56 protein-coding genes and 1 pseudogene (2 of these 57 only partly in view) are annotated in these 55,880 nt (G+C 72.3%); 23 read left to right on the forward strand and 34 right to left on the reverse strand.

The annotated features are described in order from the left end of the window. From HOO61_RS22940 to HOO61_RS22985, 10 genes are all read left to right on the forward strand, one after another. Positions 1-361, forward strand: the final stretch of a protein-coding gene (locus HOO61_RS22940) for an ABC transporter ATP-binding protein (RefSeq protein WP_172262191.1). It extends 746 nt beyond the left edge of the window; 361 of the gene's 1,107 nt are visible here — the last part of the coding sequence; its start codon lies off the left edge, out of view; the stop codon is at positions 359-361. 67 nt (positions 362-428) lie between these two features. After that, positions 429-1,340: an ABC transporter permease gene (locus HOO61_RS22945; protein WP_172262193.1), complete on the forward strand. Its 912-nt coding sequence runs from the start codon at positions 429-431 to the stop codon at positions 1,338-1,340. A 10-nt stretch (positions 1,341-1,350) separates the two neighbouring features. Then, entirely contained in the window at positions 1,351-2,232 is an 882-nt protein-coding gene (locus HOO61_RS22950; protein ID WP_172262430.1) for an ABC transporter permease, read from the forward strand. Between the two features lie 35 nt (positions 2,233-2,267). Beyond that, complete coding sequence (locus HOO61_RS22955) at positions 2,268-3,647, forward strand: saccharopine dehydrogenase family protein (RefSeq protein ID WP_367650287.1); 1,380 nt, start codon at positions 2,268-2,270, stop codon at positions 3,645-3,647. Then, on the forward strand, positions 3,644-5,005 hold the full coding sequence (gene gabT, locus HOO61_RS22960; protein WP_172262195.1) for a 4-aminobutyrate--2-oxoglutarate transaminase: 1,362 nt from the start codon (positions 3,644-3,646) through the stop codon (positions 5,003-5,005). Before HOO61_RS22955 ends, gabT begins: the two co-directional genes overlap by 4 nt. After that, positions 5,005-6,459, forward strand: a complete 1,455-nt coding sequence (locus tag HOO61_RS22965; RefSeq protein ID WP_172262197.1) for an NAD-dependent succinate-semialdehyde dehydrogenase — start codon at positions 5,005-5,007, stop codon at positions 6,457-6,459. The genes gabT and HOO61_RS22965 overlap by 1 nt, the downstream gene beginning before the upstream one ends. Positions 6,460-6,469: 10 nt before the next feature. Continuing rightward, on the forward strand, positions 6,470-7,831 hold the full coding sequence (locus tag HOO61_RS22970) for a transaminase (protein ID WP_172262199.1): 1,362 nt from the start codon (positions 6,470-6,472) through the stop codon (positions 7,829-7,831). Next, positions 7,828-8,304 (forward strand): helix-turn-helix domain-containing protein, encoded by a 477-nt coding sequence (locus tag HOO61_RS22975; RefSeq protein WP_172262201.1) that lies wholly within the window; start codon positions 7,828-7,830, stop codon positions 8,302-8,304. The genes HOO61_RS22970 and HOO61_RS22975 overlap by 4 nt, the downstream gene beginning before the upstream one ends. Positions 8,305-8,313: 9 nt before the next feature. Then, positions 8,314-8,757 carry a VOC family protein gene (locus tag HOO61_RS22980; RefSeq protein WP_172262203.1) on the forward strand — a complete coding sequence of 148 codons (444 nt, stop codon included), beginning with the start codon at positions 8,314-8,316 and terminating at the stop codon, positions 8,755-8,757. A 32-nt stretch (positions 8,758-8,789) separates the two neighbouring features. Continuing rightward, entirely contained in the window at positions 8,790-9,215 is a 426-nt protein-coding gene (locus HOO61_RS22985; RefSeq protein ID WP_172262205.1) for a hypothetical protein, read from the forward strand. Positions 9,216-9,238: 23 nt separating this feature from the next. Here HOO61_RS22985 and HOO61_RS22990 read toward each other — a convergent pair whose 3' ends face one another. The 8 genes and pseudogenes from HOO61_RS22990 to HOO61_RS23025 form a co-directional block, all read right to left on the reverse strand. After that, positions 9,239-9,829: a mismatch-specific DNA-glycosylase gene (locus HOO61_RS22990; protein ID WP_172262206.1), complete on the reverse strand. Its 591-nt coding sequence runs from the start codon at positions 9,827-9,829 to the stop codon at positions 9,239-9,241. Positions 9,830-9,935: 106 nt separating this feature from the next. Beyond that, complete coding sequence (tuf, locus tag HOO61_RS22995) at positions 9,936-11,129, reverse strand: elongation factor Tu (protein ID WP_172262207.1); 1,194 nt, start codon at positions 11,127-11,129, stop codon at positions 9,936-9,938. An 89-nt stretch (positions 11,130-11,218) separates the two neighbouring features. Beyond that, positions 11,219-13,336, reverse strand: a complete 2,118-nt coding sequence (fusA, locus tag HOO61_RS23000) for an elongation factor G (protein WP_172262208.1) — start codon at positions 13,334-13,336, stop codon at positions 11,219-11,221. A gap of 89 nt (positions 13,337-13,425) precedes the next feature. Further along, a complete protein-coding gene (gene rpsG / locus HOO61_RS23005; RefSeq protein WP_135838828.1) occupies positions 13,426-13,896 on the reverse strand; it encodes a 30S ribosomal protein S7 in 471 nt (156 codons plus the stop codon). Then, positions 13,896-14,267 carry a 30S ribosomal protein S12 gene (gene rpsL / locus HOO61_RS23010; protein WP_056906817.1) on the reverse strand — a complete coding sequence of 124 codons (372 nt, stop codon included), beginning with the start codon at positions 14,265-14,267 and terminating at the stop codon, positions 13,896-13,898. Before rpsL ends, rpsG begins: the two co-directional genes overlap by 1 nt. 198 nt (positions 14,268-14,465) lie before the next feature. Beyond that, a pseudogene (locus tag HOO61_RS23015) lies at positions 14,466-15,722 on the reverse strand (MFS transporter); the annotation flags it as partial. A 56-nt stretch (positions 15,723-15,778) separates the two neighbouring features. Then, positions 15,779-16,222 (reverse strand): MarR family winged helix-turn-helix transcriptional regulator, encoded by a 444-nt coding sequence (locus HOO61_RS23020; protein WP_253942733.1) that lies wholly within the window; start codon positions 16,220-16,222, stop codon positions 15,779-15,781. A 199-nt stretch (positions 16,223-16,421) separates the two neighbouring features. Beyond that, a complete protein-coding gene (locus HOO61_RS23025) occupies positions 16,422-17,909 on the reverse strand; it encodes an NCS2 family permease (protein ID WP_172262210.1) in 1,488 nt (495 codons plus the stop codon). Between the two features lie 69 nt (positions 17,910-17,978). On the opposite strand from HOO61_RS23025, the gene HOO61_RS23030 reads away from it, so the two are divergent. Continuing rightward, on the forward strand, positions 17,979-18,266 hold the full coding sequence (locus HOO61_RS23030; protein WP_367650288.1) for a DUF2530 domain-containing protein: 288 nt from the start codon (positions 17,979-17,981) through the stop codon (positions 18,264-18,266). Next, entirely contained in the window at positions 18,263-18,862 is a 600-nt protein-coding gene (locus HOO61_RS23035) for a class I SAM-dependent methyltransferase (RefSeq protein ID WP_172262211.1), read from the forward strand. Before HOO61_RS23030 ends, HOO61_RS23035 begins: the two co-directional genes overlap by 4 nt. Here the strand turns inward: HOO61_RS23035 and HOO61_RS23040 are convergent. Next, entirely contained in the window at positions 18,859-19,650 is a 792-nt protein-coding gene (locus HOO61_RS23040; protein WP_172262436.1) for a DUF3027 domain-containing protein, read from the reverse strand. The genes HOO61_RS23035 and HOO61_RS23040 overlap by 4 nt on opposite strands. Positions 19,651-19,762: 112 nt before the next feature. Here HOO61_RS23040 and HOO61_RS23045 point away from each other — a divergent pair, with 112 nt between their 5' ends. Next, a complete protein-coding gene (locus tag HOO61_RS23045; RefSeq protein WP_172262212.1) occupies positions 19,763-21,199 on the forward strand; it encodes an MFS transporter in 1,437 nt (478 codons plus the stop codon). 19 nt (positions 21,200-21,218) lie between these two features. Here HOO61_RS23045 and HOO61_RS24380 read toward each other — a convergent pair whose 3' ends face one another. Then, the gene (locus HOO61_RS24380) at positions 21,219-21,614 is read right to left on the reverse strand and encodes a cold-shock protein (protein ID WP_172262213.1); all 396 of its coding nucleotides are present in this window, start codon (positions 21,612-21,614) and stop codon (positions 21,219-21,221) included. Between the two features lie 199 nt (positions 21,615-21,813). On the opposite strand from HOO61_RS24380, the gene HOO61_RS23055 reads away from it, so the two are divergent. Next, positions 21,814-23,934, forward strand: coding sequence for a S8 family serine peptidase (locus HOO61_RS23055; protein WP_172262215.1), 2,121 nt, complete (start codon positions 21,814-21,816; stop codon positions 23,932-23,934). Positions 23,935-23,990: 56 nt separating this feature from the next. Here HOO61_RS23055 and HOO61_RS23060 read toward each other — a convergent pair whose 3' ends face one another. The 7 genes from HOO61_RS23060 to HOO61_RS23090 all read right to left on the reverse strand — a co-directional run bounded on the left by HOO61_RS23060 (position 23,991) and on the right by HOO61_RS23090 (position 31,270). After that, positions 23,991-25,361, reverse strand: coding sequence for an MFS transporter (locus tag HOO61_RS23060; RefSeq protein WP_172262217.1), 1,371 nt, complete (start codon positions 25,359-25,361; stop codon positions 23,991-23,993). A 47-nt stretch (positions 25,362-25,408) separates the two neighbouring features. After that, positions 25,409-26,179 carry a 3-hydroxybutyrate dehydrogenase gene (locus tag HOO61_RS23065; RefSeq protein WP_172262219.1) on the reverse strand — a complete coding sequence of 257 codons (771 nt, stop codon included), beginning with the start codon at positions 26,177-26,179 and terminating at the stop codon, positions 25,409-25,411. Positions 26,180-26,277: 98 nt separating this feature from the next. Further along, positions 26,278-27,057, reverse strand: coding sequence for a helix-turn-helix domain-containing protein (locus HOO61_RS23070; RefSeq protein ID WP_172262221.1), 780 nt, complete (start codon positions 27,055-27,057; stop codon positions 26,278-26,280). Next, on the reverse strand, positions 26,943-28,133 hold the full coding sequence (locus tag HOO61_RS23075; RefSeq protein WP_172262223.1) for a GAF domain-containing protein: 1,191 nt from the start codon (positions 28,131-28,133) through the stop codon (positions 26,943-26,945). Before HOO61_RS23075 ends, HOO61_RS23070 begins: the two co-directional genes overlap by 115 nt. A 35-nt stretch (positions 28,134-28,168) precedes the next feature. Beyond that, a complete protein-coding gene (locus tag HOO61_RS23080; RefSeq protein WP_172262225.1) occupies positions 28,169-29,341 on the reverse strand; it encodes an RDD family protein in 1,173 nt (390 codons plus the stop codon). A gap of 22 nt (positions 29,342-29,363) precedes the next feature. Continuing rightward, the gene (locus tag HOO61_RS23085) at positions 29,364-30,458 is read right to left on the reverse strand and encodes an FHA domain-containing protein (protein ID WP_172262227.1); all 1,095 of its coding nucleotides are present in this window, start codon (positions 30,456-30,458) and stop codon (positions 29,364-29,366) included. Beyond that, positions 30,455-31,270, reverse strand: a complete 816-nt coding sequence (locus HOO61_RS23090; protein ID WP_172262229.1) for a PP2C family serine/threonine-protein phosphatase — start codon at positions 31,268-31,270, stop codon at positions 30,455-30,457. Before HOO61_RS23090 ends, HOO61_RS23085 begins: the two co-directional genes overlap by 4 nt. 68 nt (positions 31,271-31,338) lie before the next feature. Between HOO61_RS23090 and HOO61_RS23095 the strand changes: the two genes are divergently transcribed. Beyond that, entirely contained in the window at positions 31,339-33,609 is a 2,271-nt protein-coding gene (locus HOO61_RS23095) for a helicase C-terminal domain-containing protein (RefSeq protein ID WP_172262231.1), read from the forward strand. A 33-nt stretch (positions 33,610-33,642) separates the two neighbouring features. Beyond that, a complete protein-coding gene (locus HOO61_RS23100; protein WP_172262233.1) occupies positions 33,643-34,170 on the forward strand; it encodes a CGNR zinc finger domain-containing protein in 528 nt (175 codons plus the stop codon). A 10-nt stretch (positions 34,171-34,180) separates the two neighbouring features. On the opposite strand, the gene HOO61_RS23105 is transcribed toward HOO61_RS23100, so the two are convergent. Further along, positions 34,181-34,885 (reverse strand): hypothetical protein, encoded by a 705-nt coding sequence (locus HOO61_RS23105; protein ID WP_172262235.1) that lies wholly within the window; start codon positions 34,883-34,885, stop codon positions 34,181-34,183. Between the two features lie 67 nt (positions 34,886-34,952). On the opposite strand from HOO61_RS23105, the gene HOO61_RS23110 reads away from it, so the two are divergent. After that, positions 34,953-36,602, forward strand: a complete 1,650-nt coding sequence (locus HOO61_RS23110; protein ID WP_172262237.1) for a DNA repair helicase XPB — start codon at positions 34,953-34,955, stop codon at positions 36,600-36,602. Between the two features lie 9 nt (positions 36,603-36,611). Here the strand turns inward: HOO61_RS23110 and HOO61_RS23115 are convergent, their stop codons facing one another. Next, positions 36,612-37,046, reverse strand: a complete 435-nt coding sequence (locus HOO61_RS23115) for a hypothetical protein (RefSeq protein WP_172262239.1) — start codon at positions 37,044-37,046, stop codon at positions 36,612-36,614. A gap of 119 nt (positions 37,047-37,165) precedes the next feature. Between HOO61_RS23115 and HOO61_RS23120 the strand changes: the two genes are divergently transcribed. Together HOO61_RS23120 and HOO61_RS23125 are read left to right on the forward strand one after the other, a co-directional pair. Next, a complete protein-coding gene (locus tag HOO61_RS23120) occupies positions 37,166-38,032 on the forward strand; it encodes an oxygenase MpaB family protein (RefSeq protein ID WP_367650289.1) in 867 nt (288 codons plus the stop codon). Continuing rightward, positions 38,029-38,613, forward strand: a complete 585-nt coding sequence (locus HOO61_RS23125) for a hypothetical protein (RefSeq protein ID WP_172262243.1) — start codon at positions 38,029-38,031, stop codon at positions 38,611-38,613. Before HOO61_RS23120 ends, HOO61_RS23125 begins: the two co-directional genes overlap by 4 nt. Positions 38,614-38,619: 6 nt before the next feature. Here HOO61_RS23125 and HOO61_RS23130 read toward each other — a convergent pair whose 3' ends face one another. Continuing rightward, the gene (locus HOO61_RS23130) at positions 38,620-39,342 is read right to left on the reverse strand and encodes a GntR family transcriptional regulator (RefSeq protein WP_172262245.1); all 723 of its coding nucleotides are present in this window, start codon (positions 39,340-39,342) and stop codon (positions 38,620-38,622) included. A gap of 120 nt (positions 39,343-39,462) precedes the next feature. Between HOO61_RS23130 and HOO61_RS23135 the strand changes: the two genes are divergently transcribed. Then, positions 39,463-40,074 carry an alpha-ketoglutarate-dependent dioxygenase AlkB gene (locus HOO61_RS23135; protein ID WP_367650290.1) on the forward strand — a complete coding sequence of 204 codons (612 nt, stop codon included), beginning with the start codon at positions 39,463-39,465 and terminating at the stop codon, positions 40,072-40,074. A 6-nt stretch (positions 40,075-40,080) separates the two neighbouring features. Here HOO61_RS23135 and HOO61_RS23140 read toward each other — a convergent pair whose 3' ends face one another. The 6 genes from HOO61_RS23140 to HOO61_RS23165 all read right to left on the reverse strand — a co-directional run bounded on the left by HOO61_RS23140 (position 40,081) and on the right by HOO61_RS23165 (position 46,918). After that, the gene (locus HOO61_RS23140; RefSeq protein WP_172262249.1) at positions 40,081-40,797 is read right to left on the reverse strand and encodes an SRPBCC family protein; all 717 of its coding nucleotides are present in this window, start codon (positions 40,795-40,797) and stop codon (positions 40,081-40,083) included. Positions 40,798-40,799: 2 nt separating this feature from the next. Then, entirely contained in the window at positions 40,800-41,645 is an 846-nt protein-coding gene (locus HOO61_RS23145) for a xanthine dehydrogenase family protein subunit M (RefSeq protein ID WP_172262251.1), read from the reverse strand. After that, positions 41,642-44,116 carry a xanthine dehydrogenase family protein molybdopterin-binding subunit gene (locus HOO61_RS23150; RefSeq protein ID WP_172262253.1) on the reverse strand — a complete coding sequence of 825 codons (2,475 nt, stop codon included), beginning with the start codon at positions 44,114-44,116 and terminating at the stop codon, positions 41,642-41,644. Before HOO61_RS23150 ends, HOO61_RS23145 begins: the two co-directional genes overlap by 4 nt. Continuing rightward, positions 44,113-44,595, reverse strand: a complete 483-nt coding sequence (locus HOO61_RS23155; protein ID WP_172262255.1) for a (2Fe-2S)-binding protein — start codon at positions 44,593-44,595, stop codon at positions 44,113-44,115. The genes HOO61_RS23150 and HOO61_RS23155 overlap by 4 nt, the downstream gene beginning before the upstream one ends. Positions 44,596-44,675: 80 nt before the next feature. Continuing rightward, positions 44,676-45,893, reverse strand: coding sequence for a transcriptional regulator (locus HOO61_RS23160; protein WP_172262257.1), 1,218 nt, complete (start codon positions 45,891-45,893; stop codon positions 44,676-44,678). A gap of 122 nt (positions 45,894-46,015) precedes the next feature. Continuing rightward, positions 46,016-46,918: a hypothetical protein gene (locus HOO61_RS23165; protein ID WP_172262259.1), complete on the reverse strand. Its 903-nt coding sequence runs from the start codon at positions 46,916-46,918 to the stop codon at positions 46,016-46,018. 221 nt (positions 46,919-47,139) lie between these two features. Here HOO61_RS23165 and HOO61_RS23170 point away from each other — a divergent pair, with 221 nt between their 5' ends. Then, positions 47,140-48,576: an HNH endonuclease signature motif containing protein gene (locus HOO61_RS23170; protein WP_172262261.1), complete on the forward strand. Its 1,437-nt coding sequence runs from the start codon at positions 47,140-47,142 to the stop codon at positions 48,574-48,576. 127 nt (positions 48,577-48,703) lie between these two features. Here the strand turns inward: HOO61_RS23170 and HOO61_RS23175 are convergent, their stop codons facing one another. From HOO61_RS23175 to HOO61_RS23195, 5 genes are read right to left on the reverse strand one after another with little or no spacing between them, the layout of a single operon-like run. Beyond that, a complete protein-coding gene (locus HOO61_RS23175) occupies positions 48,704-49,243 on the reverse strand; it encodes an ATP-binding protein (RefSeq protein ID WP_172262263.1) in 540 nt (179 codons plus the stop codon). 7 nt (positions 49,244-49,250) lie between these two features. After that, complete coding sequence (locus HOO61_RS23180; protein ID WP_172262265.1) at positions 49,251-50,384, reverse strand: XdhC family protein; 1,134 nt, start codon at positions 50,382-50,384, stop codon at positions 49,251-49,253. Then, the gene (locus HOO61_RS23185) at positions 50,377-51,504 is read right to left on the reverse strand and encodes a VWA domain-containing protein (protein WP_172262267.1); all 1,128 of its coding nucleotides are present in this window, start codon (positions 51,502-51,504) and stop codon (positions 50,377-50,379) included. Before HOO61_RS23185 ends, HOO61_RS23180 begins: the two co-directional genes overlap by 8 nt. Next, the gene (locus HOO61_RS23190; RefSeq protein ID WP_172262438.1) at positions 51,501-52,367 is read right to left on the reverse strand and encodes a MoxR family ATPase; all 867 of its coding nucleotides are present in this window, start codon (positions 52,365-52,367) and stop codon (positions 51,501-51,503) included. Before HOO61_RS23190 ends, HOO61_RS23185 begins: the two co-directional genes overlap by 4 nt. Positions 52,368-52,419: 52 nt before the next feature. Then, the gene (locus HOO61_RS23195) at positions 52,420-52,965 is read right to left on the reverse strand and encodes an NTP transferase domain-containing protein (protein WP_367650292.1); all 546 of its coding nucleotides are present in this window, start codon (positions 52,963-52,965) and stop codon (positions 52,420-52,422) included. A gap of 158 nt (positions 52,966-53,123) precedes the next feature. Between HOO61_RS23195 and HOO61_RS23200 the strand changes: the two genes are divergently transcribed. Continuing rightward, positions 53,124-53,873 (forward strand): thioredoxin domain-containing protein, encoded by a 750-nt coding sequence (locus tag HOO61_RS23200; protein ID WP_172262271.1) that lies wholly within the window; start codon positions 53,124-53,126, stop codon positions 53,871-53,873. Next, positions 53,870-54,454 carry a vitamin K epoxide reductase family protein gene (locus HOO61_RS23205; RefSeq protein ID WP_172262273.1) on the forward strand — a complete coding sequence of 195 codons (585 nt, stop codon included), beginning with the start codon at positions 53,870-53,872 and terminating at the stop codon, positions 54,452-54,454. The genes HOO61_RS23200 and HOO61_RS23205 overlap by 4 nt, the downstream gene beginning before the upstream one ends. Before the next feature lie 25 nt (positions 54,455-54,479). Here the strand turns inward: HOO61_RS23205 and HOO61_RS23210 are convergent, their stop codons facing one another. The 3 genes in view from HOO61_RS23210 to narJ are tightly spaced (at most 28 nt apart) and all read right to left on the reverse strand, a layout consistent with a single transcriptional unit that may run on beyond the window. Next, entirely contained in the window at positions 54,480-54,824 is a 345-nt protein-coding gene (locus tag HOO61_RS23210) for a cupin domain-containing protein (RefSeq protein WP_172262275.1), read from the reverse strand. A gap of 28 nt (positions 54,825-54,852) precedes the next feature. Further along, positions 54,853-55,581, reverse strand: a complete 729-nt coding sequence (gene narI, locus HOO61_RS23215) for a respiratory nitrate reductase subunit gamma (RefSeq protein WP_172262277.1) — start codon at positions 55,579-55,581, stop codon at positions 54,853-54,855. Beyond that, positions 55,578-55,880, reverse strand: partial view of a nitrate reductase molybdenum cofactor assembly chaperone gene (gene narJ, locus HOO61_RS23220; RefSeq protein WP_172262279.1) — the end only. Its footprint extends 411 nt past the window's final position; 303 of the gene's 714 nt are visible here — the last part of the coding sequence; the start codon falls outside the window, past its right edge; the stop codon is at positions 55,578-55,580. Before narJ ends, narI begins: the two co-directional genes overlap by 4 nt.

The raw sequence follows: 55,880 nt of genomic DNA on the forward strand, positions 1-55,880 counted from the left end.
CGAGGGCCGCGACGGCAACCACCTCGTGGCCGACGTCCTCGGCACCAAGGTGAAGGTCCTCGAGGGACGCTCGCAGGTGCACGACGGCGAGATGCTGTTCGGCGTACGCCCTGAGAAGGTGACGGTCTCGCGCAAGCAGCCCGAAGGCGTCGGCAACGACGTCAAGGGTGTCGTGCGCGACGTGTCGTTCCTGGGGGTGGCGACCAGCTACCTCGTCGACATGCCCAGCGGCACCACGTGGAGCTGCTACGAGCAGAACCTCGACGTCGAGCCGCTCGACCTTCGCCCGGGCGACGAGGTCTGGCTGACCTGGAACCCCGGCCACGCGTTCGGGGTCCCGGTGGAGGAGGCCACCGCATGAACACCCCACGACGTTCCCCGACTCCCCCGCTGCGCTCCGCCGCCGGACAACGCCGCGGGGGCCCCGCATGAGCGCCCTGGCCCACGTGGCCGGCGACCCGGCGGTGACGCCGGCTCCCCCGGCGCCCGAGACGAAGAAGCGCAGCTGGACGGCGTACCTCCTGCTGTTGCCGGGCGTGCTGTGGCTCGGCGTCTTCTTCCTGCTCCCCCTGGTGCAGCTGGCCTCGGTGAGCCTGCAGAGCCGCTACCCCGGCTTCCCGGGCTACTACTACCGCGACCTCAACTTCGAGAACTACGTCAGCGCGCTGACCGACTACGCGCCGCACTTCGCGCGGTCCTTCCTCTACGCCGGGCTGGCGACGTTCTTCGCCTTCGTCGTGTCCTACCCCCTGGCCTACGCGATGGCGTTCAAGGCCGGGCGCTGGCGCAACCTGATGCTGATCTGCGTCATCGCGCCGTTCTTCACCTCCTTCATCCTGCGCACGTTCGCCTGGTCGCAGATCCTCGCCGACGAGGCGTGGGTGGTCGGCACCCTGGAGTTCCTCAACCTCCTGCCGGGCGGCAGCATCATCAACACCCCGGTGGCCGTGGTCGCGGGCCTCACCTACAACTTCCTGCCCTTCATGGTGTTGCCGATCTACGCCTCGCTCGAGCGGGCCGACCCGCGGGTGATCGAGGCGGGAGGCGACCTGTACGCCAACGGGTTCACCACCTTCCGCACCGTCACGCTGCCGATGTCGATGCCCGGCGTGCTGGCCGGCACGCTGCTGACCTTCATCCCGGCGGCCGGCGACTTCGTCAACATGGAGCTGCTCGGCCCCCAGCGCGGGAAGATGGTCGGCAACGTCATCAACGACCAGTTCCTCGCCGTTCCCGGCGGCTACCCGGTCGCGGCAGCGCTGTCGTTCACCCTGATGGCCGCCATCTTGGTGATGGTCTTCCTCTACGTACGCCGGTTCGGCACCGAGGAGCTGGTGTGACGTGGCCACGATGACCCCGCCGACGACGACGCCGTCCCCGACGACCGAGCACTCGCCCGCCTACCGCCCCTCGACCGCCAAGCGGGCGCAGCTGTGGCTCGCCAACCACTTCGCGATCCTCTCGGCCGTCCTGGTGCTCCTCTACCTCTTCCTGCCCGTCGCCTACACCTTCGCCTTCTCCTTCAACGACCATGGCAAGACCAACATCGTGTGGCAGGGCTTCACCTGGGAGCACTGGCAGGACCCCTGCGGCGTGCCCGGCGTCTGCGAGTCGCTGGTGACCTCGCTGCAGGTCGGCGTGATCTCCACGATCGTGGCCACGGTGCTCGGCACGCTCATGGCGCTGGCCATGGTCCGCTACCGCTTTCGCGGCAAGGCCGCGAGCAACCTGCTGATCTTCGTGCCGATGGCCACCCCCGAGATCGTCATGGGCGCGGCACTGCTGACGATCTTCGTGCAGGGCTTCGCGAACATCGGCATCAACCTCGGCTTCACGACGATCGTCTTCTCCCACATCATGTTCTGCCTGAGCTTCGTGGTGGTGACCGTCAGGGCCCGCATCCAGTCCCTCGACCCGCGGATCGAGGAGGCGGCGCAGGACCTCTACGCCAGCCCGATGCAGACCTTCTGGAAGGTCACCTTCCCGCTGATCCTGCCCGGCATCGCGGGTGCCGCGATGCTCGCGTTCTCGCTGTCCTTCGACGACTTCATCATCACCAACTTCGTCTCCGGCAACGAGGCGACGTTCCCCAAGTTCGTCTACGTCGCCTCCCGGCGCGGCATCCCGGCCGAGGCCAACGTCATCGGCTTCTCGATGTTCGTGATCGCCGTGCTGCTCGTCGTGGGCGCCCAGGTCGTGAGCTCGCTGCGTGCCTCGACGCCCAAGAAGTGACCCGACCCCACCCTGCAACCGAGGAGAGACGACGAGTGCCTGAGCCGATGCGCGTGCTGATGGTCGGAGCCGGCGGGGTCGGTGACGCCGCCGCCCGGATCGCGGTGGAGCGCGACTTCTTCGAGGCCTGGGTGGTCGCCGACTACGACCTCGAGCGGGCCGAGCGGACCGTCGCCGCGGCGCGCGGACGCCGAGACAGTCAGGGATCGTCGGGCGAGGAACGCTTCACCGCCGCGCAGGTCGACGCCTCCGACGCCCAGGCGGTGACCGCGCTCGCCCGGGAGGTGCGCGCCACCCACGTCTTCAACGCCGTCGACCCGCGCTTCGTGATGCCGATCTTCACCGGCGCGCTGGCGGCCGACGCCGACTACCTCGACATGGCCATGAGCCTGTCGGTGCGCCACCCGGACGCCCCCTACGAGAAGGTCGGGGTCAAGCTCGGGGACGAGCAGTTCGCGCGGGCCCCGGAGTGGGAGGCGGCCGGACGCCTCGCGCTGCTCGGCATCGGTGTCGAGCCGGGGCTGTCCGACGTGTTCGCACGCTATGCCGCCGACGAGCTCTTCGACCACATCGACGAGCTCGGCACTCGCGACGGCGCCAACCTGGTCATCCGCGACGACGACGGCAACGAGGTCTTCGCGCCGGGGTTCTCGATGTGGACGATCATCGAGGAGTGCCTCAACCCGCCCGTCGTGTGGGAGCGGGAGAGAAGCGGCGGCGACCTGGAGTCCGGGTTCTTCACGCTGCCGCCCTTCTCCGAGCCGGAGGTCTTCGACTTCCCCGACGGGATCGGACCGGTCGAGTGCGTCCACGTCGAGCACGAGGAGGTGCTCCTGATGCCGCGCTGGGTCGACGCCGACCGGGTCACCTTCAAGTACGGCCTGGGCGAGGAGATGATCGGCATCCTCCGCACCCTCCACACGCTCGGCCTCGACTCCACCGAGCCCGTGTCGGTCAAGGGGGTGCAGGTCTCGCCCCGTGACGTGGTGGCCGCCTGCCTGCCGGACCCCGCAACCATCGGGCCACGCATGGAGGGCAAGACCTGCGCCGGTCTCTTCGTCACCGGCACCGGCAAGGACGGTGCGCCGCGGTCGACGTACCTCTACCACGTCGTCGACAACGCCGACTCGATGCGCGACTACGGCGCCCAGTGCGTGGTCTGGCAGACCGCGATCAACCCCGTGGTCGCGCTGGAGCTGCTGGCCGACGGCACCTGGTCGGGCACCGGCGTGCTCGGCCCGGAGGCACTGCCGCCGAAGCCGTTCCTCGACCTGCTCGCCGCACCGAAGCCCGAGGGGTACGGATCCCCGTGGGGCCTCGAAGACCGGACCAAGGACCGAACACCCCACGACGTTCTTCTCCCCCGCTCCGCTCCTCCGAACAACGCCGCGGGGACCCCGAAAGGACTGACATGACACTCTCCCAGGAACGCATCCTGGCCACCGAGATCCCGGGGCCGAGGTCCCGGGCCCTCCAGGCCCGCAAGGTCGCGGCCGTCTCGGCCGGCGTCGGCACGACGCTGCCGGTGTACGTCGAGCAGGCCGGCGGCGGCATCCTCCGCGACGTCGACGGCAACCAGCTCATCGACTTCGGCTCGGGCATCGCCGTCACGACGGTCGGCAACGCCGCACCGCGAGTGGTCGAGGCGGTCCAGCGCCAGGTCGCCGACTTCACCCACACCTGCTTCATGGTCACGCCCTACGAGGAGTACGTCGCGGTCTGCGAGAAGCTCGCGGAGCTCACCCCGGGCAAGGACGAGAAGCGCTCCGCGCTCTTCAACTCCGGCGCCGAGGCCGTCGAGAACGCGGTGAAGGTCGCCCGCCACCACACCGGACGCGACGCGATCGTGGTGTTCGACCACGCCTACCACGGTCGCACCAACCTGACGATGGCGCTGACCGCGAAGAACATGCCCTACAAGCACCGCTTCGGGCCGTTCGCCGGCGAGGTCTACCGCGCCCCGATGGCCTACCCCTTCCGCTGGCCCGGGGGTCCGGAGAAGTGCGCCGAGGAGGCGTTCGACGCCTTCGTCGCCACCGTGCACACCCAGGTGGGCGAGGACAACTGCGCGGCCGTGCTCATCGAGCCGATCCAGGGCGAGGGCGGCTTCATCGTCCCGCCGCCCGGCTGGCTGCCGCGGGTCGCCGAGTGGTGCCGCGAGCAGGGCATCCTGCTCATCGCCGACGAGATCCAGACCGGCTTCGCCCGGACCGGCGACTGGTTCGCGTGCGACCACGAGGGCGTCGTGCCCGACCTGGTCACCACCGCCAAGGGCATGGCCGGCGGCCTGCCGCTCGCAGCCGTGACGGGACGTGCCGAGGTGATGGACTCCGTCCACGTCGGCGGGCTGGGGGGCACCTACGGCGGCAACCCCGTCGCCTGCGCGGCGGCGCTCGCTGCGATCGAGACCATGGAGGCCGAGGACCTGCCGGCCCGGGCGCGTCAGGTCGAGGCCGCCTTCCTGCCCCGGCTGCACGCGCTCGCCGAGCGACACCCCGACCGGGTGGGCGACATCCGCGGTCGTGGCGCCATGCTGGCGGTCGAGCTGGTCAGCGACGGACCCGGACGTACGCCGGATCCGGCGCTCGCCGCCGCCGTCCACCGCGCCTGCTCCGCAAACGGGCTGGTCACGCTGACCTGCGGCACCTTCGGCAACGTGTTCCGGTTCCTGCCCCCGCTCGCGATCGGTGACGACCTCCTCGCCGAGGGGCTCGACATCTTCGAGGCCGCCTTCGACGAGGCGGTCGACGGCCCCAGTGGCAAGGTGGGGTGATGGCTGACAACACCGTGATCGAGACCGTCCCCACCCGGCTCCTCATCGGCGGCGAGTGGGTCGACGCAACCAGCGGCGGCACCTTCGAGGTGCACAACCCGGCCGACGCCGGCGTCCTGACCCGGGTGGCCGACGCGACGCCCGCCGACGGCGAGCGTGCCCTGGCCGCCGCTGCCGCCGCCCAGCGGGAGTGGCGCACCACCGAGCCGCGCGCCCGAGGGGAGATCCTGCGCAAGGCCTTCGAGCTGCTCACCGAGCGCGCGGACGACTTCGCCCGGCTGATGACCCTCGAGATGGGCAAGACGCTGACCGAGGCGAGGGGCGAGGTGACCTACGGCGCCGAGTTCTTCCGGTGGTTCTCCGAGGAGGCCGTCCGGATCCACGGTCGTTACTCCCCCGCGCCCGCCGGCAACACCCGGCTGATCACCATGAAGGCTCCCGTCGGCCCGACGCTGATGATCACCCCCTGGAACTTCCCGCTCGCCATGGGGACGCGCAAGATCGGTCCGGCCATCGCCGCCGGCTGCACCATGGTGGTCAAGCCCGCCGCCGAGACGCCGCTGACGATGCTGGCCCTGGCCGACCTCCTCGAGGAGGTCGGCCTGCCCGCCGGCGTGCTCAACGTCGTCACCACCACCGACTCCGGCGGCGTCTGCGAGCCGATCATCAAGGACCCGCGGCTGCGCAAGCTGACCTTCACCGGGTCCACGGCGGTCGGCAGGAAGCTCGTCGCCCAGGCCTCCGACCAGCTGCTGCGGGTGTCGATGGAGCTCGGCGGCAACGCCCCGTTCATCGTCTTCGAGGACGCCGACCTCGACGCCGCAGTCGACGGCGCCATGCTGGCCAAGATGCGCAACATCGGCGAGGCCTGCACGTCGGCCAACCGGTTCCTGGTGCACGAGTCCGTCGCCGAGGAGTTCTCCCGCCGATTCGCCGAGCGGATGGGAGCGCTCACGGTCGGCGACGGCACCCGGGACGGCGTCGACGTCGGTCCGCTGATCACCGACAAGGCGCGCGCAGGCGTCCACGAGCTGGTCGACGAGGCGGTCTCCGCCGGAGCACGCGCGCTGGTCGGCGGCGAGGTCCCCGAGGGTGAGGGCCATTTCTACCCGCCCACCGTGCTGGTCGACGTACCCGCCGACGCGCGGGTGTTCCGCGAGGAGATCTTCGGACCCGTCGCCCCCGTCTCGACCTTCGCCGACGAGGACGAGGCGCTGCGGCGCGCCAACGACACGGAGTACGGCCTGGTCGCCTACGTCTTCACCCGCGACCACGCCCGGGTGCTGCGGGTGAGCGAGGCGCTGGAGTTCGGCATGGTCGGCGTCAACACCGGCATCGTGTCCAACCCGGCCGCGCCGTTCGGCGGGGTGAAGCACTCCGGCTTCGGCCGCGAGGGCGGCTTCGAGGGCATCGAGGAGTACCTCGAGACGAAGTACGTCGGCAGCGCGTTGTGAGGCCCCGACCGTGACCACCATCGACCGCCGGCGGTTGGCAGCCCTGCACGCCGAGGAGGAGCAGCGCTTCGTCGACCTCCACCCGACCTCGGCGAGGCTCGCTGCCGAGGCCGGCGAGCACCTCCTCGCCGGCGTCCCGATGCCGTGGATGACGCGCTGGCCGGGCGCGTTCCCGCTGTTCGTGGAGTCGGCCGGGGGCGGTCGCTTCACCGACGCCGACGGTCTCGACTACGTCGACCTGTGCCTGGGCGACACCGGGTCGATGACAGGTCACTGCCTGCCGGCCGTCGCCGAGGCGGTGCGCGAGCGCACCGAGCGGGGCATCACCACGATGCTCCCCTCGACGGACGCCGCCTGGGTCGCCGGCGAGCTGAGCCGACGCTTCGGTGTCCCCCGCTGGCAGATGGCGATGACGGCCACCGACGCCAATCGCTTCGTGCTCCGCTTCGCCCGCCACCTCACCGCGCGGCCCCGGATCGCGGTGATCGACTGGTGCTACCACGGCACGGTCGACGAGACCCTGGGCGTGCTCGAGCACGGCCGTGCCGGCGACCGGGTGGTGCCGCGGCCGGGGGCGCTCGGCCCGCAGGTCGACGTGGCCACCACGACCGCCGTCGTCCCGTTCAACGACCTCGACGCGCTCGACGCCCGGCTCGCCGAGGGCGACGTCGCCTGCCTGCTGATGGAGCCGGCCCTCACCAACATCGGGATCGTGCTGCCCGACGACGGCTACCTCGCGGCGGTCCGCGAGGTCACCCGGCGCCACGGGGTGCTGCTCGTCAACGACGAGACGCACACGATCTGCGCCGGACCGGGCGGGGCGACCGCGGCCTGGGGCCTCGAGCCCGACCTGGTGGTCATCGGCAAGCCGATCGGCGGCGGCATCCCCGTCGCGGCCTACGGCATGACCGACGAGGTCGCCGCGCGGCTGGAGGGCCCGATGCTCGGTCACGACATCGACGTCGCCGGGGTCGGCGGCACCCTGTCGGGCTCGGCGCTCGCCATGGCAGCCGTGCGGGCCACGCTGTCGACGGCCCTGCGACAGGAGGACTTCGACGTCGCCATCCCCCTGGCGGTGCAGTTCACCGACGGCATCCGCGACGTCATCGCCGAGCACGACCTGCCGTGGCACGTGCAGCGGCTCGGCTGCCGCGCGGAGTACTGGTTCTGCCCACCGCCACGCACCGGCGCGGAGGCCGCGGCGGCCGTCGACGAGGAGCTCGACGCGTTCTTCCACCTCTGGACCGTCAACCGCGGGGTGCTGCTGGCGCCCTTCCACAACATGTCGCTCTTCGCGCCCTCGCACACCGACTCCGACGTCGATGCGCACACCTCGGCGTTCCGGGGCGCCGTGGAGGCGCTGCTCGGATGACCGCCCGCCCGATCGGGCAGCGCCGCGTCCCCGGCGACGTGCTGGTGCACCTGCGCCGCACCCGCGACCACATCGACCGGCACTTCGCCGAGCCCTTCGACCTCGACCGCCTCGCGGACCTCGCCGGAATGAGCCGCTACCACTTCATCCGGTCGTTCGCGCTGACGTACGGCGTGACGCCGGCGGCGTACCTCGCCGAGCGACGCGTCGAGCGGGCCCAGGACCTGCTGCGCGCGGCCAACCTGACCGTGACCGAGGTGTGCCACGCGGTCGGCTACAGCAGCCTCGGCTCGTTCAGCTCGCGGTTCCGGGAGATCGTCGGCGAGAGCCCGAGCGACTTCCAGCGGCGCTACGCAGCGGCGGGCAACCCGCGCATCCCCGGGTGCTACGTCTTCATGGCCGGGCTCGTCGAGAGGCGGGACGCCGGGAGGACCGCAACGCAGGAGAAGCACGACGGCGCCCGTCCTTCCTAGGCTCGTCGCATGATCACCAACATCTCCCTCCTGTCCGTCTGGGTGAAGGACATCGACGAGTCCCTCGCCTTCTACACCGACGTGCTCGGCTTCGAGGTCGGCGATGACCTGCAGCTCGGGCCCGACTTCCGCTGGTGCACGGTCTTCCACCCGAAGCAGCCCGAGATCCACCTCCACCTGACCACCCCGAGCGGCCCCCTCCCCGACTACCTCATCGAGGCGATGGCACGGGCCCAGGACGAGGGCGGGCTGCCCGGCGTCGGGATGAACGTCGACGACTGCCGAGCGACCTACGAGGAGCTGAAGGCCAAGGGCGTGGAGTTCCTCCAGGAGCCGGAGGAGCGGCCGTACGGCGTCGAGGCCCTGATGCGGGACAACTCCGGCAACTGGATGGTCCTGGTCGAGAAGCGCGACTACGTCCCGGAGGACTTCGAGGGCGTCGACATGGGCTGACGCCCGGCGCGCACCCGGCGTACCGTGGAGTCATGAGGAGCGGTCTCGCGACCCTCGGGTTGCTGCTGCTGGCCCTCGCGGTGATGCGGGTGGCCTGCGCCGCCCTGCGCGGCGACCTCCACGAGTGGCGCAGCGCCCGAGCCGTCGCACGGCTCGCCCGACGCGCCCGGCGTCGCAGCCACGGGGCCGACGTGGTCCCGCTCGGCCGCCCGGTCGAGCAGGTGGGCGCCGACCTGCGACGGCTCCACGCCCGGTTCCACACGGGCGGGATGCGCTTCGCGAAGTACGAGGGCTGCCGCCTGGCCTACGACCGGGTGCTCGGCGAGGCCGCCGAGATGGCGGGCTGTCCGCACCTGCTGGCGGTCCTGCCGCCCGGGGAGGAGCTCGACCACGAGCGTGAACGCGTCGAGTGGCTGCTCGTCCAGCACGGCCTGCTCCCGCCACCCTGGGCCGCCTGACGGGCGCCAGGCCCGGGACCGGGTCAGGGCCGGGACGGTGCCTCGAGCACCCCGGCGGCCCGCGCCGCCTCGGCGTACGCCACAGCAAGGGTGTCGACCGTGTCGTGCGCGTTGAGGCCGGAGGGGTTGGGCACCACGAACACGCGCGAGCTGCCCCAGCGTCCTGGCTGCTCCCCGACCTTCGCACCGCGCTGGCCGAACGCCGTCCGGTAGGCGGTGACACCGGCGACGGCCACGACGGACGGGCTGCGCTCGGCCACGAGCGAGCGGAGGCGTTCGCCGCCCGCGCGCAGCTCCTCGGTCGTGAGCTCGTCGGCCCGAGCCGTCGCCCGCGGCACCACGTTGGTGATGCCGATCCCGCGTCGGCGCAGCTCCTCGCGGTCCTCGTCGGTCATGCCCCTCGACGGGTCGATCGGCCTCGGCACGATCCCGGCGCGCAGCAGCGCGGGGTAGAAACGGTTGCCCGGCCGGGCGAAGTGGCTCTGGGTGGCTGCGGTCCACAGGCCCGGGTTGATCCCTACGAACAGGAGCCGCAGCGGCTGGTCGACGGACGGCAGGAGGTCCGGGACCTCGACGTCACGGAACGACTCCAGCTCCGCCCTGGTGAACCCCATGCCCCCATCCTGCCGGGGCGGCCCACCACCGACGCACGAGACCCCGCCTCCCTCGCGGGAGACGGGGTCTCGGATGGTGCAGGTGCCGGTCAGTGACCGGCGGTGATCACTTGGTGATCTTGACGACGCGGCCGGCGCCGACCGTGCGGCCACCCTCGCGGATGGCGAAGCGCAGGCCCTCGTCCATCGCGATGGGCTGGATGAGCTCGACCGACATCTCGGTGTTGTCACCCGGCATGACCATCTCGGTGCCCTCGGGCAGCGTCACGACGCCCGTCACGTCCGTGGTCCGGAAGTAGAACTGCGGACGGTAGTTGTTGAAGAACGGCGTGTGACGGCCGCCCTCGTCCTTCGACAGGATGTAGACCGAGGCGTCGAAGTTGGTGTGCGGGGTGGTCGTGCCCGGCTTGATCACGACCATGCCGCGCTCGACGTCCTCGCGCTTGGTGCCACGGAGGAGCAGACCGACGTTCTCGCCCGCCTGGCCCTCGTCGAGGAGCTTGCGGAACATCTCGACACCGGTGACGGTGCTCTTCTGCGAGCCCTCGCGGATGCCGATGATCTCGACCTCCTCGTTGACCTTGACGATGCCGCGCTCGATGCGACCGGTGATGACGGTGCCACGACCGGTGATCGTGAAGACGTCCTCGACGGGCATGAGGAAGGGCTTGTCGGTCTCGCGCTCCGGGGTCGGGATGTAGTCGTCCACGGCCTGCATGAGCTCGGCGATCGAGTCGCCCCACTTGGCGTCACCGTTGAGGGCCGGGAAGGCCGCCACGCGCACGACGGGGATGTCGTCGCCCGGGAACTCGTACTCGGAGAGGAGCTCGCGCACCTCCATCTCGACGAGCTCGATGAGCTCCTCGTCGTCGACCATGTCGCACTTGTTGAGCGCCACGACCAGGGCGGGCACGCCGACCTGGCGCGCGAGCAGCACGTGCTCGCGGGTCTGCGGCATCGGGCCGTCGGTGGCGGCGACCACGAGGATCGCGCCGTCCATCTGCGCCGCGCCGGTGATCATGTTCTTGATGTAGTCAGCGTGACCGGGGCAGTCGACGTGCGCGTAGTGGCGCGTCTCGGTCTGGTACTCGACGTGCGCGATCGAGATCGTGATGCCGCGCTGGCGCTCCTCGGGAGCCTTGTCGATCTGGTCGAACGCCGAAGCCTCGTTGAGGTCCGGGTGCTTGTCGTGCAGCACCTTGGTGATCGCCGCGGTCAGCGTCGTCTTGCCGTGGTCGATGTGACCGATGGTGCCGATGTTGACGTGCGGCTTGGTCCGCTCGAACTTCGCCTTAGCCACTGGGGCTCCTCCTGATTGTTGTTCTCTGCGTGTGAGAGTTGGTGACTCGTGGGTGTGGGTGGTGCTGGTGCCGAGGATCCGGGGCGCGATTACTCGCCGCGGACCTTCTTGATGATCTCGTCGGCGATGTTCGTGGGAACCTCGGCGTACGAGTCGAACTCCATCGAGTACGACGCCTGACCAGAGGTCTTGGACCTCAGGTCGCCAACGTACCCGAACATCTCGGACAGCGGCACGAGGGCGTTGACGACCATGTCGCCATGACGCTCCTCCTGCGCCTGGATCTGGCCGCGGCGCGAGTTGATGTCGCCGATGACCGTGCCGAGGAAGCTCTCGGGGGTGGTCACCTCGACGGCGAACATCGGCTCGAGCAGCACCGGCTTGGCCTTGCGTGCGGCCTCCTTGAAGGCCTGGTTGCCGGCGATCTTGAACGCGAGCTCGGACGAGTCGACGTCGTGGTAGGCGCCGTCCTCGAGCGAGAACTTCACGTCGACCATGGGGTAGCCGGCGAGCACGCCGAACTCCATGGCCTCCTGGCCACCCTGGTCGACCGAGGGGATGTACTCCTTCGGCACGCGACCACCGGTGACGTTGTTGACGAACTCGTAGCCCGCGCCGGCGCCGGTCTCGGGGTCGATGTTGGGCCCGAGGTTGACGACGACCTTGGCGAACTGGCCGGAGCCACCCGTCTGCTTCTTGTGGGTGTAGGAGTGCTTCTCGACCGTGTTGCGGATGGTCTCGCGGTAGGCGACCTGCGGCTTGCCGACCGTCGCCTCGACGCGGAACTCGCGCTTCATGCGGTCGACGAGGATCTCGAGGTGGAGCTCGCCCATGCCGGCGATGATCGTCTGGCCCGTCTCCTCGTCGGCCTTGACCGTGAAGGTCGGGTCCTCGTCGGAGAGGCGCTGGATCGCGGTGCCCAGCTTCTCCTGGTCACCCTTGGTCTTGGGCTCGATCGCGACCTCGATCACCGGGGCCGGGAACGTCATCGACTCGAGGACGACCTGGTTGTTGGGGTCGCACAGCGTGTGACCGGTCTTGGTGTCCTTGAGGCCCATCACGGCCACGATCTGGCCGGCGCCGACCGACGCGATCTCCTCACGCTTGTTGGCGTGCATCTGGTAGACCTTGCCGATCCGCTCCTTGCGGCCGTTGACCGAGTTGACCACGGTCGAGCCCGCCTCGAGCTTGCCCGAGTAGACGCGGACGTAGATCAGCTTGCCGAGGTGCGGGTCGGAGGCGATCTTGTAGGCGAGGCCGGAGAACGGCTCGTCGTCGGACGGCTTGCGGGAGATGGCCTCCTCCTCGTCGCGCGGCGAGTGACCGACGATGGCGTCGATGTCGAGCGGCGAGGGAAGGTACTTGACGACCGCGTCGAGCAGGGGCTGGACGCCCTTGTTCTTGAACGCGGTGCCGCAGAGGACCGGGTTGACCTTGTCGGCCAGCGTGGCGCGACGGATCGCGGCCTCGAGCTCCTCGACGGTGAAGTTCTCGTCACCCTCCTCGAGGTACTTCTCCATGATCTCGTCGTCGGCCTCGGCGAGCGTCTCGATGAACTTCTCGCGGTACTCCGCGGCCTGCTCGGCGAGGTCGGCCGGGATCTCCTCGACGTCGTAGTCCTCACCCATCTTGGTCTCGCCGCGCCAGGTGAGGGCACGCATGCCGACCAGGTCGACGACACCGAGGAAGTCGGACTCCGCGCCGATCGGCAGCTGGAGCACGAGCGGGGTGGAGTTGAGGCGCTCGACCATCATGTCGACGCAGCGGAAGAAGTCCGCGCCGGTGCGGTCGAGCTTGTTGACGAAGCACATGCGGGGGACGGAGTACTTGTTGGCCTGGCGCCACACCGTCATGGTCTGCGGCTCGACACCGGCAACACCGTCGAAGACCGCCACGGCGCCGTCGAGGACGCGCAGCGAGCGCTCGACCTCAGCGGTGAAGTCCACGTGGCCGGGGGTGTCGATGATGTTGATCTGGTGGTTCTTCCACCAGCAGGTCGTCGCGGCCGACGTGATGGTGATGCCGCGCTCCTGCTCCTGCTCCATCCAGTCCATCGTGGCGCCACCCTCGTGGACCTCACCGATCTTGTAGGTGATGCCGGTGTAGAAGAGGATGCGCTCGGTGGTGGTGGTCTTGCCGGCGTCGATGTGCGCCATGATGCCGATGTTGCGGACCTTGTTGAGGTCGGTGGTGATGTCGACAGCCACTGTTGTGTCTCAGTCCCTCGGAAGTTGGTGGGAGCTCGTGGGGTGAGGGGCCGTACGACGCGCGGTGCGGGTCGTACGGCCCCTCGCCGTCACCAGCGGTAGTGGGCGAAGGCCTTGTTGGACTCGGCCATCTTGTGGGTGTCCTCGCGCTTCTTCACAGCGGCACCGAGGCCGTTGCTCGCGTCGAGGATCTCGTTCATCAGACGCTCGGCCATGGTCTTCTCGCGGCGGTCGGCGGCGTAGCCCACGAGCCAGCGCAGGGCCAGCGTGGTGGAGCGGTTGGCCTTGACCTCGACGGGGACCTGGTAGGTCGCGCCGCCGACGCGGCGGGACTTGACCTCGATGGCCGGCTTGACGTTGTCCATCGCGCGCTTGAGCGTGACGACCGGGTCGGTGCCGGTCTTCTCGCGGCAGCCCTCGAGGGCGGTGTAGACGATGCGCTGCGCCACAGCCTTCTTGCCGTCCTGCAGGACCTTGCTCACGAGCTGGGTGACCAGCTGGGAGCCGTAGACCGGGTCGACGACGAGGGGGCGCTTGGGAGCGGGACCCTTGCGAGGCATTACTTCTCCTTCTTCGCGCCGTAGCGGCTGCGGGCCTGCTTGCGGTTCTTGACACCCTGGGTGTCGAGCGAGCCGCGGATGATCTTGTAGCGGACGCCGGGAAGGTCCTTCACACGGCCGCCGCGGACGAGCACGATCGAGTGCTCCTGCAGGTTGTGACCGACACCCGGGATGTAGGCGGTGACCTCGACGCCGCTGCTCAGGCGCACGCGGGCGACCTTGCGGAGGGCGGAGTTCGGCTTCTTCGGGGTGGTCGTGTAGACGCGGGTGCAGACGCCTCGGCGCTGCGGGGATCCCTTCAGGGCAGGCGTCTTGTTCTTGGACACCTTGTCCTGGCGGCCCTTGCGGACCAGCTGGTTGATGGTGGGCACCGGGTGGTTCCCTCTCTCTGTCTGCTCATCACGGTCCGGCGCGGTGCCGGACTCGGGTGTCGTGCGTTGTTGCATGTGCCTGTTGCGAATACCGTGGCCAGCCGGGGCGCGGCCTCGAACGCCGCGAATTCCGTGCATGGGCATGGGTCTGGACGTGCCAGACACGAGGATTGAGGCTACTCGGGCGCCACGGCAGGGTCAAAATGCCGCTGGCGCCGCCCGGACGCCCGGTTCTACGACCGGCCGCTGCCCCTCGCGCCGCCTGCGATCGAGCCGGAGGTAGAGGGCCGCCGAGAGCACCACCCCGGCGATCGTGAGCAGCCCACCGCCCAGCAGCGTCCAGCGTGCGCCGTACTCCTGGCCGATCCAGCCGATGATGGGAGCACCGACGGGCGTGCCGCCCATGAAGATCATCAGGTAGAGGGCCATCACCCGCCCGCGGACGCCGGCGTCGGTGTGGAGCTGCATGTAGGTGTTGGCGCTGGTGATGAACGTCAGCGCGGTGAGGCCCGTGACCGGCGCGAGCAGCGCGAAGGTCAGGTAGGAGGGCATCAACCCGGCCAGCATCACCGAGGCGCCGAAGGCCAGGGCGGCCCCCACCACGAGGCGGTGGCGCACCTGGGTGCGGCGGGCGGCGAGCAGCGCGCCCGTCAGCGACCCGACGGCGAGGAAGGTGCCGAGGAGGCCGAACTCCTCGGGCCCCTTGCCGAACACCTCCGTCGCCATGAGCGCCGAGGTGATCTGGAAGTTGAGGCCGAAGGTGCCGGCGAAGAACACCAGGCCGAGGACGAGCAGCAGGTCGGGGCGCGCCCGCACGTAGGCCACGCCCTCGCGGATCGCGCCGGGTCCGCGGTCGGCGGGCGCCGCTGCGTCGATGCGGCTGGCGTCGAGGTGGCGCAGCGACCAGATCGGGGCGGCGTACGACACCGCGTTGAGGAGGATGACCCACCCAGTCGCCACCGCTCCCCCGCCGAAGGCGGCGATGAGGACGCCGGCCAGGCCGGGGCCGACGAGGCGGGCGGCATTGAAGCTGGCGGAGTTGAGGCCGACTGCGTTGGTGAGATCACCGGGCTCGACGAGCTCGGAGACGAAGGACTGGCGGGCGGGTGCGTCGAACGCCGAGGCGGAACCGAGGAGGAAGGCCAGGACGTAGACGTGCCACACCTCGGCGACGCCGGTGACGGCGAGGACGCCGAGGACGGCGGCGGGCAGCGCCATGCCCAGGTTGGTGAGCTGCAGCAGGCGCTGCTTGGGCACGCGGTCGGCGACCAGGCCGGCGAACGGCGTCAGCAGCAGGAACGGCAGGAACTGGAGCCCGGTCGTGATGCCGAGCGCGGTGGCGCCGGACCCGACGGCGAGCTCGAGCACCAGCCAGTCCTGGGCGACGCGCTGCATCCAGGTGCCGGTGTTGGACACGACGCCGCCGGCTGCGTAGCGGCGGTAGTTCGGGTTGGAGAGGGAGCGGAACGTGGGACTCGTGGTGACTCCTCAGTCGGTCATCGGTCAGGTGGTCAGTCGGCGACGGCGAGCCGGGCCAGGATGGGGGCCGCGTCGCGGAGGGTGGCGCGCTCGGCCGGCGTGAGCTCGGCGAGGCGCCTGGAGAGCCAGGCGTCGCGGCGCTGGCGGTCGGCCAGCACGGCCGCGCGGCCGGCGTCGGTGAGCGAGACGACGACCTGGCGCCCGTCGGTCTCGTGGGGGCGCCGCTCGACGTAGCCGTCGGACTCGAGGCAGTTGACCGTGCGGGTCATCGACGGCGGCTGGACGCGCTCGGCGCGGGCCAGGTCGCCGACCGTCTGGTCGCCCATCCGCACGAGCAGGCCCAGCACCACCATCTGCGGGATGCTCAGGTCGTTGTCGGGGTGGCGCTCGGAGACGAGGCGGCGGCGCAGGCGCATGACACCGGCCCGGAGCTCGGAGGCGAGCCCGGCGTCGGTGCGGAGGTCGGCGGTCGGCATGTCGTTAGCGTAACTCATTACTTCTGCTAACTATTCCGCCGTGCACAGCCGTTCAGCGATCCCCGGCTGGCCGGGGATCGCTGAACTTGTCAGGCCGTGCACGGGCCGACAGGTTACGGAGCGGCCGGCTGGCCGGGGATCGCTGAACTGGGTGGGCGATCGCTGAACTTGTCAGGTGTTCCCTGATCTGAAGGGGCGGTCAGGAGAGCCAGCCGCTGATGGGCGTGTAGGCGAAGTAGACGACGAACAGGGCGGCCACGACCCACATGAGCGGGTGGACCTCGCGGGTCTTGCCCACGACGACCTTGATGAAGACGTACGCCACGAAGCCGGCGCCGATGCCGACCGAGATCGAGTAGGTGAACGGCATGAGGACGACGGTGAGGAAGGCCGGGATGGCCACCTCGAGGTCGCGCCAGTCGATCTCGGTGACCTGCTGCATCATCAGGAAGCCCACGAGCACCAGCGCCGGGACGGCAGCCTCCGAGGGGATCGCCGCGACGAGAGGCGTGAAGAAGGTGGCGAGCAGGAACAGCGCGCCGGTGACGACGGAGGCCAGGCCGGTGCGGGCACCCTCCCCGACGCCCGAGGCGCTCTCGATGTACGACGTGTTGGACGAGACGCCGGCGGCGCCGCCCGCGATCGCGGCGACCGAGTCGACGACCAGGATGCGCTGGGCACCCGGCGGGGTGCCCTCCTCGTCGTTGAGGCCGGCCTCGGCGCCGATGGCCGTCATGGTGCCCATCGTGTCGAAGAAGTCGGCCAGCAGCAGGGAGAAGACGAGGAGCAGCGCGGCCAGCACACCGGTGCCGGCGCTGCCGAAGGCACCGAAGAGGTCGACCTCGCCCAGCGTGTCGAAGGACGGCAGGCCGACGACGTCACCGCTGAGGGTCGGCACGCTGAGCGACCAGCCCTTGGGGTTGTCGGCCGAGGCCGCGCCGAGGTTGCCGACGGCCTCGACCACGACGGCGACCACGGTGGTCACGAGGATCGAGATGAGGATCGCGCCCCGCACCTTGCGCACCCAGAGCGCGACCATGAGCGCCAGGCCGAGGCAGAACACCAGGACCGGCCACCCACCGAGGTGGCCGTCCGCGCCGAGCTGGACCGGCACCGTGGTCTGGAAGGCGTCCGGGATGCGGGTCACGACGCGGGCGTCGACGAAGCCGATGAGGGCGATGAACAGGCCGATGCCGACCGAGATGGCGACCTTCAGCTGCTGGGGCACGGCGTGGAAGACAGCCTTGCGGAAGCCGGTGAGCACCAGCACCAGGATGACGATGCCCTCGAGGACGACGAGTCCCATCGCCGCGCCCCACGTGGACTGCCGGGCGATGGTGTTGGCGACGAACGCGTTGAGCCCCAGGCCGGTGGCCAGCGCGAGCGGGAAGTTGGCGAACCCGCCCATGGCGATCGTCAGCACGCCGGCGACCAGCGCCGTGCCTGCGGCGATGGCCGGGATGCCGCTGCCCGGCTCGGCGCCACCCCCGAGGAAGGCGCCCGTCGAGTCGGGCACGAAGCCGAGGATGAGCGGGTTGAGCACGATGATGTAGGCCATCGTCAAGAAGGTGACGACGCCGCCGCGGACCTCGCGGCCGACGGTCGAGCCGCGCTGGCTGATCCGGAAGTAGCCGTCGAGGCCGGAGCCCTGCGGTCGCTGTCGCTGTGTCTGCGTCTGGTCGCTCACAGGACCGCAGTGTGGCACGACTGCGTCACGCCCGTCTTTCGTGCGTTCGCCCGCGTGTAGCGTGAGCGCGTGGACCTGGGTGACGAGCAGCCGACGAAGCACGAGATCGGGCGCCGCACCTACATCGTGGCGCAGGTCGAGCCGCTCGACGTCGACGGCGTACGCACCACCGAGGTCGGCACCGCGCTGTGGCTCCTGGGCTTCCTGGGCCTGCTGCCGTTCTGGGGCGCCCTCGAGGACAGCGGCCGCACGTGGTGGCTGTGGACCTGCCTCGCCGGCTTCGGCCTGGGCCTGTGCGGCCTGGAGTACTGCCGTCGCCGGCGCAAGGAGCGGGCCGCGCAGCAGGCCGTCCAGTGACCACCGCAAAGACGCGCTGGGAGCTCGCCGGCGAGGACAACCGCGGCTACGGCCTCCACTTCGCGGACCTCGTCGAGCAGGGCGCGGACGTCGCCGGCGAGGCCCGGCTGGCCGACGCCCTGGTCCCCCGCGGTGCCCGGGTCGTCGACATCGGGTCGGGGATGGGCCGTATCGCTGCGGCGCTGGCGGAGCGGGGCCACGAGGTCGTCGCCACCGAGCCCGACCCGGCGCTACGGGCCCAGTCGCGAGCGACGTACGTCGACCTCGAGGTCCTCCCCCACGACGCGCTGGCCCTCGACCCCGCCGAGGTCGGCACGTTCGACCTCGCAGTGCTCGTCGGCAACGTGATGGTCTTCCTCGCCGAGGGCACCGAGCGGTCGGTGCTGGCGCGGGTGCGCGACCTGCTCGCTCCGAACGGGCGCGCACTGGTCGGCTTCCACCTGCAGGCGGTCAAGGCCGGCAGCCGCACCTACCCCGCCGGCGAGTTCGTCGCCGACGTGGAGTCGGCCGGGCTGCGGGTGGTCCACCGGTTCGGCAGCTACGAGCTGCACGAGCCGGTCGACGACTACGCCGTGTGGGTGCTGGCGAGGACCTAGAAGGTCTCGAGCTCGTCCTCGACCAGGGTGTCGTGCACGTGGTCCGGGAGCGGGAGGGGCTGCTGCTTGCGCGCGAGCTTGACCTCGGAGTGCGCACCGCACCCGTGGTCGAAGGTGACGACGCGGCCGTCGTCGTTGGCGTTGCCGTTGGCGCAGACACCGAAGCGCTCGGACAGCGAGCCGTTGAGCCGCACCAGGAAGCCGCACGACCAGCAGGTGTCAGGAGCGCTCTTGGCCAGGGGCGAGTCGGGTCCGCCGGGGCCGGCGTACCAGCGCTCCGCGGCCATGTCGATGCCCTCGCGGCTCAGGGTCCGGACGCGGCCCAGGCCGAGGTCCTCGGCGACCCGGCGCACCTGGGCACGGGCGTCGGCGTCGAGGGGCGTGTCGAGCGGGTCGTCGCCGACGAGGTAGGTCGGGACCAGGCGCACGTCCTCGTCCTCGACGGGCAGCAGGTCGCCGGGCGAGAGGTCGCCGGGCTGGAGCCGCTCCTTGTAGGGCACCCAGTCGGGGGCCACGATCGCCTCGTCGCCGGGCAGCAGGACCACCTCGTTGACGGTGAGGTCCTTGCCGCGCTTGGCGCGGGTCATCGTGACCGACCAGTACCAGCCGGGGTAGCCCGGGCGGGTGCAGGCGAAGTGGTGGGTGACGACCCGCTCCCCCTCGGCACGCGCGCCGAGGTGGTCGCCGAGGTCGGTCGGCTCCGCGACCTCGAGGACGACGCTGCGCGCCAGCTCGACGGCCTTGGCGAGGACCGAGTCGGGCTTGCCGGCACGCGTGGGGAGAGCGATCACCAGCGCATCATGGCAAACAGCCGGTGGTCCTGTCCCGTCGGGGGACCCGGGCGGACCCGACCTGCGGGTGTCGGGCGCCGGCGTCGGGGCGGTAGGCCAAGATGGTCCCGTGACCTCCGACCGTCCCGATCCCGCCGCGGGGCCGCAGTCGGGGCGGTCCGAGACGGCCACCGACGCACCCCGCGCGAGTGCCCCCACGCCTCCCTCGGGCGCCGTACGACGCTCGCTCGCCGGGGCGGCGCGGGGAGCCCGGGCCGCCGGTCGTGGCGCAGGGACCGCCGGGCAGTTCGCGGTCACCCAGGCGCGGCGGGCCACCCGCGCGGAGGGAGCAGGCGACTCCGGGCTCTCCCGCCTGATCGAGCTGCACGCCTTCAACGCCGCCGGCGACGCCGCGGTCGCGATCTCGCTCGCCGGCACCTTGTTCTTCCAGGTCCCGACCGGCGAGGCACGCGGCCAGGTCGCCCTGTTCCTGGGCCTGACGATGCTGCCGTTCGCGATCGTGGCGCCGCTCATCGGGCCGTTCCTCGACCGCTTCAGCCACGGCCGGCGGTGGGCGGTCGGCGCGACGATGGCGATCCGCTGCTTCCTCTGCTGGGTGCTGGCGACGGCTGTGGTCACCGAGTCCGACTGGCTGTTCCCCGCCGCGCTCGGGTGCCTCGTCGCGTCGAAGGCGTACGGCGTCGCACGCGCCGCCGCGGTGCCGCGGCTGCTGCCGCCCGACCTGACGCTGGTCAAGGCCAACGCCCGCGTCTCCCTCGCGGGCATCGTGGGCGCCGGGCTGTCCGCCCCGCTGGCGATCCTCGCCTCCACCTTCGGTCCGGAGTGGTCGCTGCGCTACGGCTTCCTCGTCTTCGTGCTCGCCACCATCTGGGCCATCCGGCTGCCGGAGAAGGTCGACGCCAGCCAGGGCGAGGGCGAGCTGGTGCTGACGGGTCCGACCGAGGCGGGGCGCACCGGTCGTCGCCCGCGCACCCGCATCCCCGCGGCCGTGGCGTTCGCGCTGCGCGCCAACTGCGGACCGCGGTGGTTCTCCGGCTTCCTGACGATGTTCATGGCGTTCCTGCTGCGCGACAACCCGATCGGCGAATGGCGGCCCGAGGTGCTGCTCGGGCTCGTGATCGGCGCGGCCGGCCTCGGCAACACCCTCGGCATCACCATCGGGTCGCTGATGAGACGCCTCAACCCGGCCGTGACGGTGGTGCTCGCCCTGCTGGCCGACGTCGTCGTCGCGACCCTGGCGGCGGTGTTCTACGGGCTGGTCACGCTCGTGCTGCTCGGCCTGACGGCGGGTCTCGCGCAGGCGCTCGCCAAGCTGTCGCTCGACTCGACGATCCAGCGCGACATCCCCAGCCGCATCCAGGCCAGCGCGTTCGCCCGCTCCGACACGACCCTGCAGCTGGCGTGGGTCATCGGCGGCTTCGTGGGCATCGCGATGCCGCTGATGCCGCAGCTCGGCCTCGGGATCGCGGCCGGGGTCCTGGGGCTGTGGGCGTCCTTCGTGCTGCTCAGCCGCTCGGGCCGGGTGTCGCGACCGGCCCGCACCTGACGACGTACGACGTGTCGCCTCAGGCGTCGAGCTCGTCGGCGAGGGCGCGGAGCACCTTCGCCGTGCCGCGCGCGGCCGCGCGCTCGGGGTGCCGGCCCCGGCGGTAGGTCTCCTCGACGCCCTCGAGCATCTTGATGAGGTCCTCGACGATCGTCACCATCGCCTCGGGCTGCTTGCGCTGGGCGTTGCGCTGGTTGCGTGCGACGGAGGCCGGAGCGTCGACGATGCGCACCTGCAGCGCCTGGTCGCCGCGGCGGCCCTGGGCGATGCCGAACTCGACCTTGGTGCCGGCCTTGAGCGTGGTCGTGCCCTCGGGCAGCGCGTCGGCGTGCACGTAGACGTCCGGACCGTCCTCCTGCGACAGGAAGCCGAAACCCTTCTCCGCGTCGTACCACTTCACCTTGCCACTCGGCACGGTCCACCCCTCAGCTCTGCGCTCGGCGCCGCGTGGAACCACGCGGCGGGCACAGGATAGGGGGCCGCCGCAGGGACGGACCAACGGGTTGTCACCCGGGGGGCTTTGATTTGGTGACGCCCCTGCTGGGACCATGGGAGGCTCGGGGGTCCCACCGCGGGGGCGGAGGGCGACACGGACGACGAGGCGGGAGACACGCGTGCGCACACGACGGACGAGACGGTTCCTCGGCCACTGCGCGCTCGCGCTCGCCCTGGGACTGTCCGTGACTGCCGTGGCGCCCGGCACCGCGACCGCCGACGACGTCCCTGCGCCTGCACCGGGCGAGCTCGTCCTCGTGACCCTCACCGGCGCCGGTACGTCCGCCGGGCGCGCCGAGGCGCCCGAGCTGCTGGCGGAGCAGGACGCCGTGCTGACCGCCATCGGTGCGGGCGAGCCCGTCTACCGCTGGACCACCGCGCTCAACGGCTTCGCCACCCGGCTGACCGAGGAGCAGCTGACCGCCCTCGACGACCAGGCCGACGTCGCCTCGGTCGAGGCCGACACGATCCGTCCGCTGGCCGGTCGCACCTCGCTCGCAGCCGTCCGCGGTGCCTCTGCCAGCCCCCGCCTGCGGGGCGGGGCCGGAGTCGTGGTCGGCGTCGTCGACTCGGGCATCGCGCCGGAGTCGCCCGCCTTCGCCGAGGTCCCCGGCCTCGGCGCCGATCCGGAGGCCTTCGCCGGTGCGTGCGTGGAGGGCGACGGCTGGACCGCCGACGACTGCACCCGCAAGATCGTCGGCGCCCGCTGGTACGTCGACGGCTTCGGCGCCGAGCGGGTGCGGTCGTCGGAGTCGTTGTCGCCCCGCGACGCCCTCGGCCACGGCACGCAGGTCTCCTCGGTCGCGGCCGGCAACGCCGGGGTCAGCGTGCGGGTCGACGACCGCGACGCCGGCTTCTTCGGCGGTGTGGCCCCGCAGGCCCGGATCGCCGCCTACAAGGCCTGCTGGGGGGCTCCCGACCCCGCGGACGACGGCTGCTCGACCGCTGACGTCGTCTCGGCGGTCGACGCCGCGGTCGCCGACGGCGTCGACGTCCTGAGCCTCGCGCTCTCGGGTGGAGAGCGCATCGACACCCTCCAGATGGCGCTCCTCGGCGCGGCCGAGGCCGACGTGGTCGTCATCGGCGCCTCCGGCAACGCAGGCAGGTCGGCCTACGCCGCCCACGCCGGGCCGTGGGTCGCGACCGTCGGCGCTGCCGTGGGCCGCATGTCACGAGCACGCCTCACCCTTCCCGGAGGCCGGTCGTGGGCCGGCGGCGGGCGCCCGTCGGAGGTGAGGGGCCGCACCGTGCTGGCGCAGGACGCAGCGGCGCCGGGTGCGTCGCGGCGGGCCGCCGCGCAGTGCCGGCTCGGGGCCCTCGACTCGCGCCTGGTCGCGGACCGGGTGGTGGTCTGCCAGCGCGGGGCGATCGGGCGCATCGACAAGTCCGAGGCCGTCGCGCAGGCGGGCGGTCGAGCCATGGTCCTGGTCAACCGTCGTCCCGGCTCCGTCACCGCGGACCTCCACTCCGTGCCCACCGTCCACCTGTCGGCGTCCGCCGGGCGGTCGTTCAGCCGCTGGGTGTCGCGTCACCCCGACACCCGGGTCACGGTGTCGCGGGTCGCCGGCGACCCCGGCACCCGTCGTACGGCCCGGTGGAGCGCCGCGGGCGACCCGCGCGGGATCACGGTCAAGCCCGACGCGGTGGCCGACGGGGACGCCGTGCTGGGTGCCCTGCCGGACTCCACCGGCCGCTCGTGGGGCGTCTTCAGCGGCAGCTCGGCAGCCACCGCCCATGCCAGCGGGCTGGCAGCGCTGACCCTCGGCCAGCACCCCGAGTGGTCGGCCTCGGTGGTCCGGTCGCTCCTGGTGACGTCGGCGCGACCCGTCGTCGGTTCGTCGGTCCTGGAGCAGGGGGCCGGCGCACTCCCCAACCAGGCCCCGACCGCCCACCTGGCCCTCGACGTGGCCCCCGAGCAGTGGCGCCGTGCCGTACGCCGCCACCGTCTCGCGCGCCTCAACACGAGCTCGCTCCTGATGCCGGCGCAGCAGCGCCGCGCGGTGCGCACGGTGACCAACGTCGGCACCCGCCCCGAGTACTTCTCCGTCACCGCTCGCGGCTTCACCTCCCACCGCGTGCGCGTGCAGCCGCTGGCCGTACGCCTCGCGCCCGGCGAGTCGGCCGACTTCACCGTCACGGTGTCCGGCCCCGCTGCTCCTGGCCGGCTCGACGACGGCATGCTCGTGTGGCTGGGCGCTCGCGGAGGCGTCACCCGCGTGCCGGTCGCGCTGACCCGCTGATGACGACGGGCCGCCGCCCCCGGAGGGACGACGGCCCGTGCCGGACGTGACGGGGCTCAGTCCTGCAGTACCCGGTCGTGGCGCAGCGAGCTGGCCTTGGTCTCCTGCGCGACCAGCACGGCGATGATCGTGATGGCCGACGCGATGGTCATGTAGATGGCCACCTTCGGGACGTTGCTGACCCCGGCGCTGGCGTCGCCGAGCAGCTCGATGGCGATGATCGGGGCGAGGGCGCCGGCGAAGATCGAGGCGAGCTGGTAGCCGACCGAGGCGCCGGTGTAGCGGACCGAGGTGCCGAACAGCTCGGAGAAGAACGCCGCCTGCGGCGCGTACATCAGTGCGTGCAGGACCAGGCCGACGACGATCGCGAGGATGATCTTGCCCTCGGACCGGGACGCGATCAGGTCGAAGAAGACCCATGACCACGCAGCGACACCGACGGCGCCGACGAGGTAGAGCGGGCGACGTCCGACGCGGTCGCTGAGCGCACCGACCAGCGGGATGGTCACGAAGTGCACCACGGAGCCGATGAGCAGCGCCTTGAGGATGAGCGACTTGTCGTCGGCGGTGCCGGCGTAGATGGTGAGGAACGAGATCGAGATGATCGTGAACAGGTAGTAGGAGATGTTCTCGGCCATGCGCATGCCCATGGCGACGAGGACCTCCTTGGGGTACTTGCGGAACACCTCGACCAGCGGCAGGTGCGGGGTCTCCTTGGTCGCGAGCTCGGCCTTGGCCTCGGCGAAGACCGGCGACTCCTCGATCGACAGGCGCACCCACAGACCGACGCCGACCAGCACGGCGCTCAGCAGGAACGGCACGCGCCAGCCCCAGGACTCGAAGGCCGCGTCGGACTGCACGGCCGCGAGCACCCACAGGACGCCGGTGGCGAACAGGTTGCCGAGCGCCACGCCGGCCTGCGGCCAGGAGGACCAGAAGCCGCGCTGGGAGTCGTCACCGTGCTCGGCGGCCATGAGGACCGCCCCGCCCCACTCGCCACCGACCGCGAAGCCCTGGAGCAGGCGGCACGTCAGGAGCAGCAGCGGCGCGGCGACGCCGATGGAGGCGTACGTCGGCAGCAGGCCGATGGCGAAGGTCGCGATGCCCATCAGGAAGAGCGAGGCGACCAGCATCTTCTTGCGGCCGACCTTGTCGCCGAAGTGCCCGAAGACGATGCCGCCGAGCGGCCGCGCGACGAAGCCCAGGGCGTAGGTGCCGAAGGCGAGCAGCGTCGCGGTGGCCGGCTCGCTCTCGGGGAAGAACAGGGTGCCGAAGACCAGGGCAGCGGCGGAGCCGTAGAGGAAGAAGTCGTACCACTCGACGGCGGTCCCGATCAGCGAGGCGAAGACGACCTTCACGATGCTGGTGCGCTCCGGCTCGGTGCCGGGCGCGCCGCGCCCGGCGGCGCTGGTGGTTTCGGTGCTCATCACGTGCCTTTCATGGGGGACTCAGGGATGCGGAGACGGGCGGGAGCTCAGGCTGCGGTCCAGCCGCCGTCGAGGGAGAGCGAGGACCCGGTCATCGAGGTCGCGGCCGGGCTGCACAGGAAGGCCACCGCGTCGGCGACCTCCTCGGGCTCGACGAGCCGCTTGAGCGGGGTGCGGGCGAGCAGGACGGTGTCGAGGACCTCGTCCTCCGCGATGCCGTGGGAGCGGGCCTGGTCGGCGAGCTGCCCCTCGACCAGCGGTGTGCGGACGTAGCCGGGGCACACGGTGTTGCTCGTGACGCCCTTGTCGGCCGCCTCGAGCGCGATGACCTTCGAGAGGCCCTCGAGCCCGTGCTTGGCGCTGACGTAGGCCGACTTGTAGGCCGACGCGCGGTGGCCGTGCACGCTGGAGACGTGGACCAGCCGGCCCCAGCCCCGGGCGTACATGCCCGGCAGGACGCGGCGCGCGAGCAGGAACGGCGCGTGCAGCATCAGCGCGTGGATGGTGCGGAACCGCTCGGGATCGAACTCCTCGACCGGGGCGACGTGCTGGATGCCGGCGTTGTTGACGAGGATGTCGACGTCGAGGTCGAGGTGGGTGATCGCCGCCTCGTCGGTGAGGTCGACGACGTGGGGCGTGCCGTGCACCTGCGCGGCGACCTTGGCGACACCCTCGTCGTCGCGGTCGAGCAGATGGACCTCGGCGCCGGCCGCGGCGAGCCTGGCGGCGACTGCCGCGCCGATGCCGCTGGCGGCACCGGTCACCAGGGCCCGCCGTCCGGTGAGGGCGGGCGGCGCGGAGGGGGTGGCGGTGGTCATGGGCCTCACCGTAGGGAGCGGAGTGACGCACGGCACATGGCCAGGGGCACCACAGTTGGATGCTAACCATGTGTCGGCGCCCCACTCCCGGGCGTCGGTCAGCCGTCCTGCAGGCGCGCGAGGCGGAGCGCGAGCTGGAGGTCGAGGGACCGCTCGGGCTCGCGCCAACCGGCCCCGAGGAGCTCGCCGACCCGCTCGAGCCGCTGCGTCACGGTGTTGGGGTGGACGTGCAGGGCGCTCGCCGTGTCCTTGAGGTGGCCGCCGCTGGCGAACCACTCCTCCAGGGTGGCCACCAGGCCGGTCCTCCGACGCTCGTCCCAGGCACGCACCGGCCCGATCGTCGCCTCGATGAACGCGGTGACGTGCTCGCGGTCGTTGTCGCCGAGCAGCAGGCGCGCGACCCCGAGGCCGGCGGGGTCGCTCACCGCGCCCCGGCGGCCGAGGCGCACCAACGTGTCGAGGCAGCGCCGCGCCTCGTCGTGAGCCGTCACCAGTCGGTCGCCGTGGAGCGCGTCGCTCGTGCCGGCGACCCCGACGGTCGCCACTCCCCCCAGCTCGGCAAGCGCGGCCCGTAGGTCGTCCCCGACCTGGCGCGGGTCCTCGCTCGGGACCACCACGACCACGGCGCCGCGGTGCTCGCCGGCGAGGCCGGAGCTGCGTCGCGCCAGGGCCACGGCGGCCCGGCTCGCGCGATGCCGGTCGGCCCCGTCGACGGTGGCAGCGGCCACGACGACCGGGCCGTCGAGGCTGGCACTGTGCCGGCTTACGCGGTCGCGCAGCCGCTCCCGCGAGGCGGGGTCGGACTCCAGCAGGTCGGCGAGCAGCTGGCCACCGAGGCGCTCCTCGGCGTCGGTGACCGAGCGGGCGAAGAGCAGCACCAGTGCGGTGACCAGCGCCCCGCGCTCGAGCGTACGACGACCCGCGAGGTCGAGCGGCTCGTCGCGGCGCAGGACCAGGTGGCGACGTGCTCGGTGCGGGCGAGGGCGGCCGCGACCAGTCCCGACCCGGTCGCCACCGACCGGCCCGAGGCCACCGCGTCGGCCACCGCGCCGGCCACCGCCGGGGAGGCGTCCGGCCGGTCCGGTCCGGCGTCCTCCCCCGCCAGCAGCTCCCCGGTCGGCGCCCAGACCGACACCGCGCCACCCAGCACGCCGGAGAGCACCTCGGCCACCTCGGCGACCCCTCCGCCGCCGATGAGCAGGTCGGTGAGCCGGTCGTGGGCGAGTGCCGCGGCGTCGACCGCCTCGGTGTGCCGGGTCAGGGAGCGGTTGGCCTCGTCGAGCTCGGCGAAGAGGCGGGCGTTCTCCAGGGCCACCACCGCGTGCGCGGCGAACGACGTGAGGAGGCTGACCTCCGACTGCGGGAAGCGGCGCACGGACCGGTGCACCGCGAGCAGGGCTCCGATCACGACGCCGTCGAGCACCAGCGGCACCCCGAGGATGGCGCGGATCTGCTCGCCCGCCACGGCCTCGTCGATGTAGCCCTGGTGGACGAACCGCTCGTCCGCGGCGTAGTCCTCGGTGAAGTAGGCCGCGCCCGTCTGCGCGACCAGACCCAGCAGACCGGTGCCGAGCGGCAGCCGCAGGGTCTGGAACTCACGGGTCAGCGCCCCGTCGGTGACCTTCATGTAGGACGCGCCGTCGCCCTCGTCGTTGAGCGAGAGGTAGGTCATGTCGCAGTGCAGCAGCTGGCGCGCGCGGCGCACGATCGCGGCGAGGATCGTGTCGACGTCGCGGATGGCGGTCAGGTCGGACGCCGTCTCGTAGAGCGCGGACAGCTCCGCCTCCCGCGACCGCATGCGGCTCATCAGGTCGCGCAGCCGGAGGGCGACGTCGTACTCCGTGCGCAGCCGGGCCGCCTCCGCCTCGTCCGCGCCCGTCTCACGCTGGGCGAGGTGCTCGTCGAAGGCGGTCAGCGGCGCCTCGTCGTAGAGCAGGTCCAGGAAGGTCGACACGTCGCCCATCCTGCCCCGTCGCGGCCTTGCCTGGCTCAGCCCTCCCGGGAGACGACCATCTCGCGGTCGCCGTAGACGAGCTTGTCGCCGTCGACCAGCGAGGCCGGCTTGCCGGGGGCGAGCTGGCGCGAGACGCCCTGGCGCACCAGCACCGTGCCGTTGGTCGAGCCGCGGTCCATGACCACGATCGTCCCGTCGGGGGCCGGGCCGAACTGGGCGTGCGTCTTCGAGACCGACATGTCGGCCGAGGCCAGCGGGATCAGGTGGGCCACCTGCTCCCCGGCGCGCGGCTCGGGACGACGCCCGACCAGTGCGAGACCGGCGATCACGAAGCTCTCGCCGTTGTCGAAGTGCACCCGCCAGCGCGGCGGGGCCATCGGCGTCCCCGGCGGCGGGCCCTGTCGCACCGGCTGCGCGGGCGGCGGCGACCACTGCTGCGGCGGCACCGGCGGCGTCTGCGCGGGTCGGGCCTGCGGCTGCGGCTGGGCGGGTTGCTGCACGGGTGCGGGAGCCGGGGGCGGGGTCGGAGCGGGGGCCGGAGCGGGCGTGGGCGTCGGGGTCGGTGCCGGTCGCGCGAGGTCGGCGGGGAGGGGCTGGCGACGCATGGAGTGCTCGGAGCGCTCGGGCGTCCTGACCTGCTCGACCGGCGGGGCCGGCACGAGCCGCATCGCGGTGAGGTTGACGATGTGGCGCGGGGCGTCGTCGGCAGCGGTGTCGTCGACCTCGACCACGGGACGTACGTCGACGACGACGGTGTGGGCGAGGTGGTCGTGCCAGCCGCGACGCTGCCGGCCGCGGTCCTCGACGGCCGTCCACGCCAGGGTGGCCACGCCGAGGCCGAAGGTGGGCAGCCCGGCCACGCCGAGCACGAGCGAGCGCAGCAGCGCCGGGCCGACCCCGATCGGGGTGCCCGTGCCGTGGTGCACCACGCGCAGTCCCGAGACCGCCTTGCCGGGCGACGTGCCGCTGACGCCCAGCACGACGGCGAGCACGAGCCAGACCAGCACGGTCGTGCCGGCCACGGCTCCGACGACGGTCCACAGGTCGTCGGAGACGAACAGGGCGGTCGCGACCCCGACCGCGGCGATGAGGCTCCACGCGAGGAGGCGGTCGACGGCGAAGGCCGCGAATCGCCGTTCGAGCTCGGCGACGGGGTAGGTCATGGCCTGGGGAGCGGCCTGCGGAACGGCCTGGGGGTGCTGGGTCACGGCTGGTCTCGGTGGGTGCTGGTCAGGGGTTGGTGACCTGGATGGTGACACCGTCGCCGAGGTCGAGGACGGCGCCGGGGATCAGGCTGACGGCGATGCCGGGCTTGAGCTCCTCGGGGTCGAGACCGGGCTGGGCCAGCACGGTGCCGTTGGTGGAGCCGAGGTCGGTGGCGATGGCGGAGCCGTGGTCGGCACCGGCCCCCGGCCTGATCTCGAGGTGGGTGGAGGAGATCTCCTGGTGCGGGCTGGGGACCGTGACGACGTGCGGCTGGTCATGGGAGGCGAAGCGACGGGCCTCGGGGGCGCGCCCCACGAGCACGGTGCGGTCGACGGCCACCACGTCACCGGTGGAGAAGACCAGCGAGGCGACCGGCTGCGCGACCACGTCGGGCGCGATCTCCTGGCCGGGGATGGGTGGGCGCTCGAAGTCGGCGACCGGGGCGCCCACCTGCGTCTGGCCGTCGCGGTCGGACCAGTCGTCCGCGACGACCGGGGTCTCGCCCGTCGGGGTCGGGTCGTCCTCCGGCGAGCCGAACTGCATCGGCGCGGCGGGGGCCTCGAGGTCGGTCACGGACGAGCGCTCCGGCTCGGCGTCCGGGGTCGGACCCGGCTCGGGCTCCGGCTCGGCGTCCGCGGCGGGAGCGACGGCGGGCTCCCCTGCGGCGGGCTCCTCGACGGAGACGGGTGCGGACGGCGTCCCGAACTCGACGGCCGAGACCCGGGCCAGGCCGGGGGTGAGGCGGTGGTCGGCGGATCCCTCACCGTTGAGCGTCACCCGGACGCTGGTGACGCCGGCCAGGACCTGCTCGGCCCACGTGGTGCCGGGCGCGGCGCTGAGGATCTCCTCGCCACCCGTCGATGAGACGGTCGCCGTCGGCGCACCGCGCACGATCAGTCGGGTCGAGTCGTCGTCGTGGGCGACGAGGGCGAAGTGGTCGAGGGAGGACAGGCCGCCCGCGAGGAGGGCGTCGAGCAGGGCCTCGGCCCCGGCGCCGGAGTCGGCGAGGTCCCACAACGTGGCCACCCGGCCGCGCTGGCTGCCCGGCAGCAGGACCGTCACCCGGTCGCCGACCACGGCGTACCAGTCCCCCGGCGCGAACCTGGCCTCAGTGCTCACAGTCGTCCCCCCAGCTTGGATTCGAGACTCTCGAGCTGGCGCCGGGAGTCGTAGGTCGCGTCCTTCACCAATCCCACCACATCGATGACGACCGCCGTGGCGTTGTCGCGACCTCCGGCGGCCACCGCCGCGCGCACCAGCGCGTCGGCCGCGTCGCGCGGATCGGCGACGGACTCGAGGATCTCCTCGATCTCCTCGTCCTCGATCATCCCGGTCACGCCGTCGCTGCAGAGCAGGAGGCGTTCGACCGACCCCAGGGGCAGGAGGAAGAAGTCGGGCTGGATGCCCTCCGGGCTGCCGAGCGCCCGGGTGATGACGTGCCGCTCGGGGTGGACCGAGGCCTCCTCGGCCGTGATGTGGCCCGAGTCGATCAGCTCCTGGACCACCGAGTGGTCCACGCTCACCTGCTCGAGGCGACTCTCGACGATGCGGTAGATGCGCGAGTCGCCGAGGTTGGCCAGGAGCCACTTGGTGGTGCCGTCGTCGACGACGAGGACCGCCACGACCGCGGTGGTGCCGGCGTGCCAGCCGGGGTGGAGCGCGCGGTGGGCGTCGCCGTAGTCGACGATCCGCGCCTGCGCACGGGCGAAGGCGTCGGCGACCAGCTCGGCACCTCGCCGGGGGTCGTAGGACTCGGCGAGGCGCTGGAACTCCTCGACGACCATCTGGCTCGCGACGTCGCCGCCGGAGTGGCCGCCCATGCCGTCGGCGACCACGAACACGGGAGGGGCGACGAGGTAGGAGTCCTCGTTGACCTTCCGCACCAGTCCGACGTCGGTCGACGCCCCGTGATGCAGATCAACGTCCAGCATGTCGGCCCTCTTCGCCCCGTGTCGAGATGTGGGGCCGCGGTGCCGGCCCGGCGAGTAGCGTAAGAGGGATGTCCAGTTCAGCGCGGACGACACCCGCACGCACCCTCGCCGACCAGCTGCGCAGCTGGCCGGACGAGCGGCTCGTGGCGCTGCTCAGGGCCCGTCCGGATCTCGCCACACCCGCCCCTCAGGATTCCTCGCAGCTGGCCTCGCGGGCTGCCACGCGCTCATCGATCCATCGCGCCCTCGACGGCCTGGACCGCCTCGAGCTTTCCGTGCTTGATGCCCTTCTGGTTGCAGGTCAAACCACTTCCGCCGACCTGATCTCGATCGTGCACGCCGACGAGGCCCGCACGGCTGCGGCCCTGCAGCGCCTGCTCGACCTGGCCCTCGCCTGGGAGGCGCCCGGCGGCGTGCGCGCGCTCACCGGTGTGGCCGACGCGATGCGGGGCATGCCGGGCCTGGTCAGCGGCCTGCGACCCTCCAGTCCCGAGCCCGCGCCGCCCGACGAGGTGGCGGCGCGGATCGCCGAGCTCACCCCGGCCGCGACCGCCCTGCTGCGCCACGTCGACGACCACGGCGGGGAGGGCACGACCGGTTCGGCGCGACGCACCGTGTCGCCGACGGAGGCCCGGTCGCCGGCCGAGGAGCTGATCAGCAGGCGCCTGCTCGTGCCCCGCGAGGGTGACGCCGTCGTGCTGCCGGGCGAGGTGGGCCTCGCCCTCCGCGGCGGTCGCACCACCCTGGAGCCGGTCGACGAGGTGCCTCCGCTGGCCACCGCGTCGCGCGACGCCTCGCTGGTCGCCCGGACGGCCGCGGGTGCGGCCTTCGACGTCGTACGACGCGTGGAGCTGCTGCTCGACCACTGGGGCGTGCAGCCGCCGAGCGTCCTGCGCAGCGGCGGGCTCGCCGTCCGCGACCTCAAGGCGGTGGCCCGCGAGCTGCACGTCGACGAGCCGGGGGCGGCCCTGGTCGTGGAGGTGGCGCTGACCGCCGGTCTCGTCGCGGAGGCGGCCGACACCGACGGCACCCCCTCCTGGTTGCCCACCGACGACTTCGACGTCTGGTCCGGCCTGCCGCTCGCGGAGCGGTGGGCCCGCCTGGTGGGCGGGTGGCTGACCAGCAGCCGGGTGCCGTCGTTGGTGGGGTCGCGCGACCCCGCCGGCAAGTCCTGGAACGCGCTCGCCCCCGAGCTCTCCAGCGGGCTCGCCGAGGAGGCCCGGCGGCTGGCGCTGCAGGTGCTGGCCGAGGTGCCCGACGGCGAGGTGCTCGCCGTGGGCACGGGCATCGCGTCGCTCGTGCAGCGCGTCGCCTGGCTGCGTCCGCGCCGCCCCACGGTCTTCGCCGACCTGGTCACCGCTGCGCTGTCGGAGGCGGCGGCGCTCGGGGTCACCGGCGCAGGAGGTCTCCCGTCCAGCGGTCGGCACGTCGCGGCGGGTGACCTGCCGGCGGCCGCCGAGGCGATCGCTCCCCACCTCCCCCGCCCGGTCGACCACGTCCTCCTCCAGGCCGACCTCACGGCCGTCGCCCCGGGTCCGCTCGAGACCGAGGTGGCCCGCCGCCTGCACCTGCTCGCCGACGTGGAGTCGCGCGGCGGCGCGACGGTCTACCGCTTCACCTCCGGCTCGCTGCGCCGCGGCTTCGACGCGGGGTTGTCGAGCGGTGAGGTGCGCGAGTTCCTCAGCACGGTGTCGCACACGCCGGTCCCCCAGCCGCTGGAGTTCTTGGTCGACGACGTCGCCCGCACCTTCGGCACCGTGCGGGTCGGGCACGCCGAGGCGTTCCTGCGCGCCGACGACGAGGCCGCCCTGGCCGCCCTCGTGCACGACCCACGGGGGCGGAGCCTGGGGCTGCGCCTGCTCGCCCCGACGGTCGCCATCGCCACCTCGCCACTCGACGTCCTGCTGCCCCGGCTCCGCGAGCTGGGTGCCGCCCCGGTCGTCGAGGCGGCCGACGGCACCGTCCGGGTGAGCCGCCCCGACCTGCAGCGCGCCCGCACCCGTCGCGGCCGCCGGCCCGCCGGCGCGGTGGCGGCGCGGCAGGCGGCGCAGGTCCAGGCCGTGGCGACGGCCATCCGCGTGGGCGACCGGGCCGAGTCGTCCCGGCCGGCCAGCGCCGAGGCGACCACGACCCCCTCCGGCGCGCTGGCCGCCCTGCGGGAGGCCATCGAGGCAGGCAGCACCGTGGTCATCGGCTACGTCGACAACCACGGCGCCAACGGCGAGCGCGTCGTCGACCCGCGCCGCCTCGACGGCGGTCGGCTGTCGGCGTACGACCACCGTGCCGACGACGTCCGCGAGTTCGCCGTGCACCGCATCACGGGCGTACGACACGCCTGACCGCCTGCGTGGCCGCCTCCGTACACTTGAAAGATGGACTTCATCCGGTACGCCGAGCGCGCGGCCGCGCTCGTCAACGCCGACCTGCACGACGAGGAGGCGCTGCGCGAGCACCTCGCCGGCCGCTCCTGGCTGCACCGCTCGGTGGTCGCGGGTGACGTCGAGTCCGTGCAGACGTTCCAGGCAGCGCTACGGCCCGTGTTCGAGGCCTCGGACGCCGACGACGTGGCGCTCGTCGTGAGCTCGATCAACGACCTGCTCGCCGAGCACCCCGTCACGCCGATGATCTCCGACCACGACCCCGACAACCTCCACATGCACGTGGCCAACCGGGCAGCGTCGGTCGCCGAGCTGCTGATCGGCGAGGCACTGATGGGGCTGGCCAACCTCGTCTGCGACCTCGGCGCCACCCGGCTCGGCACGTGCTCGGAGCCCCGGTGCGACCACGTCTTCGTCGACACCTCCCCCAACCAGTCGCGCCGCTACTGCTCCGACCGCTGCTCCTCGCGCGCCAACGTGGCGGCGTTCCGGGCACGACAGAAGGCCGGAGCCGCGAGCTGACCCGACGCGCTCAGCGCGGGAGGACGTGGAAGTCGACGAGCAGGGCCACGGGCATGCCGTGGCGGTTGCGTCCGATCATTGCCTCGTAGCCGTAGGGCCCGTCGCCGGGATCGACCCAGGCGCCGATCACGTCCCCGTCCACCTCGACCGGACGCAGGCCGTCGGGGACGTAGGGCCATGCCAGCTCGCCGGCCAGCTCGACCAGGTCGTCGACCCGGTCGCCGGCGACGAAGGCGGCGCACCCCTTGTCGATCGACAGGCGGAGGTCGCCGGGCATCGTCACCCAGTCGGCGACGCGCTCGAGACGCCCGACCACCGCCGCGCCACATGTCACGCGCTCGCCGGCGGGCGTCTCACGCCGCAGGACCGCCGCCTCCACCGGCTGCTCCTCGCCGCGCAGCTCCACGCGCACGTCGATCCCCTGCCACTCGAGCGACATCGGGTCGAGGGCAGCGACCGCACCGTGCGGGGTGCGGATGGGCGCGGAGACGAGCCGCTCGACCACGAGCTCGGCACCGCCCGGGGTCCGCACCGTGCCGCCGTACGGCAGCAGCTCGGCGGTCGTCATGCCCGACCTCAGCAGCGGGACGGGTCGGTCCTCGACCTCCTCCCCGGCGCTGAGCGGGCCGACTGCGTGGCCCCAGTCGTCGGGCAGACCGGCCGAGCGCTTGATGTCCGCGACCACCGCGGCGTACCACTCCAGCTCGTCGCCCACCGAGTCCCCCCTCGTCGTCTGCGCGATGGTGGCACAGGCGACTGGGTGCCGTCCGTAGAATCGTGTGGTGAACGACGGCCCCCTCATCGTCCAGTCGGACAAGACCCTGCTGCTCGAGGTCGACCACCCCTCGGCCGTCGAGGCCCGCAAGGCGATCGCGCCGTTCGCGGAGCTGGAGCGCTCCCCCGAGCACATCCACACCTACCGCCTCACGCCGCTGGGGCTGTGGAACGCCCGGGCCGCGGGCCACGACGCCGAGCAGGTCGTCGACGCGCTGCTGACCTGGTCGCGCTACGCCGTGCCGCACGCCCTCCTCGTCGACGTCGCCGAGACGATGGGCCGCTACGGCCGACTGCGGCTGGAGAAGCATCCCGTCCACGGACTGGTGCTGTCCTCGACCGACCGACCGGTGCTCGAGGAGGTGCTCCGGGCCAAGAAGGTGGCCGGGATGATCGGTGCGCGGATCGACGACGACTCGGTCGTGGTCCACCCCAGCGAGCGCGGCAACCTCAAGCAGGCGCTGCTCAAGCTCGGCTGGCCGGCCGAGGACTTCGCGGGCTACGTCGACGGCGAGGCGCACGACATCGACCTCGCCGAGGACGGCTGGACGCTGCGCCCCTACCAGCGCGAGGCAGCCGAGTCCTTCTGGGACGGCGGCTCGGGCGTCGTCGTCCTCCCGTGCGGCGCGGGCAAGACGATCGTCGGCGCCGCCTCGATGGCCCACGCCCGGGCGACCACGCTCATCCTCGTCACCAACACGGTGAGCGCGCGGCAGTGGAAGGACGAGCTGGTCGCGCGCACGTCGCTGACCGAGGACGAGATCGGGGAGTACTCCGGTGCCGTCAAGGAGGTACGCCCGGTCACCATCGCGACCTACCAGGTGCTGACGACGAAGCGGAAGGGCGTCTACCCGCACCTCGAGCTGCTCGACGCCCGCGACTGGGGCCTCATCGTCTACGACGAGGTGCACCTGCTGCCGGCCCCGATCTTCCGGATGACCGCCGAACTGCAGGCGCGTCGCCGCCTCGGCCTGACCGCCACGCTCGTGCGCGAGGACGGACGCGAGGGCGAGGTCTTCTCCCTCATCGGGCCCAAGCGCTACGACGCCCCGTGGAAGGACATCGAGGCCCAGGGCTACATCGCGCCCGCCGACTGCGTCGAGGTCCGGGTCAGCCTGCCCGACGGCGAGCGGCTCGCCTACGCCACCAGCGACCCTGACACCCGCTACCGCCTCGCCTCGTGCACCCACGCCAAGATCGACGTCGTACGACGCCTCGTGCAGCAGCACGCGGGCCAGCCGACCCTGGTGATCGGGCAGTACATCGACCAGCTCGACGAGATCGCCGAGATGCTCGATGCCCCGGTCATCAAGGGCGAGACCCCGGTCAAGGAGCGGCAGCGGCTGTTCAACGCGTTCCGCTCCGGGGAGATCGGCCTGCTGGTGGTCAGCAAGGTCGCCAACTTCTCCATCGACCTGCCGTCGGCCGAGGTGGCCATCCAGGTCAGCGGGTCGTTCGGCTCGCGCCAGGAGGAGGCCCAGCGGCTCGGGCGGCTGCTGCGGCCGAAGACCGAGGGACGCAGCGCGCACTTCTACACGATCGTCTCCCGCGACACCGTGGACGCCGACTTCGCGCAGAACCGGCAGCGGTTCCTCGCCGAGCAGGGCTACGCCTACCGGATCGTCGACGCGGGCGACCTGTCCGCGGAGCCGAGCTGAGCCGAGCCCTCACCCGGTCAGGTGCGGGCCGAGCGCGAAGAGTGCCCGCTCGTAGTCGTCCCGGGCGAACTCGAAGGGGCCCAGGTCGCCGAGGTCCCAGTCGCGGTGGCCGGTGCGGAAGCCCGACCACCGCACGGTGTCGTGCATGACGACGACCTTCGCCGTGAGCGGCCAGCAGCCCCACTCCCCGCAGTCGCAACCGAGCAGGACCGTGTCGCCGTCCTCGAACCAGGTCGCGCGCGGTCGCCCGAGGTAGTGGTGGATGCTGCGGACGACGTACGGCGACAGGCCGCCGTACGCGCCGGCGAGGGACCGGTCGTAGGCGCGCTCGACCTCCGCTGCGAGGTCAGCAAGCGGGCGCCCGTTGACCGCGATGTCGATGGTCGTCGCGTCGCCCGTCCCGTCGACGGTGAACGCCACGGCGTCCCTGCGCTCCTCCTGCATTCGGACAGCATCGCGTCACCGGTTCGCGGGACGCCACTGCATTCCTCCCGTCCGGAGCGTCGGGCCCTCGTGCGATTGAGCAACAGGAAGGCTTCGGGGCCTTGGCTAGCCTCGACGGCGTGACCCTCCGTGACCGCCTCGGCGCCGAGCTGTTCAGCAAGGTGGCCGGCCCCGACGGCCCCCGCAACCGGCAGCGCGTCCACGGCACCCCCGGGCCGCGGTGGTTCGAGCCCGACTCCCCCATCGGCCGCGTGCACGGCGACGCCTCGATGTTCGTCGGCGGCATCCGCGCGGTCATGCTGCAGTCCCTGCACCCCGCCGCGATGCAGGGCGTCGCCGACCACTCGGGCTACCGCGGCGACATGTGGGGACGGCTGGCCCAGGTCTCCACCTACATCGCGATGACGACCTTCGGCGCCGAGCAGGACGCCCTGCGGATCATCGGCGCCGTGCAGCGCGCCCACGAGTCGGTGACCGGGACGATGCCCGACGGGACGCCGTACGCCGCCTCCGACCCGCACCTGCTCGGCTGGGTGCACGCCGCGGAGATCCACAGCTTCCTCGTCGCGCACGACCGATTCGGCCATCGGCCGCTGTTCGGACCGGAGCGCGACGAGTACGTCGCCCAGACCGCCGTCGCCGCCGAGCACCTCGGGGTGATCGGCGCACCGCGGTCCGAGGACGACCTGCACGCGACTCTCGCGGCGTACGGCACCGAGCTGCGCGGCACGCCGGCCGCCCAGGAGGCCATCCGCTTCCTGCTGCTGCACCCCGACCTGCCCCTGGCCGCGCGCCCGGGCTACCTCGCGCTGGCCTCGGCCGCCATCGGCCTGCTGCCCGCGGACGCACGTCGTGAGCTGCGGCTGCCGCCCGTCCCGCCGGTGACCAACCGGGTGCTCGGCGCAGCGGCCACCCGGACGATCCGTTGGGCGATGGCGTCGGGTCACGCCGAGGCGCGCGAGCTGCAGCGGGCGACCCAGCAGTGAGCCTCGCCGACCGCTGGCCGCTGCCCGACCACCACGCGGTCCGCGACGCGCTCCTGGCCGCGTGGGACCGCCCGGGCTACCACGACCTGCGTCACCTCGAGGAGGTGCTCGACCGCCTCGACGTGCTCGCAGCGGCGGGGGTCGCGTTCGACGCGACCTCGGTCGGCCTCGCCGCCTGGTTCCACGACGCCGTCTACGACGGGGCCGACGACGACGAGGAGCGGTCGGCCCGGTGGGCCCGACGTGCCCTCCCGGCGGCGTACGCCGACGAGGTGGCGCGGCTGGTGCGGCTGACCGTCGACCACTGTCCGGCCGACGACGACATCGCCGGCGCGGCGCTCAGCGACGCCGACCTGGGCGTGCTGGCCGCACCCCGGGAGCGCTATGACGCCTACGTCGGCGGGGTGCGGGAGGACTTCGCGCACGTCGGCGACGACGACTTCCGAGCCGGTCGCGCGGCGGTGCTCCGCGACCTCGTCGTCCGTCCGCACCTCTTCAGCACCCCGCAGGCACGCGGGCTCTGGGAGGTCGCGGCACGCGCCAACCTGCGGCGCGAGCTGGACGAGCTCGACGCCGGTTGACGCGGCTCAGCGGTCGTTGAGCTGGAGGTAGACGGTGTAGCGGTCGTGGCGGTAGCAGGTGCGGGAGACCTCGACGATGCGGCCGTCGGAGACCGCGCGGCGGGCGTGGCGCAGCACCGGGTCGCCCTCCTCGATCTCGAGGACCGCTGCCTCGTCGGCACTCGCCCGGTCGGCACTGATGGAGTCCTCGACCTCGGTGGGGCGCAGGCCGCGGGCGGCGAGCGCCTCGTAGAGGCTGGTGGGCGTGCCGTGCTGGAGGAAGCCCGGCAGCAGGACCTCGTTGAGGTAGGCGTCCTCGACGCACACGATGGCCTGGTCGGCCCGACGCAGGCGGCGCCAGTGGAGCACGGGGTCGCCGGGCGAGATGTCGAGCGCCCTCGCGACTCCGGGACCGGCCTGCTCGACGCGGGCGAGCAACGTCTGCGACTCCGGCAGCATCCCGCGGCGGCGGATCTCCTCGGTGAACGACGTGAGCCGGCCGGCCGCCCTGGGCGGCTGCGCGACGAAGGTGCCGCGACCGGGGATCCGCTCGAGCAGCCCCTCCGCGACGAGCGCGTCGAGGGCCTGGCGCACGGTCATCCGTGCCACGCCGAAACGCGCCACGAGCTCGCGCTCGGAAGGGGCGGCGGAGCCCGGCGGCTGGGACTCGATCAGACCCCGGACGTGCTCGCGCACCTGCACGTGCTTCAGCGCCCGCTGGCGCGGGACGACGAGGTCCACCGGTTCCATGCTCCTCAGGGTAGGACTGGGCTATACCGGCGGTCCGCAAATTGACCAAGCCTGTGGCGAAGCCTTGACGATTTCTTGATCTTCGAACGCGTGTTCGACTCATCGGCTACCATGGGCACCGTGGACTTCCAGACGTCCCTGTTCGCCGACGACACCGCGGGTTCCGTGGTGCTGTCGCCGGAGCGTCGCCACCTGTCGCACGGAGCGTGGGTCGACGTCCAGCGCAACTGGCTCCACGATCCCGACGCCGTCTTCTCCGCGCTCGTCGACGGTGTCCCGTGGCGTGCCGAGCGACGCGAGATGTACGACGCCGTGGTCGACGTCCCCCGCCTCGTGCACACCTACCTCGCCGACCACCCGCTGCCCCACCGCGCCCTGACCGAGGCCAGGGACGCGCTCAGCCGCCACTACCTCCCCGAGCTGGGCGAGCCGTTCGTGACCGCCGGCTGCTGCTACTACCGCGACGGGCGCGACTCCGTCGCGTGGCACGGCGACACGATCGGCCGGGGTCGCACGGCCGACACGATGGTCGCGATCGTGAGCGTCGGCGACCCCCGCCGGCTGCTGCTGCGCCCGCGCGGCGGAGGTGCGTCGACCGCGCTGACCATGGGTCACGGCGACCTCGTGGTGATGGGCGGGTCGTGCCAGCGCACCTGGGAGCACGCCGTGCCCAAGGTCGCCCACTCCGGACCGCGGATCTCGGTGCAGTTCCGCCCGCTCAACGTCTTCTGAGCCGCCTCACCGCCGCCTCAGCAGCCGCCACAGCAGGACCACGAGGACGAGCGCGGCGAGCGCCGGTCGCCAGTAGGTCCGCGCCAGCACCGGCAGCACCGCGCTGCCGAGGTCGAGCGCCTCGGGCTCCCGTGGTGCGGCGGCAGGTCCCGGTGGAGGCTGCGCCACGCGCGGCGCCGGTGCCGCTGGGGGCGCCGCAGCCGCTCCCGTCGGGGGCGGGGCCGGTGGCGTCTCCGGTGCCGTTGGGGCCTCCGCGACCTCCAGGACCTCCGCGACCTCCGGGGCCGCGAGCCGCTGCTCGAGGCAGCTGACGAACTGTCCGAGCAGCTTGTCGGAGACGTCCTGCATCACCCCGCGCCCGAACTGCGCGGGCTTGCCGGTGATGGCGAGGTCGGTCTCCACCGAGACGTCGGTCGAGCCGCCGGCCTCGGCCATCGAGACGGTGACCTTCGCCCCCGCTGTGCCGTTGCCGCGCTTGTCCTTGCCCTTGGCGTCCACGACGAAGCGGTGGGCTTCGGCGTCCTTCTCGACGAACGTGCCGCTGCCGTTGTACTGCAGCGCGATCGGTCCGAGCTTGACCTTCACCGACCCGGTGAAGGACTCCTCGTCGGCCTCCGTCACCTGGGCGCCCGGGAAGCACTCGGCGACGGAGGCGATGTCGTTGAAGTGGGCCCAGGTCTCCTCGACGCCGATCGGGACGGTGAAGCGGTGGTTGAGCTCCATGCCTAGGCGCCCGCCGCCTTGAGGACCGCCCGCCCGGTGAGCACCCGGGCGAGGTGCTGGCGGTAGTCGGCGGCGCCGTTGAGGTCCGAGGGCGGGTTCGTCCCGTCGGCAGCCAGCTGCGCCGCCTCGCGTACGCCGCCCTCGGTCGCCGTCGCGCCCGCGAGCGCCTGCTCGGTGGCAGTCGCCCGGAGCGGGGTGGAGCCCATGTTGGTCAGCCCGACCCGGGCCTCGTCGATCGAGCCCTTCACCGTCGCGGCGACGGCGACGATCGGCCACTGGTGGGCCACGCGCACGAACTTCTCGTAGTGCGCACCCCAACCGGTGTGCTTGGGGATCCGCACCTCGGTGAGGATCTCGTCGTCACCGATCGCGGTCTCGAAGAGGTCGACGAAGAAGTCCGTGGCCTCGACCGTGCGGGTGCCCCCCGGGCCGGCGATCACGAACTGCGCGCCGAGTGCGAGCGCCGGGGCACCGAGGTCGCCGGCCGGGTCGGCGTGCGCGAGCGCGCCGCCGAAGGTGCCCCGGTGCCGGATCTGCGAGTCCGCGACCTCCGCGGCGGCCTTCGACAGCAGCAGGGCGTGCTCCTTGACCAGGCTGTCGTCGCGCACGTCGTGGTGCGTGGTCATCGCGCCGATCACGAGGGCGTCCCCGTCGTCCCGGATGCCGCGCAGCGACGAGATGCCGCCGAGGTCGATGACGACCTCCGGAGCATTGAGCCGCATCCGCAGCACCGGCAGCAGGCTCTGCCCTCCGGCGAGGATCTTCGCGTCGTCCCCGTGCTCGCCGAGGGCGGCCAGCGCCTCCTCGACCGACGTGGGGGCGAGGTAGTCGAACTTCACCGGGATCACTGGCCTGCTCCGTCCGTGCTGTCCTGGTTGAGGGCGCCCTCCTGGAAGTGCGGCATCGCGTCCGGCGGGGTCGCTGCGTCGCCGTCGTTGGCATGGATCGCCCGCCACACGCGCTCGGGCGTGCACGGCATCTGGATGTCGTTGACCCCGAGGTGGCGTACGGCGTCGACGACCGCGTTGACGACCGCCGGCGTGGAGGCGATGGTGCCGGCCTCGCCGACGCCCTTGGTGCCCAGCGAGTTGGTGGTGCACACGCTCGGATCGTCCACGTGGACGACGTCGAAGGAGATCGTGTCGGCGGCCGTCGGCAGGAGGTAGTCGACGAACGAACCGCTGACCAGCGTGCCGGACTCGTCGTGGACGGCCTCCTCCCACAGGGCCTGCGCGATGCCCTGCACCAACCCGCCGTGCACCTGCCCGGCCACGATGAGCGGGTTGATGATCGTGCCGATGTCGTCGCAGCAGGTGTACTTCCGCATCTTCACCGCACCGGTCTCGGTGTCCACCTCCATGGCGCACAGGTGCGTGCCGTGGGGGTAGTTGAAGTTGACGGGGTCGTAGGTCGCCTCGGCGTCGAGGCTCGGCTCCATGTCCTCGGGGTAGTTGTGGGCCGCGAAGGCTGCCGTCGCGAGCTCCTGGATCGCGACGCCCTGGTCGGTGCCGCGGACGGTGAACCGTCCGCCGGAGTAGTCGAGATCGTCGGCGCTGGCCTCGAGCAGGTGTGCCGCGAGGTGCTTGGCCTTCTCGACGACCTTGTCGACCGCCTTGACCAGGGCCTCCCCGCCCACGACGAGCGACCGCGAGCCGTAGGTGTCGAGGCCCTTGTGGGAGATCTGCGTGTCGCCGTGCAGCACCTCGACGTCCTCGAAGGGGACGCCGAGCCGGTCGGCGACGATCTGGCTGAACGCCGTCTCGTGGCCCTGCCCGTGGGCGCTGGCCCCGGTGACGATCTCGACCTTGCCGGTGGCCAGCATCCGCACGCTCGCGTGCTCCCAGCCACCCGCGCCGTAGTCGAGGCTGCCGAGCACCCGGCTGGGTGCCAGGCCGCACATCTCGGTGAAGGTCGACACCCCGATCCCGAGCTGCACCCGGTCGCCGCGCTCGCGCCGCTCCCGCTGCTCCGCGCGCAGCGCGTCGTAGCCGAAGGACGCCTTGGCCTTGGCGGTCGCCGCCTCGTAGTTGCCGGTGTCGTACTCCAGGCCCGCCACCGTGGTGAACGGGAACTCCTCGTGGGTGATCCAGTTGCGCTCACGGATCTCCAACGGGTCGACCCCGACCTCGGCTGCGAGCTCGTCCATCAGCCGCTCGATGGCGTACGTCGCCTCCGGCCGCCCGGCACCACGGTAGGCGTCGGTCCAGGTGCTGTTGGTCAGCACCGTCTGGCACTCGAAGCGGTAGGCGGGGAACTTGTAGATGGCGTTGAACATGAAGGCGCCCAGCACCGGCACGCCGCCGCCGATGATGGAGATGTAGGCGCCCATGTCGGCGTCGAGGTGCACCTTGAGGCCGGTCACCTTGCCGTCCTTGTCGGCGGCCAGGGTCAGCGTCTGCACCTGGTCGCGACCGTGGTGGCCCGCCACGAGGCTCTCGCTGCGGGTCTCGGTGTACTTCACCGGCTTGGCCAGCCGCCGCGCAACCGCCCAGGCGATCCACTCCTCCGGCGTCGTCTGCAGCTTGCCGCCGAAGCCGCCGCCCACGTCGGGAGCGATGACCCGGATCTTCGACTCGGGCACGCCGGTGGTGGCCGCCAGGGCGAAGCGCAGGATGTGTGGGATCTGGGTCGCCGACCACATGGTGATCTGCTCGCCGGTCGGGTCCACCACGACGCTGCGCGGCTCCATGAAGGCGGGGATCAGCCGCTGCTGGCGGTACTCGCGCTCGATCAGGATGCCGTTTCTGCGCGCCTCCTCGATGGCCGCCTCGGCGTCACTGCCGGTGCCGGCGTCGTTGGAGTCGAAGACCCACAGAGCCGACTTGTTGGTGCCGAGGTCGGGGTGGGCGAGCACCTCGTCCTTGAGCGCGTTCTTGATGCCCAGCACGGCGGGCAGCTCGTCGTACTCCACGTCGACGAGCTCGGCCGCGTCGCGCGCCTCGGCCGCGCTGCGCGCGACCACCACCGCGACGACCTCGCCGGCGAAGGCGACCCGGTCGGCCGGCATCGGCGAGTGCACCGGCGCCTTCTGGTCGGGCGTGATCGGCCAGGCGTTGATGTTGACGCCGAGCTCCTCGCCGAAGTCCTTGCCGGTCAGCACGGTGACCACGTTGGGCGAGGCCTTGGCGTCCGCGACGTCGATCGAGGTGATCGTGGCGTGGGCGAAGGGGCTGCGCACCATGGCGAGGTGGAGCATCCCGGGGAGGGTGATGTTGTCGGTCCACCGGGTTCGGCCGGTGATCAGCCGCTGGTCCTCCTTGCGGCGCCGGTCGCGGCCGATCTCCTTCTCGTCGGCGGGACGGTCCTGGGTGGCGGTCATGCCTTCGCCCCCTCGGTGGAGCCGGCGGCGTGGAGGACGCTCTTGACGATGTTGTGGTAGCCGGTGCAGCGGCAGAGGTTGCCCTCCATGCCGAGCCGCACCTCCTCCTCGCTCGGGTGCGGGTTCTCCGCGAGCAGGTCGACCGCCTGCATGATCATGCCCGGGGTGCAGAAGCCGCACTGGAGGCCGTGGCACTCCCGGAAGGCCTCCTGGACGGGGTGCAGCTCGCCCTCGGCCGCGTCGGCAAGACCCTCGATGGTGGTCACCGTGCGGCCGTTGGCCTGCACCGCGAGCACGTTGCACGACTTCACGCTCGTGCCGTCGAGGTGGACGGTGCACGCCCCGCAGTTCGAGGTGTCGCAGCCGATCACGGTGCCGGTCTTGCCGAGCTTCTCCCTCAGGTACTGCACCAGCAGCATGCGGGGCTCGACGTCGTCGGAGACCGCGGCCCCGTCGACGGTGAGTTCGATCTTGGTCATGCGGCGCCTCCGGGCGTGTGAGGTGGGTCACTCGACGCCGACGCTAGGCCGGGGCGGTTGGCAGCCGGTTGGTCGGTGCCTCAGCGCAGGCTGGCGAGCCGCCCCTTCAGCAGGGGCGCGACCGGGTGGTGCACGGGCAGGGCTGCGAGGCACGCCTCGACCACGGCGGTGTCGTAGGGGGCGAGCTCGCTGTAGCGCAGCACGGCGTCGGCGTCCGGGTGCGCCAGCAGGGCCTCGCGGACGCTGACCGCGAGGTAGTCGCCCATCTGCACGAGGGCGGGCGAGTCGGTGCCGGGGAGCAGGTCGCCGCCGTAGGCGCGGACGGCGGCGCGCACGTCGCCTCGCCGGAGCAGCCGCTGCACCTCCTCGACGTCGGTGGACACCGGCATGGTGAGGCGGTAGGGACGCGAGGAGAGCTGCCCCGCCAACGCGGCGCGCAGGTGCGAGACCTCGGCCTTCAGCGTGGACGTGGTCACGGACGCGTCGCCGTAGAGCAGCGCGTGGAGGTGCTCGACCGAGAGGCCGGAGGGGTGGAGGGCGAGGAGCGCGAGGATCTCGGTCTGGCGCCGGTTGAGGAGCAGCCGCTGTCCGTCGAGCCACACCTGGGCGGTGCCGAGCAGGGTGAGGGTGAGGCCGGGCTCGGTCGGTGGGGCGTCGCCCGCCAGCGTCGTACGACGGTCGGCGGGGAGCGCGCTCTCGATGAGTCGCGCCATCACGCGCGCCGTGGCGAGCCCGATGGGGTGGGTGCGGTCCCAGGTCGTCGACAGGTCGATCACGCCCAGCGACCGGCCAGTGACCGGGTCGAACACGGGGGCCGCCCAGCACACCCAGTTGTGCACCACCTCGGCGTAGTGCTCGGCGCTGAACACCATCGACGGGGCGCCGGTGCGGCCGGCGATGGCGAGGGCGTTGGTGCCGACGCTCTGCTCGTCCCACCGACCCCCGGGGACGAAGTTCACGCTCTCGGCCTTGCGGCGCATCACCCGCCCGCCGTAGGTCCAGAGGATGCGGGTCTCGTCGTCGGTCACCGCGACGACCAGGTCGCCGTCCTCGGCGGTACGACGCAGCTCGTCCTGGACCCGCGACACCGCGGTCTGCAGGGGCGAGGCGGCCCAGAAGTCGGCCGTGTCCGACTCGTCGTCGAGCGGCGCCTGGGCCACCCCGGGCGACACCACGCCCGACAGCTCCCAGCTGCGGAGGATCTCCGGCCGCACCGCGTCGGCGTCGCCGGCCTCGACGAAGCGCGTCCAGGCGCGGACGGCGTCCACGCGTCGGGCGTGCAGGTCATCGCTGGTCATGGCGGCTCCCGGTCGGTCGCGGCCAACCTAGCCCGAGTGTGACCGGCACAACAGGGAAACCGTCAGCAGGTCGGCCGGAGGCCGGCCGGAGATCGGGTCACGGCGGCGTGGCGCCGCACGGCTCAGCGGGTGCGCGCGAAGGTGGCGACGATGCCCGGGTGGTCGGTGACCAGCTTGCGGTGCGACTCGAACGAGTCGATGCGGTAGGCGGATGCGCGCTCACCCATGACGTAGTCGATCCCCGACCCACCCTTGCGACCGCTGTAGTTCGTCTCGAGCCCGAGAGGTCGGGTGATGCGTCCCTTCACGAGGTGGTCGCCCGTGTCGCGGTTCTCGGTGACGTTGCAGTCGCACATCGCGACGAACTGGTGCGCGTCCGGGGCGTCCTCCTTGAGGAAGCGGATCCGACTGGCCATCCGCCACATCGCCTGGACCCCACCGCGGTTGCCGTAGTTGGGACCGCCCGTGCGGCGGTTGTGCAGGTGGTTGGGCAGGTGGAAGCTCACGGCGCGGATCGTGTGGCCGGTCCTCCGGTGCCGGAGCACCGCCACGACGCCGTACTGGTCGTGGGCGATCTGACCGGTCTGCCTGCGCCACGTCTTCCCGGTCAGGAGGGCGGACCAGGTCTTCTCGAGCTCCCAGACGTCCTTGTCGAAGGCGATCGGGTTGTCGTCCGTGCCCGTCGGGCCCTTCGGCATCAGCAGCGTCCACGACTTCGGCAGGGACGCGCGCAGCGCCGGGCGGCTGAACAGGCGCTCCTGGAACCCGATCACCGAGGCGTCACTGCTCAGCACCCGCCCGATGTCGTGGCGCATGCCCGCGACCCGCATCCCCTTCTTGAGGTTGAGCGTCGCGACTGCGAACTTCTTGCCGGAGGTGAACGCCTTCCGCTCCTGCGTGCGCTCCTTGTCGCCCGCCTGTGCCGGCGCACTGCCGAGCGTCAGGCCGGTGAGCAGCAGGACCGCCGCGACGAGAGCGGCGGTCGGTCGGACGAGGGCACGGGGAGACACAGGGAGCGAAAACATCCGAAGGACCATAAGTGAGGGGCGCCCGACGGGCCAACTCGGGGGTTGTGGTACGCCGCTCGCGGAGGAGCGTCCCAGCGACCGTCACGGGACCCGCCTCGAGGGTCAAAGAGAGGTGGACCCCGTCGTGAGTTCGGCGAAGGAGAGGACGGGCCGGAACCGTCCACAACCGGTGGATCGCCCCGGCGCCGCTGTCGGTGGTGATCCGTAGACTCGAACACATGAGCGAAGCGTCGGCAGGGCGGGTGGCAGGTGGGGTCGAGGACCTCACCGCCTCCGACCTGCTGCGTGCGATCCGTTCCTCGCGCGAGGTCGAGCACGCCGAAGCCGCCCGCCAGCTCGTCCTCGCCGCGGCGTGGGCTGACCTGCACCCGCCGGAGTCGATCCACGACGCTGCGTCGTTCACAACGCAGGGTTGTGAGCACGAGGAGCCGATCGCGGGTGAGGGTGCACCGTTGGTGGCGGAGTTCTGTGTCGCCGAGCTCGGCGGCGTGCTCGGGATGTCGTCCACGGCGGCGAAGAAGCTGATCGGTCAGGCGTTGGAGCTGCGTCACCGCCTGCCCCGGTTGTGGGCGCAGGTCCACGCCGGCCGGGTGCCGGCGTGGCAGGCCCGGGCGGTTGCCGAGGCCACCATCCACTCCTCGCCCCCGTTGACGAGTCAGGCCGCGGGCTTTGTGGACGCGCAGGTGGCTGCCGTCGCCGGTCGGGTCGGGCCGGCGCAGCTGGACCGGCTGGTCGCGGAGGCGATCAAGCGCTACGACCTCGCCACCGCCGATCCGGCTGCGGATCCGGAGGACGGCTACCTCCACATCGACCCGCGCCACGTCACCATCGACACCCAGGACGTCCACTTCGCCGGCACCATGCGCATCGAGGCCGACGTCGACATCGCTGACGCCCTCGACCTCGACCGTGCGGTGGCGCACGGCGCCGAGACTCAGAAGGCGCTCGGGTCGACCGAGCCCCTCGACGTCCGTCGAGCCAAGGCCCTCGGCGACCTCGCCCGCACCCAGACCGCCCTCGACCTCGCCGGAACCGAAACCGACCCCCAGCGGCTGCCCGTGGCACGTGAGGTCGTCCTCCACGCCCACTTCGACGCCCACTTCGACGCCGGGTTCTCCGGCGACACCACCGTCTTCGGGCCCATCGGCCGTCTCGAGGAGGGCCAGCGACTCGTCCTGCTCGAGCAGGTCCGCTCCTGGTGCGCCGACTCGCGGACCAAGGTCACCATCAAGCCGGTCATCGACCTCAACACCCAGCTGGCCACCGACGCCTACGCGATCCCGGACCGGATCCGCGAACAGGTCGTCCTCCGCGACCGCACCTGCGTGTTCCCGTGGTGCACCCGACCCGCAAGACGGTGCGACGTCGACCACGTCATTCCCTACGACCATGACGCCGAGGCCGAGGGTCGGCTCCAGCCGGGTCCGACCCGGAGCGACAACCTCGCCTGCCTGTGCCGCTTCCACCACCGCCTCAAGACGCACTCGTCCTGGCGCTACCAGACGATCGCGCCCGGGACCTTCGAGTGGACCAGCCCGCACGGGCACCGCTACCGCCGCGACCACACCGGCACCAGCCCGATCGACGACCCAGGCCCACCGGGGCCACCCGACCCAGCCGACGTCGTACGCATCCCGCGACCCCGCCGACGATGACCCCGCCCCGCACCCCGCCACCCAACTGGTTGCGGGGCCGCTGGCACGTCCGGAGCCGTGAATAGGTGTCTCCCTGCCACGGGTGACAGGGAGTAGCCGCTCGGTTGCAGGCTCGGAGTATTCGGGCTCAGGGGACCGAGCGCGGCCAGCGCTGCCTGCGCCACCCCTCCCAGCTCCCGAATCCTGCCGGCGGGGCACCGACAGGTTCGCTGCCGTCGAGCTCCCCTCGGGTCGGGACGCTGATGACGTCAGCCCACTCGACGAGCGCCTCGTCGGACATGTGCCACGTCGTGTGCGGCTCGTCGGTCTGGCGCCGGTCAAGTCGTCTCCGCTGCTCCGGCGGCGGCAGCTCGAAGTAGCGCATCTCCACCGCCGCGCCGAGGTCGGCAGCAGCTTGGCGTAGCGCGGAGCGCTCGTCTCGAGCCCACAGGCCGAAGTCGATGACGACGTTGATACCGAGCTCGAGTGCGCGCAGGCCGATCTCGATGAGCCGTCCTTCGATCACGCCCGAGGCCGACGGCGGGTTTGCGTGGGCGTAGAGGGCCTTCACCCACTCGTCCTTCGTCAGGCGGAGAGCCTGTTGCTCGACCTCGATGCGTCGTGCTTCTGTCGTCTTCCCGGTTCCTGGCAGACCGACAGTCAGGAACAGGGTCGGTCGTGTCGTCATCGCGGTCTCAGTCGTCGTGGTGGATGCGCCCGCTGGTGGCGGCCAGCCGCTCCCCCGATCCGCCCCACTGGCGCGCGACGATCTCGGCCGCGATCGAGACGGCGGTCTCCTCCGGTGTCCGGGCACCGAGGTCGAGGCCGATCGGGGAGGACAGGAGCGCGAGCTCCTGCTCGGACAGGCCCGCCTCCACCAGCCGCGCCATCCGCTCGTCGTGGGTACGACGTGAGCCCATGGCGCCGATGTAACCGGGCCGTACGTCCTCGTCGAGGCGCAGCGCGACCTCGAGCAGCGGCACGTCGAACTTCGGGTCGTGGGTGAGGACGGCCAGGACGGTGCGACGGTCGATGCGCCCGGCGTCCAGCTCCGCCTGGAGGTAGCGGTGGGGCCAGTCGACGACCACCTCGTCGGCGCCGGGGAAGCGTGAGGTGGTCGCGAACACGGGTCGGGCGTCGCACACCGTCACGTGGTAGCCGAGGAAGGAGCCGACCTTGGCGACGGCGGCGGCGAAGTCGATGGCGCCGAAGACCAGCATCCGCGGCTTGGGGGCGAAGCCCCACACGAAGACCCGCATCCCCTCGCCGCGCCGCTCGCCGTCCGGGCCGTAGGTCAGCGTGGCGTTGGTGCCTGCCGCGAGCAGGCCGAGGGCGTCGTCGTGGACGGCCGCGTCCGCGCGCTCCGAGCCGAGGCTGCCGTCGGCGGGTGCGTGCGGGCGTACGACCATGCGCCGGCCCACCCACGAGGCGTCGGGGTGCTCGATCACGGTGGCGAGCGCGACCGGCCGCCCGGCCTCGATGTCGGCCGCCACCTCGCCGAGCTGCGGGAAGGTCTCGCGCGAGACCCGCTCGACGAAGACGTCGAGGATGCCGCCGCAGGTCAGCCCGACAGCGAAGGCGTCGTCGTCGGAGACGCCGTAGCGCTCCAGCACCGGCTCGCCCGACGCGACCACCGACTGCGCGAGGTCGTAGACCGCGCCCTCGACGCAGCCGCCCGACACCGAGCCGACGGCGGTGTCGTCGGGGCCCACCAGCATCGACGCCCCCGCCGGACGCGGGGCGGAGCGGAAGGTCGCGACGACGGTGCCGACGCCGATGGTCTCGCCGGCCTCCCACCACTGCAGGAGCTCGGGCAGCACGTCACGCACGGGCGATCACCTCCGTCAGCTCGGCGAAGGTCGCGAGCGAGTGCCCGGCGAGGAAGTCGTCGCAGTGCGGCAGCGCCGCCACGACCCCGCCCTGCAGGGGTTCGTAGCCCGCCTTTCCGCGGTGGGGGTTGACCCACACCACCCGGTGGGCGATCCGCTGCAGCCGCTCCATCTGCTCGCCCAGGAGTCCGGCATCGCCGCGCTCCCAGCCGTCGCTGAAGACGACGACCACGGCTCCGCGCGCCATCCCCCGCTGGCCCCAGCGGTCGAGGAAGAACCGCAGCGTCTCGCCCAGCCGGGTGCCGCCGGACCAGTCGGGCACCACGTCGCCGGCCGCGACGATGGCGCGGTCGGCGTCGGGGGTCTGCAGGGCGCGGGTGACGTGGGTCAGTCGCGTGCCGACCGTGAACGTCTCGACGGTGCCTCCCGACGCCCGCGCCGAGCGGGTCAGCCGGTGGGCCAGGCGCAGCAGCGCGTCGGCGTACGACGTCATGGACCCGCTCACGTCGACGAGCAGCACCACCCGGCGCGGGCGGGTGCCGCGCCGCCGCCAGGCGATCTCGCCGGGCTCGCCGAGGTGGCGCAGCGAGTTGCGCAGGGTGCGCGGGGCGTCGAGCTCGCCGCGGTGCCAACGCCGGTGCCGGGCCGTACGACGCACCGGCGGGTGCAGCGAGAGACGGACGAACATCGCCGCGAGACGCCGCCTCTCAGCGGTATCGAGGGAGGCGACGTCGCGGTGCTGGAGCACCTCGGCCTCCGACGCCATCGCGCGCAGCACGTCCTCCTCCTCGGTCTCCCCCGCTCCCCCGGCCCCCTCGACCTCGGGGAGCAGGTGCGCGGTCGAGGGACGCGAGGCCTCGCGTTGCTGGGCGCGTGGCAACCCGTCGCGCGGGTCGAACCACGCCGCGAAGACCTGGTCGTAGCGGGCGAGGTCGTCAGGCGAGCCGCAGAGCGTGGCCCGCCCGGCCCAGTAGGTGGCCTGCCGGTCGTCGGCGCCGACGGCCGCGACCGCCGCGAGGAAGCCGTGAGCGCGGTCCTGGGTGACCGCCACGCCCGCGGCGCGGAGGGCGCGGGTGAAGCCGAGGAGCACCTCGTCAGCCTCGTGGAGCAGGGCACTCATCGCGAGAGCATCCGGTCGAGCGCGGCGCGCACGCGGTCGGCGTCCTCGCGGTACTTCAGCAGCGCACCGAGGGTGCTGGCCGCCGACGCCAGGTCCAGGTCGGTGGTGCCGAGGTAGGTCAGCGCACGGGCCCAGTCGAGCGTCTCGGCGACGCCGGGCGGCTTGAGCAGGTCGTCGCGCTGCCGCAGCTGCTGCACGACCCCGACGACCTGCCGGGCCAGCTCCTCGCTGACCTCGGGCGCCCGGGAACGGACGATCTCCACCTCGCGGTCGAGCCCCGGGTGGTCGATCCAGTGGTAGAGGCACCGGCGCTTGAGCGCGTCGTGCAGCTCGCGGGTGCGGTTGGAGGTCAGCACCACCAGCGGCGGCTCGGGTGCGGTGACCGTGCCGAACTCGGGGATCGTCACCTGCCAGGTCGACAGCACCTCCAGCAGGAACGCCTCGAACTCGTCGTCGGCGCGGTCGACCTCGTCGACCAGCAGCACCGCGGGCGCCTGCCGCAGGGCGGCCAGCACCGGGCGCGCGAGCAGGAAGCGCTCGTCGTACAGGCTCTTCTCGGCCTCGTCGGGATCGACCTCGCCACCGGCCTCGAGCGCCCGCAGGTGCAGGATCTGGCGCGGGAAGTCCCAGTCGTAGAGGGCCTGGCTGGCGTCGATGCCCTCGTAGCACTGCAGCCGCACCAGCGGCAGCTCCAGGCTCTGCGCGAGCGCCTCGGCGAGCGCCGTCTTGCCCGTGCCGGGCTCGCCCTCGAGGAGCAGCGGGCGCTGCATCCGCGCGGCGAGGAAGACGACGGTCGCCAGCTCGTCGTCGGAGAGGTAGCCGGTCGCGCCCAGCCGGGCCGCGACGTCGGCGGCGGAGTCCATCCCGTGCACCATGCGACTCAGGCTACGACCCACACGTTGGCCGGACGTTGGGTCAGCGGTGGTCCACGTCGGCGCCGGTCGCCAGGTCACCGCACTCGACCAGGTCGACGTCGTGCGCGGCCAGGTAGTCACGGGCCCCGCGGTCACCGGACGCGGACGCCACGACGTCCGCCCAGTGGTCGCGACCGAGCAGCACCGGGTGCCCCGGCACTCCGTCGTACGCCGCCCGGGCGAGGGTCGTTCGTCCGTGCGCGGCGTCGAGCACCCGGTCCACGACGGCGGCGTCGACGTCGGGGAGGTCGACGAGCGACACGAGCACGCTGTCGTGGTCGGTGCGGGCGAGCGCCTCGAGGCCCGCGCGCAGCGAGGCACCCATGCCCTCGGCCCAGTCGTCGGCGCGGATCCGGGAGACCGACATCGGCAGCAGCGCGGACGCCCGGCGGGCCTCGGCCCCGAGCACCACCACGATCTCCTCGCACGGCCGCAGGGCCTGCACCGCGCGCAGCAGCCAGGAGGTCCCGTCGTCGTCGCGGGCCAGCGCCTTGGGGCCGCCGAAGCGGCTTCCCTCCCCTGCGGCGAGCAGCAGTCCGACGGTCACCCGGGCAGCATCCCCGAGCCGTCCGCGGTTCTCAACCGACCAACGCCTGCCGGTCTCGGGACCTTGGGCCCGCGAGGTCGGGCCGTTGGGCCGCGGCACTCGAGCTCCCGCCCCCGGAGGCTGGACGCAGACCATCGCCCACCCCTGCGAGGAACCGCATGAGCACACGCACGCAGCCACCGCCCTCGGCCCGGCCCGGAGGTCGCGGCGCTCCGCAGCCTGCTGCCACCCGCTACCGCGTCGCGCGCTGGGTGGGCGTCGGCGTCCTCGCCGTCCTGGTGGTCGTCATCGTCGCGCTCCTCGCCCGCGACACCTCCTCGACCGACCCCGCGCCCAGGCCCACCGAAGGCATGGCGGCCCCGGCCGGGCTGACGCCTGAGGGGTCGATCGCGATCGGCGACGGACCGGTGACCGTCACTGTCTACTTCGACTACCTGTGCCCGGCCTGCGGCGCGTTCGAGGAGGCGAACGGCGACGCTCTCGACCGGATGCTCCAGGACGGCGACGTCACGGTCGAGCTCCGACCCATGGCCTTCCTCGACCGCCTCTCGGCGGGAACGGCGTACTCCACCCGCACGGCCAACGCCCTGGCGACGGTGGTGGACGCCGATCCGGGCAGCGCGTGGGCATTCCACCGAGCGCTGTACGCCGAGCAGCCGCCGGAGGGCGGCCCCGGGCTGACGGACGAGGAGATCGCCGACCTCGCGCGCAGCGTCGGGGTGCCGGACGAGGTCGCGGCCGAGCTCCCGGAGGGTCGCTTCGAGGCGTGGGTGGCGCAGCGCACGGAGCAGGCGTTCGCCGACGGCGTCGAGGGGACGCCGACGATCGTGGTGGACGGAAGGCTGTTCGAGGGCGACCCCTACCGGCCGGGCTCGCTGGCCGAGGCGGTCGAGCAGGCCGCTCCATGACCGCCCGGGGCTCATGGGCGGCCATGCTGTTCTGGTCGGTGGCCAGCCTCACGGCCTCGTTCGTGCTCGCGGTCGAGGCCGTCACCCTGGCCGGCGACCAGGACGCGGTCTTCACCTGCGACGTCAACGCCGTCGTCAGCTGCGGCACCGTGGGCAGCTCGTGGCAGGCATCGGTCTTCGGCTTCCCCAACGCGTTCCTCGGGCTGGTCACCGAGCCCGTCGTGATCACGCTGGCCCTCGCCGGGCTCGCGGGCGTGCGGTTCCCGCGCTGGCTGATGCTCACCGCGCAGGTGGGTTACACGCTGGGTCTCGTCCTGGCCTACTGGCTGCTCCACCAGGCGGTCTTCCACATCGGAGCGGTGTGCCCGTGGTGCCTGCTGGTGACCGTGGCGACCACGTTCGTCTTCGTCGAGATGACGCGCATCAACGTGCTCGAGAAGAACCTGCCGCTGCCCCGGGCGCCGCGACGGTTCCTCGAGGAGGTCGTCCGGCACCGGCTCGACCTGCTGGCGGCCGCCGTGTGGCTCTGCGGGGTCTTCCTGCTGCTGGTGGTGCGCTACGGCGACGCGCTGTTCGCCTGACCCGCGGTTCCGGGACGCAGACCGCTCAGGCGCCCGGGACCCCGTGCAGGCCGACGGTCAGCAGCACCGCTGCGTCCTCGAGCGCCTCGAGGTCGTGCCGGGTCGGCGGGATCTCGACGTGGTCCCCGGCCGCGCCGTCCCAGGTCTCCTCGCCGGCGTGCAGCCTGACCCTGCCGTGCAGCACCTGCAGCGTCGCCTCGCCGGGGCTCTCGTGCTCGCCCAGCCGGCGGTCCGCGGCGAGGGCGATGAGCGTCTGGCGCAGCACGCGGCCCTGCCCACCGTGGAGGGTGTGGGCACTGCGTCCGGCGCTGCTGCGGCGGGCCTGCGCCAGGTGCTCGTCCACCAGCGCGGCCAGTGAAGTCGTGTCCATCGTCATCCTCCGTGATCTGTCGTGGCGGTCAGCTCACCCGGTCCCAGCCGCGACGCGGAGCCGCGTTGCCCAGCGGCCGGTCGTCGCGGGAGCGGTAGACGACGTAGGGCCGGGTCAGGTAGCCGACGGGCGCGGAGAAGACGTGCACCAACCGGGTGAACGGCCAGAGCGCGAAGAGCGCGAACGCGACGAGGGCGTGCAGCTGGAAGCCGATCGGGGCCTCGGCCATCAGGTCGGCGTCGGGCTGGAAGGCCAGGAACGAGCGGTACCAGACCGAGACGCCCTCGCGGTAGTTGTACTCCCCGCCCAAGCTGAAGATCGAGCCGGCGATGGTGTTCCACATGCCCAGCACGATGGCCGCGCCGAGGAAGGCGTACATGACCTTGTCCATCGGCGTCGTGGCGGAGAAGACGGGGCCCACCGTGCGGCGGCGGTAGACGAGGATCGCCATCCCCACCAGGGCCACCACCCCGGCGACGAGGCCGCCGATGACGGCGACGTAGTGGTAGAGGTGGTCGTCGATCCCGACCGCCTCGGTCCACGACCGCGGGATGAGCAGCCCGATGACGTGCCCGCCGACCACGCCGAGCATGCCGAAGTGGAACAGCGGCGAGCCGAGCCGGAGCAGGCGGTCCTCGTAGAGCTGCGAGGAGCGCGTCGTCCAGCCGAACTTGTCGTAGCGGTAGCGCCAGACGTGGCCGACGACGAACACGGCCAGGCACAGGTAGGGGACGATGACCCAGAGGAAGACGTTCATCGTGGGGCTCCTACGGGGATGGTGGCGGACGAGATGAGGGCGGGACCCGACGCCAGCCCCGATGCCAGGGCCGGGTCGGCGGCGTAGCCGGACAGCCCGACCTCCTCGGCCGGCGGGCCCTGCTCGACGAGGCGGCGTACGGCGTCGGCCTCGTCGCCGGCGAGCTCCGGGAGGGTGCCGCACAGGGCCAGCAGCGCCGGGGCCCATGGCGACCCGGTGGAGCCGTCGTCGTTGCGCCAGCCCGTGAGCGCCAGGCGGAGCATCTCCACGCCGGCCCGGTGCTCCAGGAGCAGCGACCA

The organism is Nocardioides sp. zg-1230 (assembly GCF_013155335.1).
Taxonomy (GTDB): Bacteria; Actinomycetota; Actinomycetes; order Propionibacteriales; family Nocardioidaceae; genus Nocardioides.

What these genes read in the sequence shown, in the direction of transcription:
- HOO61_RS22975 (WP_172262201.1), top strand. Translation starts at nt 7,828, where the DNA reads ATGACCGCCCGCCCGATCGGGCAGCGCCGCGTCCCCGGCGACGTGCTG.
- HOO61_RS22985 (WP_172262205.1), top strand. Translation starts at nt 8,790, where the DNA reads ATGAGGAGCGGTCTCGCGACCCTCGGGTTGCTGCTGCTGGCCCTCGCG.
- HOO61_RS23100 (WP_172262233.1), top strand. Translation starts at nt 33,643, where the DNA reads ATGGACTTCATCCGGTACGCCGAGCGCGCGGCCGCGCTCGTCAACGCC.
- HOO61_RS23175 (WP_172262263.1), bottom strand. Translation starts at nt 49,243, where the DNA reads ATGACGACACGACCGACCCTGTTCCTGACTGTCGGTCTGCCAGGAACC.
- HOO61_RS22945 (WP_172262193.1), top strand. Translation starts at nt 429, where the DNA reads ATGAGCGCCCTGGCCCACGTGGCCGGCGACCCGGCGGTGACGCCGGCT.
- HOO61_RS23140 (WP_172262249.1), bottom strand. Translation starts at nt 40,797, where the DNA reads ATGGAGCTCAACCACCGCTTCACCGTCCCGATCGGCGTCGAGGAGACC.
- HOO61_RS22990 (WP_172262206.1), bottom strand. Translation starts at nt 9,829, where the DNA reads ATGGGGTTCACCAGGGCGGAGCTGGAGTCGTTCCGTGACGTCGAGGTC.
- HOO61_RS23165 (WP_172262259.1), bottom strand. Translation starts at nt 46,918, where the DNA reads ATGTTTTCGCTCCCTGTGTCTCCCCGTGCCCTCGTCCGACCGACCGCC.
- HOO61_RS23160 (WP_172262257.1), bottom strand. Translation starts at nt 45,893, where the DNA reads ATGACCAGCGATGACCTGCACGCCCGACGCGTGGACGCCGTCCGCGCC.
- HOO61_RS23060 (WP_172262217.1), bottom strand. Translation starts at nt 25,361, where the DNA reads ATGAGCACCGAAACCACCAGCGCCGCCGGGCGCGGCGCGCCCGGCACC.
- HOO61_RS23115 (WP_172262239.1), bottom strand. Translation starts at nt 37,046, where the DNA reads ATGCAGGAGGAGCGCAGGGACGCCGTGGCGTTCACCGTCGACGGGACG.
- HOO61_RS22965 (WP_172262197.1), top strand. Translation starts at nt 5,005, where the DNA reads ATGGCTGACAACACCGTGATCGAGACCGTCCCCACCCGGCTCCTCATC.
- gabT (WP_172262195.1), top strand. Translation starts at nt 3,644, where the DNA reads ATGACACTCTCCCAGGAACGCATCCTGGCCACCGAGATCCCGGGGCCG.
- HOO61_RS23185 (WP_172262267.1), bottom strand. Translation starts at nt 51,504, where the DNA reads ATGAGTGCCCTGCTCCACGAGGCTGACGAGGTGCTCCTCGGCTTCACC.
- HOO61_RS23205 (WP_172262273.1), top strand. Translation starts at nt 53,870, where the DNA reads ATGACCGCCCGGGGCTCATGGGCGGCCATGCTGTTCTGGTCGGTGGCC.
- HOO61_RS23130 (WP_172262245.1), bottom strand. Translation starts at nt 39,342, where the DNA reads ATGGAACCGGTGGACCTCGTCGTCCCGCGCCAGCGGGCGCTGAAGCAC.
- HOO61_RS23190 (WP_172262438.1), bottom strand. Translation starts at nt 52,367, where the DNA reads ATGGACTCCGCCGCCGACGTCGCGGCCCGGCTGGGCGCGACCGGCTAC.
- narI (WP_172262277.1), bottom strand. Translation starts at nt 55,581, where the DNA reads ATGAACGTCTTCCTCTGGGTCATCGTCCCCTACCTGTGCCTGGCCGTG.
- HOO61_RS23020 (WP_253942733.1), bottom strand. Translation starts at nt 16,222, where the DNA reads ATGCCGACCGCCGACCTCCGCACCGACGCCGGGCTCGCCTCCGAGCTC.
- HOO61_RS22950 (WP_172262430.1), top strand. Translation starts at nt 1,351, where the DNA reads ATGACCCCGCCGACGACGACGCCGTCCCCGACGACCGAGCACTCGCCC.
- HOO61_RS23095 (WP_172262231.1), top strand. Translation starts at nt 31,339, where the DNA reads ATGTCCAGTTCAGCGCGGACGACACCCGCACGCACCCTCGCCGACCAG.
- HOO61_RS23170 (WP_172262261.1), top strand. Translation starts at nt 47,140, where the DNA reads ATGAGCGAAGCGTCGGCAGGGCGGGTGGCAGGTGGGGTCGAGGACCTC.
- HOO61_RS22980 (WP_172262203.1), top strand. Translation starts at nt 8,314, where the DNA reads ATGATCACCAACATCTCCCTCCTGTCCGTCTGGGTGAAGGACATCGAC.
- HOO61_RS23155 (WP_172262255.1), bottom strand. Translation starts at nt 44,595, where the DNA reads ATGACCAAGATCGAACTCACCGTCGACGGGGCCGCGGTCTCCGACGAC.
- HOO61_RS23090 (WP_172262229.1), bottom strand. Translation starts at nt 31,270, where the DNA reads ATGCTGGACGTTGATCTGCATCACGGGGCGTCGACCGACGTCGGACTG.
- HOO61_RS23065 (WP_172262219.1), bottom strand. Translation starts at nt 26,179, where the DNA reads ATGACCACCGCCACCCCCTCCGCGCCGCCCGCCCTCACCGGACGGCGG.
- HOO61_RS23210 (WP_172262275.1), bottom strand. Translation starts at nt 54,824, where the DNA reads ATGGACACGACTTCACTGGCCGCGCTGGTGGACGAGCACCTGGCGCAG.
- HOO61_RS23200 (WP_172262271.1), top strand. Translation starts at nt 53,124, where the DNA reads ATGAGCACACGCACGCAGCCACCGCCCTCGGCCCGGCCCGGAGGTCGC.
- HOO61_RS23150 (WP_172262253.1), bottom strand. Translation starts at nt 44,116, where the DNA reads ATGACCGCCACCCAGGACCGTCCCGCCGACGAGAAGGAGATCGGCCGC.
- rpsG (WP_135838828.1), bottom strand. Translation starts at nt 13,896, where the DNA reads ATGCCTCGCAAGGGTCCCGCTCCCAAGCGCCCCCTCGTCGTCGACCCG.